The 56,784-nt window shown below is 68.3% G+C and carries 53 protein-coding genes (1 of these 53 only partly in view); 26 read left to right on the forward strand and 27 right to left on the reverse strand.

The genetic code is table 11. The features are described from left to right. The first annotated feature begins 254 nt into the window (after positions 1 to 254). Positions 255 to 4,634, forward strand: coding sequence for a S8 family serine peptidase (locus ACQPYH_RS31450; RefSeq protein WP_432878679.1), 4,380 nt, complete (start codon positions 255 to 257; stop codon positions 4,632 to 4,634). Positions 4,635 to 4,694: 60 nt separating this feature from the next. On the opposite strand, the gene ACQPYH_RS31455 is transcribed toward ACQPYH_RS31450, so the two are convergent. Beyond that, positions 4,695 to 5,279 (reverse strand): winged helix-turn-helix domain-containing protein, encoded by a 585-nt coding sequence (locus ACQPYH_RS31455; protein ID WP_432878682.1) that lies wholly within the window; start codon positions 5,277 to 5,279, stop codon positions 4,695 to 4,697. Positions 5,280 to 5,473: 194 nt separating this feature from the next. Here ACQPYH_RS31455 and arfA point away from each other — a divergent pair, with 194 nt between their 5' ends. The 9 genes from arfA (at position 5,474) to ACQPYH_RS31500 (ending at position 16,475) form a co-directional block, all read left to right on the forward strand. Continuing rightward, positions 5,474 to 6,568, forward strand: a complete 1,095-nt coding sequence (arfA, locus tag ACQPYH_RS31460; RefSeq protein WP_432878684.1) for a channel-forming protein ArfA/OmpATb — start codon at positions 5,474 to 5,476, stop codon at positions 6,566 to 6,568. Between the two features lie 104 nt (positions 6,569 to 6,672). Next, entirely contained in the window at positions 6,673 to 7,311 is a 639-nt protein-coding gene (locus ACQPYH_RS31465) for a sunset domain-containing protein (protein WP_432878686.1), read from the forward strand. A gap of 15 nt (positions 7,312 to 7,326) precedes the next feature. Next, complete coding sequence (locus ACQPYH_RS31470) at positions 7,327 to 7,530, forward strand: hypothetical protein (protein WP_432878689.1); 204 nt, start codon at positions 7,327 to 7,329, stop codon at positions 7,528 to 7,530. A 524-nt stretch (positions 7,531 to 8,054) separates the two neighbouring features. Beyond that, positions 8,055 to 9,770 (forward strand): maltose alpha-D-glucosyltransferase, encoded by a 1,716-nt coding sequence (treS, locus tag ACQPYH_RS31475; protein ID WP_432878692.1) that lies wholly within the window; start codon positions 8,055 to 8,057, stop codon positions 9,768 to 9,770. Continuing rightward, the gene (locus ACQPYH_RS31480) at positions 9,770 to 11,182 is read left to right on the forward strand and encodes a maltokinase N-terminal cap-like domain-containing protein (RefSeq protein WP_432878695.1); all 1,413 of its coding nucleotides are present in this window, start codon (positions 9,770 to 9,772) and stop codon (positions 11,180 to 11,182) included. The genes treS and ACQPYH_RS31480 overlap by 1 nt, the downstream gene beginning before the upstream one ends. 81 nt (positions 11,183 to 11,263) lie before the next feature. Next, positions 11,264 to 12,118 carry an AfsR/SARP family transcriptional regulator gene (locus ACQPYH_RS31485; protein WP_432878698.1) on the forward strand — a complete coding sequence of 285 codons (855 nt, stop codon included), beginning with the start codon at positions 11,264 to 11,266 and terminating at the stop codon, positions 12,116 to 12,118. Positions 12,119 to 12,382: 264 nt separating this feature from the next. Continuing rightward, positions 12,383 to 13,294 (forward strand): tetratricopeptide repeat protein, encoded by a 912-nt coding sequence (locus tag ACQPYH_RS31490; protein ID WP_432894539.1) that lies wholly within the window; start codon positions 12,383 to 12,385, stop codon positions 13,292 to 13,294. A gap of 126 nt (positions 13,295 to 13,420) precedes the next feature. Next, entirely contained in the window at positions 13,421 to 15,595 is a 2,175-nt protein-coding gene (glgB, locus tag ACQPYH_RS31495) for a 1,4-alpha-glucan branching protein GlgB (protein WP_432878701.1), read from the forward strand. A gap of 10 nt (positions 15,596 to 15,605) precedes the next feature. Continuing rightward, the gene (locus tag ACQPYH_RS31500; protein ID WP_432878704.1) at positions 15,606 to 16,475 is read left to right on the forward strand and encodes an NUDIX hydrolase; all 870 of its coding nucleotides are present in this window, start codon (positions 15,606 to 15,608) and stop codon (positions 16,473 to 16,475) included. Here ACQPYH_RS31500 and ACQPYH_RS31505 read toward each other — a convergent pair. Continuing rightward, entirely contained in the window at positions 16,465 to 17,280 is an 816-nt protein-coding gene (locus tag ACQPYH_RS31505) for a phosphotransferase (RefSeq protein WP_432878707.1), read from the reverse strand. The genes ACQPYH_RS31500 and ACQPYH_RS31505 overlap by 11 nt on opposite strands. A gap of 10 nt (positions 17,281 to 17,290) precedes the next feature. Further along, positions 17,291 to 17,674, reverse strand: a complete 384-nt coding sequence (locus ACQPYH_RS31510) for a DUF4870 domain-containing protein (RefSeq protein WP_432878709.1) — start codon at positions 17,672 to 17,674, stop codon at positions 17,291 to 17,293. 80 nt (positions 17,675 to 17,754) lie between these two features. Between ACQPYH_RS31510 and ACQPYH_RS31515 the strand changes: the two genes are divergently transcribed. After that, a complete protein-coding gene (locus tag ACQPYH_RS31515) occupies positions 17,755 to 18,651 on the forward strand; it encodes an alpha/beta hydrolase (RefSeq protein ID WP_432878712.1) in 897 nt (298 codons plus the stop codon). 17 nt (positions 18,652 to 18,668) lie between these two features. After that, the gene (locus tag ACQPYH_RS31520) at positions 18,669 to 19,601 is read left to right on the forward strand and encodes an RNA polymerase subunit sigma-70 (protein ID WP_432878714.1); all 933 of its coding nucleotides are present in this window, start codon (positions 18,669 to 18,671) and stop codon (positions 19,599 to 19,601) included. Here ACQPYH_RS31520 and ACQPYH_RS31525 read toward each other — a convergent pair. Next, positions 19,582 to 21,015, reverse strand: coding sequence for an MFS transporter (locus tag ACQPYH_RS31525; protein ID WP_432878717.1), 1,434 nt, complete (start codon positions 21,013 to 21,015; stop codon positions 19,582 to 19,584). The two genes, ACQPYH_RS31520 and ACQPYH_RS31525, sit on opposite strands and share 20 nt — an antisense overlap. 23 nt (positions 21,016 to 21,038) lie before the next feature. Between ACQPYH_RS31525 and ACQPYH_RS31530 the strand changes: the two genes are divergently transcribed. Next, complete coding sequence (locus ACQPYH_RS31530) at positions 21,039 to 21,452, forward strand: MerR family transcriptional regulator (protein WP_432878720.1); 414 nt, start codon at positions 21,039 to 21,041, stop codon at positions 21,450 to 21,452. On the opposite strand, the gene ACQPYH_RS31535 is transcribed toward ACQPYH_RS31530, so the two are convergent. Both ACQPYH_RS31535 and ACQPYH_RS31540 read right to left on the reverse strand, forming a co-directional pair. Further along, entirely contained in the window at positions 21,431 to 22,663 is a 1,233-nt protein-coding gene (locus ACQPYH_RS31535) for an RNA polymerase sigma factor (protein WP_432878723.1), read from the reverse strand. The genes ACQPYH_RS31530 and ACQPYH_RS31535 overlap by 22 nt on opposite strands. Before the next feature lie 71 nt (positions 22,664 to 22,734). Beyond that, positions 22,735 to 23,106 carry a YciI family protein gene (locus tag ACQPYH_RS31540; protein WP_432878725.1) on the reverse strand — a complete coding sequence of 124 codons (372 nt, stop codon included), beginning with the start codon at positions 23,104 to 23,106 and terminating at the stop codon, positions 22,735 to 22,737. A gap of 114 nt (positions 23,107 to 23,220) precedes the next feature. On the opposite strand from ACQPYH_RS31540, the gene ACQPYH_RS31545 reads away from it, so the two are divergent. Continuing rightward, positions 23,221 to 24,660 carry a flavin-containing monooxygenase gene (locus ACQPYH_RS31545; protein WP_432878726.1) on the forward strand — a complete coding sequence of 480 codons (1,440 nt, stop codon included), beginning with the start codon at positions 23,221 to 23,223 and terminating at the stop codon, positions 24,658 to 24,660. 77 nt (positions 24,661 to 24,737) lie between these two features. On the opposite strand, the gene ACQPYH_RS31550 is transcribed toward ACQPYH_RS31545, so the two are convergent. Further along, positions 24,738 to 25,877, reverse strand: coding sequence for a citrate/2-methylcitrate synthase (locus ACQPYH_RS31550; RefSeq protein WP_432878729.1), 1,140 nt, complete (start codon positions 25,875 to 25,877; stop codon positions 24,738 to 24,740). An 83-nt stretch (positions 25,878 to 25,960) separates the two neighbouring features. Between ACQPYH_RS31550 and ACQPYH_RS31555 the strand changes: the two genes are divergently transcribed. Then, complete coding sequence (locus ACQPYH_RS31555) at positions 25,961 to 27,115, forward strand: citrate/2-methylcitrate synthase (RefSeq protein WP_432878731.1); 1,155 nt, start codon at positions 25,961 to 25,963, stop codon at positions 27,113 to 27,115. A gap of 1 nt (position 27,116) precedes the next feature. On the opposite strand, the gene ACQPYH_RS31560 is transcribed toward ACQPYH_RS31555, so the two are convergent. The 3 genes from ACQPYH_RS31560 to ACQPYH_RS31570 form a co-directional block, all read right to left on the reverse strand. After that, positions 27,117 to 28,571, reverse strand: a complete 1,455-nt coding sequence (locus tag ACQPYH_RS31560; RefSeq protein ID WP_432878734.1) for a hypothetical protein — start codon at positions 28,569 to 28,571, stop codon at positions 27,117 to 27,119. 48 nt (positions 28,572 to 28,619) lie between these two features. Then, entirely contained in the window at positions 28,620 to 29,501 is an 882-nt protein-coding gene (locus tag ACQPYH_RS31565) for a MurR/RpiR family transcriptional regulator (RefSeq protein WP_432878736.1), read from the reverse strand. A gap of 69 nt (positions 29,502 to 29,570) precedes the next feature. Beyond that, positions 29,571 to 30,554 (reverse strand): hypothetical protein, encoded by a 984-nt coding sequence (locus tag ACQPYH_RS31570; protein WP_432878739.1) that lies wholly within the window; start codon positions 30,552 to 30,554, stop codon positions 29,571 to 29,573. Between the two features lie 100 nt (positions 30,555 to 30,654). Between ACQPYH_RS31570 and ACQPYH_RS31575 the strand changes: the two genes are divergently transcribed. Beyond that, positions 30,655 to 31,101, forward strand: coding sequence for a MarR family winged helix-turn-helix transcriptional regulator (locus ACQPYH_RS31575; protein WP_432878741.1), 447 nt, complete (start codon positions 30,655 to 30,657; stop codon positions 31,099 to 31,101). Positions 31,102 to 31,115: 14 nt separating this feature from the next. On the opposite strand, the gene ACQPYH_RS31580 is transcribed toward ACQPYH_RS31575, so the two are convergent. The 4 genes from ACQPYH_RS31580 to ACQPYH_RS31595 all read right to left on the reverse strand — a co-directional run bounded on the left by ACQPYH_RS31580 (position 31,116) and on the right by ACQPYH_RS31595 (position 36,216). Then, a complete protein-coding gene (locus ACQPYH_RS31580; protein ID WP_432878743.1) occupies positions 31,116 to 32,057 on the reverse strand; it encodes a tetratricopeptide repeat protein in 942 nt (313 codons plus the stop codon). 55 nt (positions 32,058 to 32,112) lie between these two features. Further along, positions 32,113 to 33,858: an NAD-binding protein gene (locus ACQPYH_RS31585; protein WP_432878746.1), complete on the reverse strand. Its 1,746-nt coding sequence runs from the start codon at positions 33,856 to 33,858 to the stop codon at positions 32,113 to 32,115. 94 nt (positions 33,859 to 33,952) lie between these two features. Beyond that, positions 33,953 to 35,626: an acyl-CoA mutase large subunit family protein gene (locus ACQPYH_RS31590; RefSeq protein ID WP_432878748.1), complete on the reverse strand. Its 1,674-nt coding sequence runs from the start codon at positions 35,624 to 35,626 to the stop codon at positions 33,953 to 33,955. 89 nt (positions 35,627 to 35,715) lie between these two features. Then, entirely contained in the window at positions 35,716 to 36,216 is a 501-nt protein-coding gene (locus tag ACQPYH_RS31595; protein WP_130448833.1) for a MarR family winged helix-turn-helix transcriptional regulator, read from the reverse strand. A 32-nt stretch (positions 36,217 to 36,248) separates the two neighbouring features. Here ACQPYH_RS31595 and ACQPYH_RS31600 point away from each other — a divergent pair, with 32 nt between their 5' ends. From ACQPYH_RS31600 to ACQPYH_RS31615, 4 genes are all read left to right on the forward strand, one after another. Further along, entirely contained in the window at positions 36,249 to 36,695 is a 447-nt protein-coding gene (locus ACQPYH_RS31600) for a DUF4231 domain-containing protein (protein ID WP_432878751.1), read from the forward strand. 30 nt (positions 36,696 to 36,725) lie between these two features. Next, complete coding sequence (locus ACQPYH_RS31605) at positions 36,726 to 37,448, forward strand: maleylpyruvate isomerase family mycothiol-dependent enzyme (protein WP_432878754.1); 723 nt, start codon at positions 36,726 to 36,728, stop codon at positions 37,446 to 37,448. Between the two features lie 76 nt (positions 37,449 to 37,524). Continuing rightward, positions 37,525 to 37,872, forward strand: a complete 348-nt coding sequence (locus ACQPYH_RS31610) for a YciI family protein (protein WP_432878756.1) — start codon at positions 37,525 to 37,527, stop codon at positions 37,870 to 37,872. Continuing rightward, a complete protein-coding gene (locus tag ACQPYH_RS31615) occupies positions 37,869 to 39,134 on the forward strand; it encodes an RNA polymerase sigma factor (RefSeq protein WP_432878758.1) in 1,266 nt (421 codons plus the stop codon). Before ACQPYH_RS31610 ends, ACQPYH_RS31615 begins: the two co-directional genes overlap by 4 nt. Here ACQPYH_RS31615 and ACQPYH_RS31620 read toward each other — a convergent pair. The 4 genes from ACQPYH_RS31620 to ACQPYH_RS31635 form a co-directional block, all read right to left on the reverse strand. Further along, positions 39,131 to 39,850, reverse strand: coding sequence for a PH domain-containing protein (locus tag ACQPYH_RS31620; RefSeq protein WP_432878760.1), 720 nt, complete (start codon positions 39,848 to 39,850; stop codon positions 39,131 to 39,133). The two genes, ACQPYH_RS31615 and ACQPYH_RS31620, sit on opposite strands and share 4 nt — an antisense overlap. An 88-nt stretch (positions 39,851 to 39,938) precedes the next feature. After that, positions 39,939 to 40,097: a hypothetical protein gene (locus ACQPYH_RS31625; protein WP_166678426.1), complete on the reverse strand. Its 159-nt coding sequence runs from the start codon at positions 40,095 to 40,097 to the stop codon at positions 39,939 to 39,941. A 305-nt stretch (positions 40,098 to 40,402) separates the two neighbouring features. Beyond that, a complete protein-coding gene (gene meaB / locus ACQPYH_RS31630; protein ID WP_432878762.1) occupies positions 40,403 to 41,359 on the reverse strand; it encodes a methylmalonyl Co-A mutase-associated GTPase MeaB in 957 nt (318 codons plus the stop codon). A gap of 11 nt (positions 41,360 to 41,370) precedes the next feature. After that, a complete protein-coding gene (locus ACQPYH_RS31635; RefSeq protein ID WP_432878765.1) occupies positions 41,371 to 42,585 on the reverse strand; it encodes an acetyl-CoA C-acetyltransferase in 1,215 nt (404 codons plus the stop codon). Between the two features lie 136 nt (positions 42,586 to 42,721). Between ACQPYH_RS31635 and mce the strand changes: the two genes are divergently transcribed. The 5 genes from mce to ACQPYH_RS31660 all read left to right on the forward strand — a co-directional run bounded on the left by mce (position 42,722) and on the right by ACQPYH_RS31660 (position 49,315). Beyond that, positions 42,722 to 43,141: a methylmalonyl-CoA epimerase gene (gene mce / locus ACQPYH_RS31640; RefSeq protein WP_432878767.1), complete on the forward strand. Its 420-nt coding sequence runs from the start codon at positions 42,722 to 42,724 to the stop codon at positions 43,139 to 43,141. Between the two features lie 64 nt (positions 43,142 to 43,205). Next, positions 43,206 to 44,126 carry an anti-sigma factor RsbA family regulatory protein gene (locus ACQPYH_RS31645; protein ID WP_432878770.1) on the forward strand — a complete coding sequence of 307 codons (921 nt, stop codon included), beginning with the start codon at positions 43,206 to 43,208 and terminating at the stop codon, positions 44,124 to 44,126. Positions 44,127 to 44,280: 154 nt separating this feature from the next. Further along, a complete protein-coding gene (gene ccrA / locus ACQPYH_RS31650; protein ID WP_432878772.1) occupies positions 44,281 to 45,612 on the forward strand; it encodes a crotonyl-CoA carboxylase/reductase in 1,332 nt (443 codons plus the stop codon). A gap of 260 nt (positions 45,613 to 45,872) precedes the next feature. Beyond that, positions 45,873 to 47,864 (forward strand): transposase, encoded by a 1,992-nt coding sequence (locus ACQPYH_RS31655; RefSeq protein ID WP_432878773.1) that lies wholly within the window; start codon positions 45,873 to 45,875, stop codon positions 47,862 to 47,864. Further along, entirely contained in the window at positions 47,861 to 49,315 is a 1,455-nt protein-coding gene (locus ACQPYH_RS31660) for an AI-2E family transporter (protein WP_432878776.1), read from the forward strand. Before ACQPYH_RS31655 ends, ACQPYH_RS31660 begins: the two co-directional genes overlap by 4 nt. A 497-nt stretch (positions 49,316 to 49,812) precedes the next feature. On the opposite strand, the gene ACQPYH_RS31665 is transcribed toward ACQPYH_RS31660, so the two are convergent. The 3 genes from ACQPYH_RS31665 to ACQPYH_RS31675 are packed head-to-tail and all read right to left on the reverse strand — an operon-like array spanning position 49,813 to position 51,475. Next, entirely contained in the window at positions 49,813 to 50,454 is a 642-nt protein-coding gene (locus ACQPYH_RS31665) for a hypothetical protein (protein WP_432878779.1), read from the reverse strand. Further along, complete coding sequence (locus ACQPYH_RS31670) at positions 50,451 to 50,660, reverse strand: type II toxin-antitoxin system HicA family toxin (RefSeq protein ID WP_432878781.1); 210 nt, start codon at positions 50,658 to 50,660, stop codon at positions 50,451 to 50,453. The genes ACQPYH_RS31665 and ACQPYH_RS31670 overlap by 4 nt, the downstream gene beginning before the upstream one ends. 53 nt (positions 50,661 to 50,713) lie before the next feature. Beyond that, the gene (locus tag ACQPYH_RS31675; protein ID WP_432878783.1) at positions 50,714 to 51,475 is read right to left on the reverse strand and encodes a phytanoyl-CoA dioxygenase family protein; all 762 of its coding nucleotides are present in this window, start codon (positions 51,473 to 51,475) and stop codon (positions 50,714 to 50,716) included. Between the two features lie 63 nt (positions 51,476 to 51,538). Here ACQPYH_RS31675 and ACQPYH_RS31680 point away from each other — a divergent pair, with 63 nt between their 5' ends. Further along, a complete protein-coding gene (locus ACQPYH_RS31680) occupies positions 51,539 to 52,303 on the forward strand; it encodes an AraC family transcriptional regulator (protein ID WP_432878786.1) in 765 nt (254 codons plus the stop codon). Here the strand turns inward: ACQPYH_RS31680 and ACQPYH_RS31685 are convergent. From ACQPYH_RS31685 to ACQPYH_RS31710, 6 genes are all read right to left on the reverse strand, one after another. After that, positions 52,271 to 52,786 (reverse strand): GNAT family N-acetyltransferase, encoded by a 516-nt coding sequence (locus tag ACQPYH_RS31685; RefSeq protein ID WP_432878789.1) that lies wholly within the window; start codon positions 52,784 to 52,786, stop codon positions 52,271 to 52,273. The two genes, ACQPYH_RS31680 and ACQPYH_RS31685, sit on opposite strands and share 33 nt — an antisense overlap. A gap of 10 nt (positions 52,787 to 52,796) precedes the next feature. Further along, positions 52,797 to 53,570: a carbohydrate deacetylase gene (locus ACQPYH_RS31690; RefSeq protein ID WP_432878792.1), complete on the reverse strand. Its 774-nt coding sequence runs from the start codon at positions 53,568 to 53,570 to the stop codon at positions 52,797 to 52,799. Positions 53,571 to 53,637: 67 nt separating this feature from the next. After that, positions 53,638 to 54,378, reverse strand: a complete 741-nt coding sequence (locus tag ACQPYH_RS31695) for a PIG-L deacetylase family protein (protein WP_432878794.1) — start codon at positions 54,376 to 54,378, stop codon at positions 53,638 to 53,640. A gap of 11 nt (positions 54,379 to 54,389) precedes the next feature. Next, on the reverse strand, positions 54,390 to 55,265 hold the full coding sequence (locus ACQPYH_RS31700; RefSeq protein WP_432878796.1) for a carbohydrate ABC transporter permease: 876 nt from the start codon (positions 55,263 to 55,265) through the stop codon (positions 54,390 to 54,392). Then, on the reverse strand, positions 55,262 to 56,200 hold the full coding sequence (locus ACQPYH_RS31705; protein ID WP_432878799.1) for a carbohydrate ABC transporter permease: 939 nt from the start codon (positions 56,198 to 56,200) through the stop codon (positions 55,262 to 55,264). Before ACQPYH_RS31705 ends, ACQPYH_RS31700 begins: the two co-directional genes overlap by 4 nt. Then, positions 56,197 to 56,784, reverse strand: the 3' end of a protein-coding gene (locus tag ACQPYH_RS31710; protein WP_432878801.1) for an extracellular solute-binding protein. It continues 726 nt past the right edge of the window; only the last 588 of its 1,314 coding nucleotides appear in the window; its start codon lies off the right edge, out of view; the stop codon is at positions 56,197 to 56,199. Before ACQPYH_RS31710 ends, ACQPYH_RS31705 begins: the two co-directional genes overlap by 4 nt.

A 56,784-nucleotide genomic window follows, 5' to 3' on the forward strand; every position in this document is an offset into this window, starting at 1 on the left:
CTTTGCCCAGGTTGCCTCGATTGGCACGACAGCTAGTCACATCTTGCTCACGAGGTGTGCTTGTTACCACGTTGTTCTGACACATAGATTCCACGTCAAGCTTGCGGTGTCACATGCCGCAACCTGGGGGGCACGGAGCGTCTTCACGCCCTCCTGCCGCAATTGCAGCAAATGACTCGGGGGAGTCGAGCTCGGGGTCGTTCAAGTGAGGGGCTGCAGAGATGTCACAACCACGAAAGGGACTCACCAGATCCGTGGTGAGCACCCTGGCGGCGCTGGCCGTCGTAGCGACCGGGATGGCCGCCGCCGGCCAGGCCCAAGCGTCGCCACCGACCAAACCGGAAGCCACGCCATCGCCCGCCGCCAAGATCAAGCCGGAACTCATGGCGAAGCTGGACGGCAAGGACGCCAAGTCCGCGACGGACTACTGGGTCCGTTTCGGCGCGAAGGCCGACCTGACCGCCGCCAGCAAGATCACCAACTGGAACGAGCGCGGCACGGCTGTGGCCGCCGCGCTGAAGAAGTCCGCCGCGGACAGCCAGGCGTCGATCCGCGCCGAACTGGACGCGCAGCACGTGAAGTACCAGGCGTTCTGGGGTACGAACGCGATCCGGATCGAGAGCGGATCGCTCGCGCTGGCCGAGAACCTGGCCGGCCACAACGAGGTCGAGGGCCTGTACGCCCCCGTCCAGATCGAGGTACCCAAGGTCACGCCGGGCCAGCAGGAGAAGGCGATCCAGGCCGTCGAGTGGGGCGTCGCGAACATCAAGGCGAACCAGGTCTGGTCGCAGTACGGCGACAAGGGTGAGGGCATCGTCGTCGCCAGCATCGACACCGGGGTGCAGTACGACCACCCGGCGCTGGTGAACCAGTACCGCGGCAACAACGGCGACGGCACCTTCAACCACAACTACAACTGGTTCGACGCGGCCGGCACCTCGCCGAACGCACCGTCCGACGGCAACGGCCACGGCACCCACACGATGGGCACCATGGTCGGCGACGACGGCGCAGGCAACCAGATCGGTGTCGCCCCGGGCGTGAAGTGGATCGCCGCGAACGGCTGCTGCCCGAGCGACGCCGCGCTGATCTCGTCCGGCCAGTGGATGCTCGAGCCGACCGACCTCGCCGGGCAGAGCCCGGACGCGAGCAAGCGGCCGAACGTCATCAACAACTCGTGGGGCTCGACCCTGCCGTCGAACGACCCGTTCATGGAGGACATCACCCTGGCCTGGACCGCGTCCGGGATCTTCGGTGCGTTCGCCAACGGCAACAGTGGTGAGGGCGGCTGCAACACCTCCGGTTCGCCGGGCAGCCTGACCAGCAACTACTCGGCCGGCGCCTACGACATCAACAACAGCATCGCGTCGTTCTCCGGTCGCGGGGTCGGCCAGGACGGCACCATCAAGCCGAACATCTCGGCTCCCGGTGTCAACGTCCGGTCCAGCCTGCCGGGTAACACCTACGGCGCGTTCAACGGTACGTCGATGGCGACACCACACCTCACGGCCACCGTGGCCCTGCTGTGGTCCGCATCGCCGTCCCTGAAGGGTGACGTGGCGGCCACGCGGGCGCTGCTGAACCAGACCGCGATCGACGCCCCGAACAGCCAGTGCGGTGGCACCGACGCGAACAACAACGTCTTCGGTCAGGGTCGTCTGGACGCGCTCGCGCTCCTGAACGCTGCCCCGATCGGCGACACCGGCACGCTGTCCGGCACGGTCACCGCCGCCACCGGTGGTGCCGCTCTCGCCGGCGCCAGCGTGACGGTGCACCAGGACGGTCAGGCCGACAAGTCGCTGACCACCGGCAGCAACGGCACGTTCTCGTCGGTGCTTCCGGCCGGCGACTACACGCTCACGGTCGCGTCGTTCGGGTACAAGACCCAGACCGCCACGGCCACCATCACCACCGGTCAGACCACCACCAAGAACTTCGCCCTGGAGAGCACTCCGCAGGTGAGTGTCGGTGGCACCGTCACGGACGGCTCCGGCCACGGCTGGCCGCTGTACGCGAAGGTGTCGGTGGAGGGCCCGGGTGGCGTGTTCGACTACACGACCCCGAGCAACGGCCGCTACAGCCTGAAGGTCCCGTCCGGTGCGGCGTACTCGCTCAAGGTCGAGGCGAAGTACCCGGGCTACCAGACCGTCAGCCAGCCGATCACGGTCGGCAGCGGCAACCTGACCAAGAACATCTCGGTTCCGGTCACCGCTGACTCCTGCACCACCGCGCCGGGCTACACGTACGGCTCGGACGGCGTCTACCAGACCTTCGACTCGGGTACGACGCCGAGCGGCTGGAACCTGGTCGACAACAAGGGCAACGGCCAGGTCTGGCAGTTCAACGACCCGGGCAACCGGACCAACCTGTCCGGCGGCAACGGCGGCTTCGCGGTCATCGACAGCGACCACTACGGCCCCGGCGGCTCGCAGGACACCTCACTGGTCAGCCCGGTGGTGGACCTGAGCTCGGTCACCGCTCCGGTGATCCGGTTCAACCAGGACCTCAACTGGCTCGGCGGCGAGAAGGCCGACGTCGACCTGTCGATCGACGGCGGCGCCACCTGGGCCAACGTCGCGTCCCAGGTCGCGGACGCCCGTGGGGTCAAGGAGATCGCGATCCCGCAGGCGGCCGGCAAGTCCGCCGTACAGGTTCGCTTCCACTACTACGACGCGTCGTACGAATGGTGGTGGGAGGTCGACAGCGTGCTGATCGGCAGCCAGATCACCTGTGAGCCGACGGGCGGCGGTCTCGTCGTCGGCAACGTCAAGGACGCCAACACCAGCGGTTTCGTGAACGGCGCGGTCGTCACTCGTGACGGCTCGTCGGAGAGCGCGACCACCGTGGCGACGCCCGAGGACACCGGTCTGAACGACGGCTTCTACTGGCTGTACTCGTCGGTCGACGGCGACCAGAGCTTCACCGCCAAGGCCGGCAACTACGTCAGCTCGACCGCGACCGTTCCGGTCGAGGCCGACTGGACCACCACGGCCGACTACACGCTGAAGGCCGGACAGCTGTCGGTCACGCCGGGCAGCATCACCGGCAACCTGAAGCTGCCGACCGGCACCGTGACCAAGTCGTTCAAGGTCACCAACACCGGCGGTGCGGATGTCGACGTGAAGTTCGGTGAGAAGGACAGCGGCTTCGTCCTGGAGAACGCGAACGGCACCAAGACCACCAAGGCGCAGGTGGAGAGCGGGACCGGCGCACCGCTGCAGCGGATCGCCGTGAACACCTCGTTCGCCCGGATGCTGTCGGGCAAGACCGGTGCCGCGCCGGTCGCCGCGAAGCCGCAGGCGGCTCCGTGGGCCGACATCGCCGACTACCCGGCGACCGTGATGGACAACCGGGTCGTCAACCTCGACGGCAAGGTCTACTCGATCGGCGGCGGCAACGGCAGCGCGTCGACGGCGAACAGCTACGTGTACGACCCGGCCACGATGGCCTGGACCGCGATCGCCCCGCTGCCGGGTGCTCGCAACGCCATCACCGTCGGCGTCGTCGGCGGCAAGATCGTCGCCAGCTCCGGCTGGGCGGACGCCGGCCCGGCGCCGGAGACCTGGTCGTACGACCCGGCCGCCAACGCCTGGTCCGCGCTCGCGGCCAACCCGGCTCCGCGCGCGGCCGCCGGTCAGGCCGTACTCGACGGCAAGCTGTACGCCGTCGGCGGTTGCACCACGTCCGGCTGTCTGCCGATGAGCAACACGGTGGTCCGCTACGACGCGGGCAGCAACGCCTGGGAGACGCTGGCGAACTACCCGCAGTCGGTCGCGTTCGCCTCCTGCGGCGCCATCGACGGCAAGCTGTACTGCGCCGGCGGTAACGACGGCACGAACTCGCTGAAGTCGGCGTACGTCTACGACCCGGGAGCAGACTCCTGGACCGCGATCGCGGACGCTCCGGCCGACCACTGGGCGGCGTCGTACGCCGTCGCCGGTGGCAAGCTGCTCGTCGTCGGCGGTGTCCAGGCCGGTGCGGTGACCAACGCAGGGTTCTCCTACGACCCGGCGTCGGACAGCTGGACCGCGCTGCCGAACGCCAACCTGCCGCGGTACCGCGGTGGTGCGGCGTGTGGCTTCTACAAGATCGGTGGCTCGTCCGGCAGCTTCAACGCCACCGCGGACAGTGAGGCCCTGCCGGGTCTCGAGGACTGCTCCGAGTCGTCGGCGGACGTGAGCTGGATGTCGCTCGACCAGACCGAGGCCACCCTGGCCCCGGGACAGTCGACGACCGTCAAGGTCACGCTCACCGCGAACGTCGACCAGCCCGGTGCCTACAGCGGCGCCGTGACGATCGGCGAGAACACCCCGTACAACGTCGCAGCGGTCGGCGTGACGATGAACGTCACCCCGCCGAACACCTGGAGCAAGCTGCTCGGCACCGTCACGGGCGTCAGCTCGTCCGGCGCCACCGCCGCCCTCCCGGGTGCGATCGTCGAGGTGGACTCGTGGGCGCAGTCGTACACCTTCATCACCGACAAGGACGGCCAGTACGCCTACTGGCTCGACCGTCGCAACAACCCGCTCACCCTGATCGCCGCCAAGGACGGCTACAAGCCACAAACCCGCACCACGAAGTTGGTAGCCGGCACGCCGGTCACCGAGAACTTCGCACTGAAGTCGATCAAGTAGTAGTCAGGCAGTAAAAGACTCGGCCCCCGGACCGCACTGGTCCGGGGGCCGAGCTCTGTTCTACGCAGTTGGCAGGAGGTGGAAGCCGACGCCGCGGACAGCGTGGATGGTGACGGTGGCGCCGAGGTTTGTGAGCTTCTGGCGCAAGCGTTTGACGACCGAGTGGATGTGCGAGCCGTGGCCGAGGTGCTCGTTGCCCCAGACGGCGTGGTGCAGACGCTGGTACGTCCAGACCCGGCCGGGCTCCGTCACGAGGCAGTGCAGGAAGTCGTGCTCCAGCCGGGTCAACGGCATCTCGCGGTCCTTCCAGCGGACCACGCGGCGGTCGACGTCCAGGCGCAGTTCGGCGACGGGCTCCGGTACCGCTCTGATCGGCTTGGCGACCGGCGCCACGACCTGTGCCACGACCGGAGCCATCACCGTCGAGCTCGGCGCGATGGTTACTCCGGTGAGCTCCAGGAACGCGCGGGCCTGATCCGCGCTCGACACCAGGAGCAGTGCGTCGGCTTCGCCGAGCAGGCGAGCCAGGTGTACACGTTCGGCCGTGGACGCGGCCACGCCGATGATCAATGACGAATCGGACGACCTCTCCAGCGACTCCATCGACACCACAGCACGCCCCTCCCAGTCGAACTGGCCCGCCACAAGTACGGTTTACGGCGCGAACTAAGTCAAGGGATTCCTTGCGCAGCGAGCTGGCACATATGCGTCCTGTCCGAGACAGGACAGCTTCTGCAGAAGGAAAATCTGCGACGCTCCCCCGTGGAGTGTGCAGAGCTGGGGCGATGCGGAGTAGTCTCCTCGCGCACGGCCACTCTGACCGCATCCACGGAGGAACAGTGCCCGGTCTGGTTCGGCGGCCGCTCATCATCTGGTTGCTCGCGGCCCTCGCAGTACCTGTACTGCTGACGGCTGTGCTGATTCCCGCCAAGGCCGGCACCACCGAGGACGATCTGCGCGACCGTACGGTGGCCGCGTTGAAGGCCCGCGGGATCGAGAACGCGTCAGTCGATTTCGACGGCCGGGACGCGAAGATCGTCGTATCCGGTGACGCGGATCCAGCGCAGGTTCAGGCGATCGCCGTCGGGGTCGAAGGGGTTCGCTCGGTACGGATCGAGGGCGGGTCCACGCCGACGCCTACTCCGACTTCTACCAGTGCGCCGGCCGAGGAGTCCGGCGTACCGGCGTTCGAAGTCGGGCGGACGGATCGGTCGATCCGGGTGCAGGCGCCGGTGCAGAGCCAAGCGGTCAAGGACGCGATCTCCGCCGAGGTTGAGCAGCTGCTCGGCCCGGACCGTCAGTACGACGACCGTACGACGATCGACCCGGCCAATGGGCTCGCCGATGCCGCGCCGCTCTCCGCGCTGCTGCGGGCGCTCGCGATCGGGACGGGCGACGCCTCGGTCCGGTACGACGGGGACACCGTCACGCTGTCGGGTGAGGTGCCGGACCAGGCGACCAAGGCGACCGTCGGACGGGCCGCTGCGAAGGCGGTGCCCGGTGCGGTTCTCGCCGATCAGCTGCAGCTGCCGGCACCGCCGAAGACCGCGCTGACCGAGCCGTGCCGCACGTTCCAGACCCGGCTGGCCGAGTTCAGCCGGCAGTACAAGATCAACTTCCTGTCCGGTACGTCGATCGTGAACGACGCGTCGAAGCCGTCGGTCGTGCGGGCTGCCGCAGTACTGAAGACGTGTACGACGGTGCGGGTCGAGGTGGCCGGTCACACCGACGACCTGGGTTCGCCGGCGACCAGCCTGCCGTTGTCCGAGCGTCGCGCCGCCGCGGTGAAGGCGGAGCTGGTGCGGCTCGGGGTGAACGCGGATCGCATCCTCGCGCACGGGTACGGGCAGGCCTTCCCGATCGCTTCCAACGCCACCGGCGCCGGGCGGATCGCGAACCGCCGGGCCGAGCTCCGAGTAGTGCAGGGGAACTGAATGAGTTGGCTGATCGCCGAGACCTGGATCCTGCTACTGGTCGCCTTCGTCCTGGGCAGCGCGGCCGCGTGGCTCGTACATCGCCTGGTGAGGGAGGCGCGCGGATGAGCTGGCTTTTACGCCACAACTGGCTGTGGTCGCTGCTCGCGTTCTTCCTCGGCGCAGCGATCACGTGGGTCCTGCTCGACCGCCGCCGCCCGGCCCCCGCACTCGCGGACGAGCCGCCCGCGGAAGAACCCGTCCTCGTCGGAGCCGCCGTCGCATCGCAGGCCGCTCCCGCATCGCAGGCCGCTCCCGCACCGCAGGCCGCTCCCGCACCGCAGGCCGTTCCCGCGTCCCAGGCCGCGCCTGCATCGCAGAAGCCCGCAGCACCACCGCGGGCCGCGGCTGCAGCGCCGGAGGTTCCTGTTCGGGAGGTGCCGCAGCCTGTCTTCTCCCGGGTGATGGAGGCCGAGCCGACGCTGTTCGAGGTCGACATGGCAGCGCCCGAGCCGCAGACGACGGCCGACGTACTGCCCGGCCGGTACGGCGAGGGCTCGGCCGACGCCGTACCGCATCAGGGGCCGCCGGACGGCTTCACGATCAAGGGCAACGCGCAGTCGATGCTGTTCCACACGCCGGATTCGCCGTACTACGGGCGTACCAAACCTGAAGTCTGGTTCCGCACCGAGGCCGATGCCGAGCGAGCCGGTTTCGCCAAGTACACCCGCCGCCCCCGCAAGTCCGCGGACCCCCGCGACTGATCACGAGGAGACGCAGTGCCCCAGCTCCACGTCCCCTACGTCGTCGAACAGGACGAGGACGGCACCTGGCTCGCCGAAGCCGCCCTCACCCCCGACATCTTCCTCCAGGGCGAAGGCGAAACCCGCGAAGCAGCCCTCGAAGACCTCCGCACCTCAATAACCCAGGCCACCACCGAATCCGGCATCCCCGACCAACTCACTGTCGACCTCCCCGACTGACCCACCCCCGGTCCTACGATCGCGACAACACTCAGTAGCCAGGAGGCCAAGTTGCGGCGGCATGGGAAGAAACGCGGCAGGGGGCGCTGAGAGATGGCGAAGGAGATCCCGGCGGCCGGCGATCCGGCGGAGCCGGACGACGTGTTGACGCCGGATGCTGTCATCACTCCTGAGGACCGGCTCTTTCCCTACGACAAAGGGCAACCGCCTGCGACCGAGGCTGTGAAGAGACGGCCCCGGCGGTTGCGCGGTGGGGGCCGGCGCGGGGCAGCGCAGTACACGCAACGGGAGCAGGAACGCGGACCCCGGCGCTGACACGGAGCTGTTGGAGCAACTGAGTGCGAGCCTATTTGCTTGTACTGGCAAAGGGCCGTCAGACTATGCGGAACGCCTTGCGGGACCGTCCGACCGACGGCGTCACCACATCACCGCGGTATCCCCGGGGTTCTTCCGGGATCAGTGCACTGCCCTCCCCTTTTAGGTGCGCCCGAACGGGGTACGGGAACTAGGTTTGGAGACACCCGATGGAGGTGAGCGTGACCGACATGCTGCCGGAGCAGCACCACGGACTGACGAAGAGTGACCCGCTGTGGTTCAAGCGGGCCGTCTTCTACGAGGTCCTCGTGCGGTCCTTCAAGGACTCGAACGCCGACGGCATCGGCGACCTGCAGGGTCTGACCGAGAAGCTCGATTACCTCGAGTGGCTCGGTGTCGACTGCCTCTGGTTACCGCCGTTCCAGCCGTCCCCGCTGCGCGACGGCGGTTATGACGTCGCCGACTACACCGGCGTGATGCCGGAGGTCGGCACCGTGCAGGACTTCGAGGAGTTCCTGGTCCAGGCGCACGCGCGCGGGATCCGGGTGATCGTCGACTTCGTGATGAACCACACCTCGGACCAGCACCCCTGGTTCCAGGCTTCCCGGGAGGACCCGGACGGCCCGTTCGGCGATTTCTACGTGTGGTCGGACACCGACGACACCTACGCCGACGCGCGGATCATCTTCGTCGACACCGAGTCCTCGAACTGGACCTGGGACCCGGTCCGCGGCCAGTACTTCTGGCACCGGTTCTACTCCAACCAACCGGACCTGAACTTCGAGAACCCGGCCGTCGGCGACGCGATCGTCGAGGCGCTGAAGTTCTGGCTCGACCGCGGCGTGGACGGCTTCCGGCTGGACGCGGTGCCGTACCTGTTCGAGACCGACGGGACGAACTGCGAGAACCTCCCCCGGACCCACGAGTTCCTGAAGCGGGTCCGCAAGGAGGTGGATGCGAACTACGAGGACCGCGTCCTGCTCTGCGAGGCGAACCAGTGGCCGGCCGACGTGGTCGAGTACTTCGGCGACCGCGACTCGGGCGGCGACGAGTGCCAGATGGCGTTCCACTTCCCGGTGATGCCGCGCATCTTCATGGGCGTACGCCGGGAGTCGCGCTTCCCGATCTCGGAGATCCTGGCGCAGACGCCGGAGATCCCGGACACCTGCCAGTGGGGCATCTTCCTGCGCAACCACGACGAGCTCACGCTCGAGATGGTCAGCGACGAGGACCGCGACTACATGTGGGGCGAGTACGCGCAGGACCCGCGGATGAAGGCGAACATCGGCATCCGCCGCCGCCTCGCGCCGCTGCTCGACAACGACGTGAACAAGATGGAGCTGTTCACGGCGCTGCTGCTGAGCCTGCCCGGCTCCCCGATCCTGTACTACGGCGACGAGATCGGCATGGGCGACAACATCTGGCTGGGCGACCGCGACGGCGTCCGTACGCCGATGCAGTGGTCCCCGGACCGCAACGCCTCGTTCTCCACCGCGACGCCCGGCAAGCTCAGCCTGCCGGTGATCATGGACCCGGTCTACGGCTTCCAGGCGGTGAACGTCGAGGCCGAGATGGAGAACGCCTCGTCGCTGCTGCACTGGACCCGCCGGATGATCCAGACCCGCAAGCAGCATCCGTGTTTCGGCATGGGTACTTTTACGGATCTGGGTGGTTCCAACCCGAGCGTGCTGTCCTACGTTCGCGAGTTCGGCGACGACGTCGTGCTGTGCGTGAACAACCTGTCCCGCTTCCCGCAACCGATCGAGCTGGACCTGCGGCAGTGGCAAGGAGTGGAGCCGATCGAGTTGCTGGGCGGTGTGCACTTCCCGACGATCGGGGAGTTGCCCTACCTTCTGACCCTCGGCGCCCACGGTTTCTACTGGTTCCGGCTGGCGAAGCCGGCTGACCACGAGGAGAGCATGTAGTGAATTCGCATCTGGACCAGGTCCAGTCCTTCTGCGCGAGCCAGAGGTGGTTCGGGGAGAAGGGACACGACGTCCGCGTCGAAGCGATGGCCACCTCGGTGTGGCTGTCGGACGAGGGCGCCTGGCCGGCGGTCCGGATCGGGTTCGTCTACTGTGCGGGTCCGCCCGGGGTGGAGATCCCGATCCGGGTGTACCAGCTGCCGCTCAGCTACCACCGCGCGCCGGTCGACAACCTCGGCCACGCGCTGATCGGTGAGTGGGCGGAGGCGGATCTCGCCGACGCCGACGTCTGGGTGTACGACGCCTTGCACGACAAGGAAGCGACGCCGTACTGGCTGGACGGACTTACGCACGGACGGCAGCTGGACGGGCTGGAGTTCCATCCCGTCCAGTCTCCGGACCGGACGATCGAAGTGCCCGAGGATGCCCAGTCGCTGGTCCTCACCGTTGAGCAGAGCAACACGTCGCTGGTCTTCGGCGATGTCGCGCTGCTGAAAGTGTTCCGCCGGCTCGAGCCCGGGAGCAACCCGGGGGTCGAGATCGAGTCGGCGCTCACCGAGTCCGGGTCCGAACTGGTCCCGGAGGTGCTGGGGTCTGCGCGCGGTCGGTGGCCGCGGGCCGGCGGCGGCACGGACTCGGGTGAGCTGGCGATGATGACGGCGTTCCAGAAGAGCGCGACCGACGGCTGGTCGTTCGCGACCTCGTCGGTGCGCGACCTGTACGCCGAGGCCGACCTGCACGCCGAGGAGGTCGGCGGCGACTTCGCGGCCGAGTCGCACCGGCTCGGCGCGAGCACCGCGCAGGTGCACTCCGAGCTGGCGAAGGCGCTCGGCACCGACATCTGGGAGCCGGAAAAGCTGGTCGAGCACGCGAACGCGATGCGCCGTCGCCTCGACGCCGCGGCGGCCGCGATCCCGGACCTCGCGCCGTACGCCGGTGGTCTGGCGCGCGCGTTCGACGCGCTGGCGGCGTACGACCAGCCGGTCACGGTGCAGCGGATCCACGGCGACTTCCATCTCGGACAGGTACTGCGGACGATCGACGGCTGGAAGCTGATCGACTTCGAGGGCGAGCCTGCCAAGTCGCTGATCGAGCGGCGCGCGCTGGACACCCCGGTGAAGGACATCGCCGGGATGCTGCGCTCGTTCGACTACGCGGCCCGGTCGCTGCTGCAGGACCACGAGGGCGACCAGCAGATCGCGTACCGCGCGACCGAGTGGGCCAACCGCAACCAGCAGGCCTTCTGCGACGGGTACGCCGAGGTGGCGGGCACCGATCCGCGCGAGCAGACCGTGCTGCTGAACGCGTTCCTCGCCGACAAGGTGATCTACGAGGTGCTGTACGAGGCTCGTAACCGGCCGACCTGGCTGCAGATCCCGCTGTCCGCAGCGGCGCACTTGGCCGAACAGTAATACCCAAATCTCTGCCAAGTAGTCGCACTCCGGCTGAGAATTACAGAGCGTGGGTGGCCGACCACTGTAATACTTGCGGGCATGCCTCCCGAGCCGCTGCTAGAGGTCGGTGTTCTCGGCCCTCTGGTGGTCAGGCTCGGCGGCACCCCGCTCTCGGTCGACCGTCCGCTGGAACGGGCCCTGCTGGTCCGGCTCGCGCTGGCCGGCGGTATGTCTGTTCCGGACAGCCGGGTCGCGGTCGACCTCTGGGGTGACGTCGACCTGGCCCGACCGACCGAGCGCCTCCGCGTGCTCGCGTCCCGGCTCCGCGCTGCCCTCGAACTCCCTTCGCTGCTGACTCGCTCGAACGGCGGATACGCGCTGGCGGCCCGCGTCACCGACCTCACCGAGGCGCGCTTGGCAGCCGAACAGATGCACGCGGCCGTCCGCTCCGGTGAGCCTGCTTTGGTCCGTACGGCGGCCCGCGGCGCGCTGTCCCACTGGCGCGGCCCGTCGCTCGCCGACCTGCGCACCGTCCCGTACGCCGTCGCCGAGGGCGAACAACTCGACGCGTGGCGACTGGCTCTCCAGGTGGAACTCTTGGACGCCGACCTAGCCCTGGGCCACGCAGCCGAAGCCGCCCGCGAGCTAGAGGCCCTAGCAGCCGAAAACCCTTTACACGAACGCCTCTGGTGCCTACTGGCCCTGTCCCTCTACCGCACCGGCCGCCAAGCAGACGCCCTATCCCGCCTCTCCAAACTACGCACCCGCCTAGCCGACGACCTAGGCGTAAACCCAGCCCCCCGACACAGCCGCGATGGAGCTACGCCTACTCCGCCAAGACCCAACCCTCCTCCTCAAACCAACCCCACCCACTCCGCGGACGGCAGGCGGACCGGTCGCCGCCTCATCCCAGGTGCCGCCGGGCGGCAGCCCGGTCACCGGCGGGGTGTTTGAGGTGCCGCCGGCGAAACCGACCAAGCCCGCGGCGCACAACTCGACTGGGCTCTCGCCTTCGTCGAGACAGCCGGTGGCGACGACGACTTCGCCTCGGCCGACTCCATCACCGAAGTCTTCGCCGAATGGCCCAACCTGCTCGACGTCCTCGACCGCGCCCCAGGCAGCGACCGCGCCGTAGTAGGCCTCCGCCTAGCACTAGCCCTCCACACGCCGTGGCTCATCAGAGGCTGGTACGCCGAAGCCGCCCGCCACTTCGGCGCCCTGTCCGACGCCCCGAACGCAACCACAGCCGAGCGAGTCACGGCCCTCAGCAACCACGGCTTCGTCCTGACGATGCGCGGCCGCTTCGACCAAGCCGCCGCGTCCCTGACCGAAGCCGAACTACTGGCCAGGACTCAAGACGACGACACCCTCACGCTGACGGCGCTCTACTACCGCAGCATCGTCGAGATCGAACGCGGCCACCTCCTGGACGCGTTCACCCCCTTGCTGGCCGGCCAGGCACTGGCCCGCACCTCACCGCAGCACGAACGCCGACTCTCCGCCTGCACCGACGCGCTGGGCACCCTCTACGTCTACACAGGCCAGCCCGCCAAGGCCCTCGAGTGCTACGAGACCTGCGTCGTCGCGGACCGCGAGTACGGCGATGAGCACGGCCTGTCCCGCGGCCTCAGCAATCTCGCGGGAGCGCTCGTCAGCCTCGACCGGTACGACGAGGCGCTGAAGGCAGCCGCCGAATCCGACCACTACGCACGCCGCCTCGACGACCGCCAGATCCTCCCGCTCAACGAGGTGATCCGCGGCGTGGTCGCGGTCGCGCGCGGCGACCTCGACGCCGCTGAGAAGTACCTGCGCGCCGCGGTCGAGTACGCCGTCGCCGACGACAGCGGCGTAACCCACGCATACATCGACCTCGCCGATCTCCTCATCCTGCAAGGCGAAGTCGACGAAGCCGCCACCCTCCTCGACGCAGTCTTCGCCGAAACCACCGACCACAGCACGTCCTGGCTCGCCGCCCGCGCTGTAGCCACCGCTCTCGCGCTGGCCCAGGGCAACCGCGAGCAAGCCACCGCGCTGCTGGCGGAAACCACCACAGCCCACACCCGAACCGGCTTCGCCTGGCCCCGCTACACCGCCCGTCTCAACGCCGTGAAAGCTGCATTAGCGGACTAACGATTGTGTACGTCGGGACTCGGCGGGTACGGGGTGCAGTGAAGACAGCATTGATCGGGCAGGATGGGATTCATGGGAGAGCGCGAAGCTTTTGAGGAGCCTGTGGTGGCGGTTGAGGAGCCTGTGGTGACAGCGGTTCGGGTCGATCGGACCGAGCTGGAGAGACTCGTCGCCGGCACGTACCACGATCCTCATCAGGTGCTCGGCCCGCATCTCGGCGAGCACGGTGTGACGGTGCGCGCCCTGCGGCCGTTCGCGAAGAGCGTGACCGTGCTGTACGACGACCAGCGGCTCGATCTGCGGCACGAGCACGACGGCATCTGGGTCGGCGTACTCGATGTCGACAAGGTCCCGGACTACCGCCTCGAGGTCACGTATACCGACGGTCCCGCGGCCGTGGTCGACGACCCGTACCGCTATCTCCCGTCGCTCGGCGAGGTCGACCTGCACCTGATCGGCGAGGGCCGGCACGAGCAGCTGTGGACCGTGCTCGGCGCCCACGTCCGCCGGTACGACGGCCCGACCGGGACCATCACCGGCACGTCGTTCGCCGTCTGGGCCCCGAACGCGCAGGGGATCCGGCTGACCGCGGACTTCAACTTCTGGGACGGCCGCGCGCACCCGATGCGCTCGCTCGGCTCGTCCGGCGTGTGGGAGCTGTTCGTGCCCGGCGTCGGCGCGGGCACGCGGTACAAGTTCGACATCTGCGGCCGCGACGGCGTCTGGCGGCAGAAGGCCGACCCGATGGCCAACCTGGCCGAGACTCCCCCGGCGAACGCGTCCGTCGTCACCGAGTCGTCGTACGAGTGGAGCGACGCCGCCTGGCTCGAGCAGCGCGCGCAGACCGAGGCGTACGCCGAGCCGATGAGCGTCTACGAAGTACATCTCGGATCCTGGCGGAAGGGCCGTTCGTACCGCGAGCTCGCCGACGAACTTGTTGCCTACGTCAACGACATGGGGTTCACCCACGTCGAACTGATGCCGGTGATGGAGCACCCGTTCGGCGGATCGTGGGGCTACCAGGTCACGTCGTACTTCGCGCCGACCTCGCGCTTCGGCGACCCGGACGACTTCCGCCTGCTCGTCGACAAGTTGCACCAGGCCGGGATCGGCGTCATCGTCGACTGGGTGCCCGCGCACTTCCCCAAGGACGCCTGGGCCCTGGCCCGCTTCGACGGTACGCCGCTGTACGAGCACCCGGACCCGCGCCGCGGCGAGCAGCCGGACTGGGGCACGCTGGTCTTCGACTTCGGCCGGCCCCAGGTGCGGAACTTCCTGGTGGCGAACGCGATCTACTGGGCCGAGGAGTTCCACATCGACGGCCTGCGCGTGGACGCGGTCGCCTCGATGCTCTACCTGGACTACTCGCGCCAGGACGGCCAGTGGGTCCCGAACCAGTACGGCGGCCGGGAGAACCTCGAGGCCGTGTCGTTCCTGCAGGAGATGAACGCGACCCTCTACAAGCGGGTCCCCGGCGTCATCACCGTGGCCGAGGAGTCGACGTCCTGGCCGGGCGTCACCCGCGGAACGCATCTCGGCGGTCTCGGCTTCGGCTTCAAGTGGAACATGGGCTGGATGAACGACTCGCTCCGCTACCTGGAGCACGAGCCGATCCACCGGCAGTACCACCACCACGAGCTGACGTTCTCGATGATGTACGCGTACTCCGAGAACTTCGTCCTCCCGCTCTCCCACGACGAGGTCGTGCACGGCAAGGGTTCGCTGCTCCGCAAGATGCCCGGCGACCGCTGGCAGCAGCTGGCGAACCTGCGTGCGTACCTGGCGATGATGTGGGCGCACCCGGGCAAGCAGCTGCTGTTCATGGGCTGTGAGTTCGGCCAGGAGTCGGAGTGGTCGGAGAAGGGCGAGCTGGACTGGTGGCTGCTGGACCACAGCGACCACCAGGGTCTGCAGCAGCTGGTCCGCGATCTCAATCGGGTCTACAAGGACACTCCGGCGTTCTGGCGGACCGACCACGAGGCGGAGAAGTTCAGCTGGATCGACGCGAACGACGCCAGCAACAACATCTTCTCCTTCGTCCGGTACGGCGACGAGGGTGAGCCGACCGTGGCGTGTATCGCGAACTTCTCCGCGGTCCCGCACCACGGCTACCGTCTGGGTCTCCCGTACGCCGGCCGCTGGGAAGAGGCCGTCAACACCGACGCGAACACGTACGGCGGCTCCGGTGTCGGTAACTTCGGCGCCGTCGAGGCCGACGGACCGGAGTGGCACGGGATGACCACCAGCACCGAGCTGTCCGTCCCACCCCTGGCAACGGTGTACCTACGCTTCACCGGGTAGCGTTCACGGCGTGACTCCGCTGATCGATGGTGACCTGACCCTGCGACTGTCACGCCAGGACGCACAAGCAGTCGTGTTCGACGTGGAGAACGGCAAGCCGGTCGGGACCGTCGAGGTGCGCCGGACCACCCAGGACGCCGGACTGGTCGTTTGGGCGCTCGACGGCGGGCACGAGCTGGCACTGCGGGCAGTCCGGTTGGCAACGGAGTACGCGTTCGGTGAGCTCGGGTTCGAGCGGCTGCAGGTCGAGGTCGACCCGGAGCTCCACTCGACCGCGCGGGTCGCCATCCGGTCCGGTTTCCGGCGCGAAGGCGTACTGCGTGGCGCCGCGCTCGTGGACGGTGAGCGCCGGGACGTCGCCATCTACGGCATGCGCATCGACGACCCACGCCCGAACACGGTGACCGGCTGGACAGCCTTGATGGACTCCACGCTGCCCAAGAAGCGAGTGATCGCCCACGTCGTCGTACGCGACACGGCTGGGCGCGTCCTGCTGTGTCAGGTCAGCTACAAGAAGGACCTGGAGCTGCCCGGCGGTGTGGTCGAGCCCGACGAGGACCCAGCGACCGGTGCGTCGCGCGAGATGCAGGAGGAGATGGGTACGGCGCTGCCCCTACTCGGCGTACTGGCCATCGACTGGCTGCCGCGCTGGGAGGGCTGGGGCGACGCTGTCGAGATCCTGTACGACGGCGGCGTACACGACCCATCGCTGATCGACGAGCTCCAGCCGGACGGCTTCGAGATCCGCGCCCTGTCGTGGCACGCGCCCGAGGAGCTGGAGGGCCTGGTCTCCCCGCTCAACGCCCGCCGCCTCCCGATGCTCCTGGCCGCGCCGGATCAGCTTCACAACCTACGCGCCGGCGTACCGATCACTTCGTGAGCTGGTTGACACACCAGACGTAGTGCCCGTCGCCGGCGTTCTCGTCGTAGATCGTCGCGGTGACGATGCCGTACGCCTGCCGGTACAACCGCATCCGCTCCCGATCGTGTCCGAGCCCCGCAAACCGATCCAGCAACAGGTTGTCGAGCCGCCGCGCCTCCGGCCCGTACATGTCGAAGAACCCGGCCGCCAACGACGCCTCGAACGTGGTGTCCCCGGCAGTCGACAGGAACCCCCAGTCGAGCACCGCCGCAACCTCTGAGCCGTGCATCAGCACGTTGGGCGGACAAACGTCCCCATGTACGACGCTGAGCTCGACCTCCGGCAGGTCGCACAGCCCCTCAACCACCGTCTCCAGCAGTCCCGGGAAGTCAGGCACGTCCCGCTCGAGATGAACCTTCGAGGCTGCTGCGCGACGACGTACGACTGCAGCCAAGCTCTCGCCCCAGGACCGCTCCCAGAACGGCTCACCAATCACCGGTAGCGCTCTGCTCGCCGGACCCGGGCGCGCAGAGCGGAGCGCCTCGACAACCAGGACAAACGCATCCAGCGCCTGCGACTCCGGCAGACCAGCCTGATGCAGCGGCACCCCGGTCAGCTTGTCCTCGACGCTGACCGCGAGCCCGTTCTCCCCGACGCCGATCTCGCGGATCCGCGGCGTACGAAACGGCAACTCCGGCAGTTCGTCGAGGAACGCCTTCAGCGGCAGCACATCCTCCGGCCGCCGGTCGAACCAGACCTTCCGCACGGTCCCGTCCCCGAGGTCGTAGACCGCGCCTTCCATCCCCTGGCCGATGAGCTCCACCGGCCCGACTCTAACGAATGAACCGGATCGTCAAGGGGTAGCGGTAGTCCTGGCCGCTCGAGGCCGCGATCGTCGCCAGCACGATGACCACGACCGCCGCGACCGCACCGATCACGATCAGCGGCACGATGATCAGCACCCCGAGACCGAACGTGATCAGCACTAGCACCACCGCGATCGCCGTGTAGATCAGCAGCGAGATCTGGAAGTTCAGCGACTCCACCGCGTTCTTGCGGACGAACTCGGACCGGCCGCGGAACAGCAGCCAGATGATCAGCGGACACAGGAACCCCATCGCGACCCAGGCCGCGATGAACACCCCCACATGCGCGAGCATCGCCCACGTGCGTTCTTCCGAGGCCGACAACGCCGACCCTGAGCCCGGAGTGCTCATGCTCCCAGTGAAGCACGCCGATTCCTTTTCGCGGCAGCGCTGGTCAGTACCGATAACGACCAGCAACGAAAGGAATCACGATGGCGAGCAAGGAGTCCGAAGCGGTCCGGCGGCACTGGGTCGCGTCGCGCGAGTCCGCCCAGCGGGACACCCCCGACGGCGACCAGGAGTTGGGCGACCACCGCTGGGCCGAGCTGACCACCGAGCCCACAGACGTGGACTACCTCTCCGTCGAAGGCCGCCAGGCGATCTGGATCGTCCCGCACCACGCCTCGGCAGACCGGGTCCTGCTGTGCTTCCACGGCGGCGGCTACATCGGCGGATCGCGCTACTCACACCGGAAGATGTTCGCTCACCTGGCCAAGGCGATCGGCGTCCGAGCGCTCGTCTTCGACTACCCGATGGCGCCGGAGCACACGCATCCGGCCCAGCTCGACCACGCGGTCGACACCTACCGCTGGCTGCTGAACCAGGGCATCTCCCCCGAGCACGTCCTCTTCACCGGCGACTCGGTAGGAGGCGCGATGGCCGTCACCACCCAGCTCCGCGCCCGCTCGATCGGCTTGCCCCTACCGGCCGGAGCAATGCCGTTCTCCCCGGCCGTCGACTTCGAGGCGACCGGAGCGTCGTACGACGCCAACCGGGATCGTGACGAGTTCTTCCACCGCGACCTCGTCCGTGGACTCGCCTACCTCTTCCTGGGACCGGACGGCTCACCGCGGGATCCGTTCGTGAATCCGCTGTTCGGCGACCTCACCGGGCTCGGACCGATCTACATCCAGGTCGGCGGCGACGAAGTACTGCTCGACGACGCGAACATGCTGGCCGAGGGAGCGGAGAAGGCCGGGGTCGAGGTGCGGCTCGATGTGTTCCCGGAGATGCAGCACACGTTCCAGATGGCGGCCGGTCGCGCGCCGGAAGCCGACGATGCGATCCAGCGGATGGCACGCTGGGCACGGCCGGTGCTCGGCCTGTGACAATCGAGGAGATAGCAGTGAGCGATTTCGGCAGCCGGACTGAGCCGTTCCGCAAGGAGCTGCTCGCACACTGCTACCGGATGCTCGCGTCGGTGCACGAGGCGGAGGACGCCGTACAGGAGACGTACCTGCGGGCCTGGCGGTCGTGGTCGGGGTTCGAAGAGCGCTCGTCGGTGCGGGTCTGGCTGTACCGGATCGCGACCAACGTCTGCCTCACCGCACTCGAACAGCGCGGCCGCCGCGCCCTGCCGTCCGGGCTCGGCGCTCCGGCCACGGACCTCTCCCCCGGCGTACCTCCCGACGACCCAGCTGTGCTCTTCGTGGAGCCGATGGCAGAGTCGTTGGTGGTCGATGACCCGGCGACGATCGTGACCACGCGAGAGAGCCTGCGGCTGGCGCTCATCGCCGCGCTGCAGTATCTGCCGGCCAAGCAGCGCGCCGTGCTGATCCTGCGCGAGGTCCTGGCGTTCCCGGCGGCCGAGGTCGCGACCATGCTCGACACCTCGGTCGCGGCGGTGAAGAGCACGCTGCAACGAGCCCGTGCCCGGCTCGACGAGAACCCGACCGAGGCGATCGTCGAGCCGGACGACCCGCAGGCGCAGGCTCTTCTCGCGGACTACGTCAGCGGCTTCGAGAATGCCGACCTGGCGGCGCTCGAGCGGGCGCTGCGCGCGGACGCGGCGATCGAGATGGTCGGTACGACCGCCTGGTTCAACGGCCGGGTGATGTGCCTGCAGCTACTGGCCTCCGCGCTCGGCTCACCGGGCGACTGGCGGATGCTGCCGATCGTCGCGAACGGTCAGCCCGCGGTCGGCGCGTACTTCAAGGGAGAGGCGTACGGCATCGCCGTACTCACTCCGACGACCACCGGGCTCACCCACATCCACGTGTTCAGCACACCCAGCCTGGTCACGCACTTCGGTCTGCCGCTCACACCGCCTGCACCGTAAGGAGTGCGCGGCGGCTCGTGCTCACCAGAGCCAACGCGAGTACGACGAGTCCCATCGCGATGATCGGCCACCAGACGAGATGGGCGGCGTGGACGAACGCCTGCGGATCGGTCGTCGCCTTGGCACCGACGATCGATCCGGCGATCGCGACACCGAGCGACGTACCGGTCTGCCGGCCGACCGATGCGAGCGACGCCGCGAGACCGGTCATCGACGCGGGCATCCCCGAGACCGCCGAGTTCGCGATCGGCGGATTGATCGTGCCCAGGAAGACGCCGAACAGCAGGAAGATCGCGAGGATCACGGGCAGCGGGGTCGCGATGCCGATCGTCATCGACGCGGCCGCTCCGAGCGTGAGCGCCGTACCCGCGACGACCAGCGGCAGGCGCGGGCCGAGCGAACCGACCACGCGGCCGGTCAGCGGCGACAGCACGCAGATCAGCAGACCGACCGGCAGCAGGGACAGGCCGGCGTCGAGGGCGGACAGGTTGCGGACGCTCTGCAGGTAGAGGGTCGTGACGAAGAGGAACGCACCGAAGCCGCTGTAGGCGAACAGCGCGATCAGTACGGCGGAGCTGAACGGGACGCTGTGGAACAGGCGGAGCTCGAGCAGCGGCTCCTCGCGACGGCGCTCGTAGGCGATCAGTGCGACCGCTGAGACGGCCGCGACCACGAGCAGCCCGATGATGAACGGCGAACCCCAGCCGTGCTTCTCGGACTCGATGATCGCCGACACGACGCCGCCGAGGACCAAGATCACGAGGAGCTGGCCGATCGGGTCGAACCGGCGGCCGTGGGCAGCTCGCGACTCCGGGACGAACAGGCTGGTGAAGACCACCGCGAGTACGACGATCGGGAGGTTCACCCAGAAGATCGACCTCCAGCCGAGGCCGTCGACGAGCGCGCCGCCGACGATTGGGCCGAGGACAAGCGACAGGCCGGCCGTCGCGCCGAAGATCCCGATCGCCCTGGCCCGCTCGGCCCGGTCGGGGAAGACAGTCACCACGATCGCCATCGCGACCGGGTTGAGCATCGTGCCGCCGACCGCCTGGACGGCACGGGCGGCGATCAGCCAGCCGATGCCGGGCGCCAGGCTGCACAGCAGCGAACCGATCCCGAACACGATCAGCCCGAGCCGGAACATCCGGCGGCGACCGAACCGGTCGGCGGTCGATCCGGCCAGCAACAGGAAGCTCGCGAGGACGAGCGTGTAGGCGTCGACGGTCCACTGCAGTCCGGCCGTCGAGGCGCCGAGCCCGTCCCGGATCGCCGGCAGGGCGACGTTGACGATCGAGATGTCCATCACCGAGATCAGCAGGCTGGCGCAGCAGATCACCAGGACGGCGTACCTGCGGGCACTGGTCAGACCAGTGTCCTCGAGCGTTCCGGTGTCCTCGGACGTTGGAAGGGTCATACCACCACGGTAGGATTTAGAGCGTGCTCGAAGTCAATGAACGCGGGATCAGCATCGCCGAGGCCGCCGAACGCACCGGCGTGAGCGTCCACACGCTGCGGTACTACGAACGCGCCGGCCTGGTCGTCACCACCGTCGACCGCACCGCCGGCGGGCGCCGTCGCTACCGCCAGATCGACCTGGACTGGATCAAGATCTGCACCAGGTTCCGCGCCACCGGGATGCCGATCCGCACCATCCGCCGGTACGCCGAGCTCGTCCTGGCCGGGCGTGGCAACGAGAAGGATCGACTCGAGCTCCTCGAGACGCACCGCTCCGACGTACTGACCCAGCTCGCCGAGCTGCAGGAGAGTCTGGAGCTCATCGACCACAAGATCGACGTGTACCGCGGCCGGATGGAAGCCGGCGACGCCGATCAGCTCTGGGCGCCACGCTGACTCTGCGCCTGAAGCCTCGCGATCAGGAAGCGCCGTTCGGTCTCGTTGGCAGTGAGCTCGATCGCCTCTCGGTAGGCCCGCGCGGCTTCGTCCGTACGCCCGAGCCGGGTGAGCACGTCCGCGCGAGTGGCCGGCAGATAGGCGTACGTCGCCAGCGCCGGTTCCTTGCTCAAGGCATCCAATTCGTCGAGGACCGTCTCCAGGTCCGCGCCGGGGACGAGGCTGTGTGCGGCGGCCCGGTTCAGGGCGACGATCGGGGTCGGCCAGCTCACCATCATCGCGTCGTACATGCGGACCACCTGGCCCCAGTTCGTCCTCGCCCACGACGGCGCGGTCACATGGAGCCCGGCAACCGCCGCCTGCAACGCGAACCGCCCGTGGCCGCGCTCCAACGCCGCCGTGGCCCGCGATACCCCCTCCGCAAGCATCGGCGCGTCCCACCGGGAACGATCCTGATCCGCGAGCAACACCAACTCGCCGTCGGCGCTCACCCGCGCGTCACCGCGCGCCTCGGTCATCAACAGCAACCCGAGCAACGCCTGCGGTTCCGGCTCGTCCGGCATCAGCCGCTCGAGCAACCGTGCCAGCTCTATCGCGCGGCCAGTCAGATCGGTCCGCGTCAACGCCGACCCCGCCGCAACATGCCCGGCCGTGTAGACCAGATGTACGACGGTCAGCACGACGTCCAGCCGCTTGGGCAGCTCGTGGTCAGCCGGGATCCGGTACGGGATACCTGCCGCCGCGATCTTCTTCTTGGCCCTCGTGATCCGCGCCGCCGCCGTCGACTCGCTGATCAGCAGGACCGCCGCGACCTCGCGGGTCGTGAGCCCGCAGATCAGCCTGAGCGTCAGCGCGACCTGCGATTCGCGCGCCAGCGCCGGGTGGCAGCAGGTGAACACCAGCCTCAGCGGATCCGTCGGCTGCTCGATCTCGCCGGGCTCCTCGACCAGCAGTGGGAGCTTCCGCCACAGGTTCGTCTCGCGCCGGAGCCGGTCCAGGGCGAGGCGCCGCGCGACCGTGGTCAGCCAGCCGCCCGGGTTCGACGGGATCCCGTCCGGCCAGGTCCGTAGCGCCTGCACGAACGCGTCCTGCGTGCAGTCCTCGGCCAGGTCGAGGTCCCGCGTCAGCCGCACGACCGACGCGAGTACGGTCGACCAGCTCTCACGATGAGCCTGGTCGACCACCCGGGTGACCTCTACCGCCTCAGTCACCACATCTCCCCCGCTTGTCCCCCGCGGGTACGCCGACGGGACGGACCGTCGGCGTACCCGTCTCGGTCATGTCAGGCCGACGGCTGTGAGTCCGACGAGGTGTCCATCACCGGACGGACCTCGACGTTGCCGGACGGGCAGATCTTGGCCAGCTCCAGCGCCTGGTCGAGATCACGGGCGTCGATGACGTAGTAGCCGCCGAGCGCCTCCTTGGTCTCGATGAACGGACCGTCGGTGACCAGCGGCTCGGCGCCCTCGCGCTGCTTCACGGTGCTCGCCGTCGTCGACCGCTCGAGCGCCTCCCCGCCGAGGATCCGCGCCCCGGCCTTCTCCACGGCCTCGGCGAACGCCCCGTGCAGCTTCATCGCCTGCTGCCAGTCGTCCGGCGTGACGTTGTCGTACCACTCTTCGCTGTCGTACAGCAGGAACATGTACTGCGCCATCTCAGGCTCTCCCTCGTGTAGGGCTTGTACTGAACATCTTGCTGACGATCGCCGCCACACGGAATCGACAACACCCGGGAAGAATCTTCATTACTGTTGAGTACTGTGACTTCGATGGAGCATCTGGACGTCCTCATCGTCGGCGCAGGCCTGTCCGGCATCGGCGCGGCGTACCGTCTGCAGACCCGCTGCCCGGACCGGACGTACGCCGTACTGGAGGCGCGGGACGCCCTCGGCGGCACGTGGGACCTGTTCCGGTACCCGGGGGTGCGGTCGGACTCGGACATGTTCACGCTCGGATTCCCGTTCCACCCGTGGAAGGCGGCGAAGGCGATCGCGGACGGGCCGTCGATCCTCGACTACCTGCACGAGACCGCGTCGACGTACGGGATCGACAAGCACATCCGCTTCGGCCAACGCGTCGTGCAGGCCTCCTGGTCGTCGGTCGACGCGCTGTGGACGGTTGAGACGGGCGACTCGGTCTACACCTGCTCGTTCTTGTATGTGTGCAGCGGGTACTACGACTACGACTCCGGGTATGTGGTCGACTTCCCCGGGCAGAGCTCGTTCGAGGGCCGGATCGTGCACCCGCAGCACTGGCCGGCCGACCTGGATTACACCGGCCAGCGAGTGGTCGTCATCGGCAGTGGTGCGACCGCGGTGACGCTCGTGCCCGCGATGGCCGATACGGCGTCCCATGTGACGATGCTGCAGCGTACGCCGAGCTACGTCGCCTCCCGGCCCGCCCGTGACGCGTTCTCGGACCGGCTCCGCGCCGTACTGCCGGAGAACCTCGCGCACCGGCTGATCCGCGGGAAGAACGTTGCTGTGAGCACCGCGCTCTACAGTGCGTTCCGGAAGTGGCCGGCGCATGCGGCGTGGCTGCTGAACGCCGGGGTGGCTCGGGAGCTGCCGCAGTCGATCCCGGTCGATCCGCACTTCACCCCGCAGTACAAGCCGTGGGACCAGCGGTTGTGTCTGGTGCCGGACGCCGATCTGTTCAAGGCGTTGCGGGACGGATCGGCGTCGGTGGTGACCGACGAGATCTCGCGCTTCACCCCGCAGGGTCTGCTGCTGCGGTCCGGCCAGGAACTGCAGGCCGATCTCGTGGTGACCGCGACCGGCCTGCGGATGGTTGCGCTTGGCAACATCCAGGTGACGGTCGACGGGCGGTCGGTCGCGCCGCACGACACGTTCGTCTACAAGGGGATGATGCTGAGCGGTGTACCCAACCTCGCCTGGTGCATCGGCTACACCAACAACTCCTGGACGCTGCGCTCCGACCTGACCTCGCAGTACGTCTGCCGGCTCCTCAACCACCTGACCGCGACCGGCACCCGCATCTGCATCCCGGAGGTCGACCCGGCCGAGTACGACGCTCCGCCCCGGCCGGTCGTCGACCTGTCCTCGGGCTATATCCGTCGGGCCGCGTCGATCCTCCCGCGCCAGGGCAGTCAGGGCCCCTGGCGCCTCCGGCAGAACTACCCACGCGACCTGGTGACCTTGCGCTTCGGGCCGATCAGCGACGGGGTCATGCAGTTCCGACGCGACTGAGGTCGACACAGGCACTCGGGGGCCGACACAGGTTATTGCCTGTGCCGGCCCCCGAGTTCGTGTGTCGAGCTGGTCGGCTACGGGATGGGCGCCGGGGGTTCGGCGCCGACGTAACTGGCGATCGGGCGGATGATCTTCGGGTCCTCCGACTGTTCGAGGATGTTGGCGGACCAGCCGATGATGCGGCTGACCGCGAACGTCGGCGTGAACATCGCGCGCGGGATGCCGCACAGTTCCATCACGACGCCGGCGTAGAACTCGACGTTCGCGTAGAGGTTGCGGCCCGGCTTCAGCTCGGCGAGGACGTCGACGATGCGCTGCTCGACGGTCGTCGCGAAGTCGACCAGGTCACCGCCGATGCCGCGGGCGATATCGCGGAGCATCAACGAACGCGGGTCCTCGGTTCGGTATACCGCGTGGCCGAATCCCATGATCCGGTCGCCCGCCGACACCTTCGCGCGGACCCAGGCGTCGATGCGGTCCGGCGTACCGATCTCGTCGAGGCTGGCGAGGGCCCGGTCCGGCGCACCGCCGTGCAGCGGTCCGGAGAACGCGCCGATCGCTCCGGCGACGGCCGAGACCACGTCGGCGCCGGTGGAGGCGATCACCCGCGCGGTGAACGTGGAGGCGTTGAAGCCGTGGTCCAGGGTCGAGACGAGGTAGTGCTCGATCGCGGTCGCATGTACTGCGTTCGGCTCGGCGCCAGTGACCAGGTAGAGCCAGCTCGCTGCGGCCGAGAGGTCGGCGCGCGGCTCCAGCGGCTGCTGGCCTTCGCGGAGGCGGTAGAGAGCCGCGAGGATGGTCGGGGTGACCGCGCAGACAAGCATCGCGTCGGCCTTGCGGCGGGCCGGGTCGGCGTCCCAGAGCGGCGGGAGGCCACGTACTGCCGCCAGGAGCGACAGGGCCGTGCGGAGACCAGCGAGCGGGTTGAACTTGGCGCCGGCGGCCGCGATCGCGGGGAGGACCGCGCTGACCTCGTCGGGCAGGACCCGCAGCGGCGCCAGTTCGGCGATGAACCGGTCGCGCTCGGCGTCGGTCGGGAGGCGGCCCTCGAACATCAGGTACCAGACGTCTTCGAGCGTCTTGGACTTGGCGAGATCGATCGCCGAGTACTGGCGGTAGTGGTAGAACCCCTCATCGCCACGGACGTCGCCGAGGGCCGTCTCGGTGACGACGACGTTGCGCAGACCGGGCGGAACATTGATCACTGTTGACATATCTTCAGAGTTGACAGCGAATCAACTATTGTCAATATTGATCCAGTCAATGTTCGACGAGATGAATGACTTGAGGAGCGGGGATGACGGCCGAAGGTGACGAGAATTACCTGACCACCGCGGAGGTCGCACGCCGCCTGCAGGTGAAGCCGGAGACGATCTACGCCTACGTCAGCCGAGGCCTCCTCACCAGCACCCGAGCCCGAGGCCGCCGCGGCAGCCTCTTCTCAGCCGCCGAGGTAGAACGCCTGGCCAGCAAGTCGGTCGACCACTCCGGCGTCGTAGAACGCATCGAATCCGAACTGACCCTCCTCCAAGACGACGAGCTCTACTACCGAGGCCACCCAGCCCGATCCCTCGCCACCACCTCAACAGTCGCCCAAGTAGCCAACCTCCTGTGGACCGGTGACCAGTCCGCTGCAGTTGGTTTCTCAGCCGGTGAGGTCCCGTTGGCGCGGGCTGCGATGGGGGTGGTGCCGGACGGGGCTCGGTTGACGGATCGGTTGCGGGTGGCGGTGGCGGTGCTGGGGGCTGCTGATCCGTTGCGGTTCGACCTGTCCGCGCCGTCCGTGACTGCTGCAGCTGGGCGACTGATCGGGACCTTGGTCACAGCGCTGCCCGGCGACCACGTGGACTCCGGCGCGACTCTCGGCGCGCGCCTCTGGCCGAAGCTGTCTGACGAAGCGCCTCGGCCTGAGGTGCTCGATGCCGCTCTGATCCTGCTGGCCGACCACGGGCTCGCCGTCTCGACGGTCGCCGCCCGCGTCGCCGCCAGCGCACGCGCCAACCTGTACGCCGTCATCTCGGCCGGCCTGGGCGCGCTCGACGGGCAGTACCACGGCGCCGCGCCGACCCTCGCGTACGAGTTCCTCCACCGCGCACAGCAGGATCCGCTCAAAGCCCTGTCCGACCAGTTGCGTTCAGGCGAACCGATCCCCGGCTTCGGGCACCGGATCTACCAGCATCGCGACCCGCGCGCCGAAGTACTGCTCGGACTGCTCGGCGACCACCCGATCGTCGGCACGATCGCCGCGATCGCCGAACGCACCCCGACGTTCCCGAACAGCGACCTCGCCATCGCCGCGATCATGCACGCGTACAACTTCCGCCCGGACGCCGGCGACGCCCTGTTCGCGCTCGCCCGGATGATCGGCTGGACCGCGCACGCCCTGGAGGAGTACGCGGCCCCGGCCCTCCGCTTCCGCGCGATGGGCATCTACACCGGTCAGACCACCTGAACTACTTCGCGCCGAGCTTGATCAACGTCGCCGCACCGGGCTCCAGCTCCAACGGGATCGGACCGACCCGCCGCGCGGCGTACGCCTGCTTCGCCGGCTGGAAGATTCCGACCGACCCGACCGTCTGCTCGTTCACCGAGACCACGGTCGGGGCCAGCGTCGAGTGCGAGCGGTTGGCCACCAGCACCCAGCGATCCTTGACCGCGGCGTCCCGCGACCTGAACGTGCCGAGCACCACCGGACTCCGCGAGACGTCGGTCACGAACGCGGTCGGCGTGAACGCCACCGTTCCGTTCGGGAGCGGCGTCTCGTTCGCGTGCACGACGGACTCCGACACCAGCGGCTTCAGCTCGCGCCCGACCTGATGCAGCCAGGTAGTGTTGATCTTCTTCGCGGCGGCGTATCGGGGAGTGCGCTGCCCGTCGACCGTGATCAGCGCCGGCCCGAATCCCTCACCACGAGCAGCCTCGGGCGTCCAGTACGTGAAGTACTGGATGCCCTTCGCGCCGTACGCGAGGCTGATGTTGATCTGCCAGAGCAGCTCGGCCGCGGTCGGTTCGCGATGGTTGTTGTAGGCAAGCGTCTGGATGAACACCCAGGCCGGGATGTCGCCGTGCAGCGCGGCGTCCCGGACGATGGCCCAGTTGTGGAAATAGTTCTCGTCCTCGCGCCCCTCGGAGAGCAGCGGGTACCGGTCGAACGAGATCAGCGACGGCTGCACGACGTCGACGAAGTTGCGATAGTACGTCGCGTCGTCCGACGGCAGCAGGTTGATGTACGGCAGCAGCTGCGGGGCCAGCTCACGCGAGATCGAGAGCGCCTTCGCCAGCGTCGCGAACCAGCCCGCACCCGGCTCGTCGTAGAAGTTGAAGCCGGCCAGCGACGAGTATGGCCCGTACGCGTCGCGAGCGCGGATGTAGAGCGCACTCGCCTCGGCCGGCGTCACGCTGAGGAAGTCGGTGGTGGTGTCGGAGATCGAGAACCAGCGGGACATGTTGCGGATCTGGATATCGTCCGAGATCAGCATCTTCAGGCCGGCGTCGCGGGCCAGGCCCAACTGGTACTGGAAGATGTTGCCGTCTCCCGCGTAGTTGCCGGAGAGGATGAAGTCGAAGCCGGCGGTCTTGATCTCCGCGAACCGTTGCGCGGTGCTCGCGTACGGATGCGGCGGCCAGAACAACCCGATCGGGAAGTCCGGCCCACCGATCAACGGCAACGTATCCGGCGACGGCACCGCGGCCGGGGCCGCCCCGGCACCAGCCGCACCGGCGCTCGCCGCACCGGCGGCGGAGGTCGTCGCGCCGGCGGCGGAGGTCGTCGCGCCGGTGCTGGTGGTCGAGGCGGCTGCGGTAGTCGTGGAAGCAGCCGTTGCGGCTGCGGCGGTCAACGCGGTGGCGCCGGCGCCGAGCAACAGACTGCGACGGCTGGGGCCAAGGATCTGGTGCGGACTCTGCATGGTTCTCCTTCGGAAGGCGGTCGAACGGAGCGTGCGGCAGAAGACTTCTCAGGACCGTTGACGGTGATCCGCGACGGCATCGGCGGTGGCATCGAAGGCCTGCTCGGCCAACGGATAGTCGCGCTGGGCGACGCCGAGATAGAGCGCATCCAGCACGATCATCTGGGCATGCCGGCCGGCCAGTCCCCCGGTCCGGAACGTGACATCGCGAGCCGCGGTGACCAGCACGATGTCCGCAACCCGCGCCAACGGCGAGCGCGGGTAGTTGGTGATGGCAACAGTCGTCGCCCCTTGCCGCCCGGCCCGGGTCACGGGTTCAAGGACCTCGAGCGTCTCGCCACTGTGCGAGATCCCGATCGCGACATCACCGCTCCCGAGCAGAGCCGAGCTCGCCAGGGCAGTGTGTACGTCGCTCCACGTACTCGCGCTCCGCCCGATCCGGTGCAGCCGCAACCGCAGGTCCTCGGCGACCGCCGCCGACCCCGCCACGGCGTACAGGTCGATCCGTCGCGCATCCGAGATCGCCCGCACCGCACGTCCGAGCGCGTCGACGTCCAGCGACGCGACGGTGTCCTCGAGCGCCCGCGTGTCGGCACGCAGGAGCGTCCGGAGTACGTCGTCGAGCGAGTCGTCTGGTCCGACCTCCGAACCAGTCCCGCGTTCCCAACTGAGACTCGTCCGACCACTCTCGGCCGCGAGCGTGAGCCGCAGCTCCGCGTACCCGGACAGGCCGAGCGCGAGGCAGAAGCGTGTGACGCTCGGCAGCGACGTACCGCAGCGGGCCGCCAACTGGCCGATCGTCGATCCCGCGACCGCCGCCGGATCCCGCAGTACCTCGGCGGCGATCCGGGCCTGCGCCGGACTCAACGCCGGCAGCAGGCCGTGGATCCGCGCCTCGAGACTCGGCGGCGGCGATGCGACTGCACTCATGTAAAGAATTCTCAGAGCACTTCAGTATTAATTACAAGAATTCACACTGTCCGATTCCGGCCAAGGTCCTCAGCGCGCAGCCATCCGCCGGATAGTGAACTGGTCAGACCAGCCACCCGCGATCAGCACATCGATCCGCCCGCTCAGCACATACGTCCCGTACGGCGTGATCGCGGCCGTCGTCGGACCGGAGACCGGCCACGGCTCGACCGACCGCACCTGAGCAGTCCGGTAGTTGTCGCGACTGCTCAGCACAGTCGCCCGCTCGACGCCGGCCGCACCGAGCTTGTTGGTGATCGCGATCAGCCGACCATCCCGCGCGAGCGCCAAGCCGTCTCCCCCGACCAGTGCACTGGTCAGACCAGTCGTACTGAGTGCACCGCGCAGCGAGATCCGGAACAGCGTGCCCACGTCGTACCGGACCACCAGCAGGTAGCCGCCCGGATGCCAGACGATGCCGTTGGCCCCGATCGTGTCGCTCCGCAGCCGCTCGTCGCGGACCAGAACCGACGCCGTACCGCCAGGCGTGATCCGATAGATCGCGTCTCCCGCCGAGTCGGTCACATAGGCGTTGCCCACGGCATCGATCGCCAGGTCGTTCACGCTGTGACGACCGCCGGCTGGATTCAGCCGCGAAGTGTTCAGGTCAACCTTCCGCTCGAGCCGGCCAGTACGCAGGTTGTAGATCGCGACACCGGACTGCTTGTAGAGCGTCGCATCCGACGACCGCTCACCGTTGCCGATATCGGCGTACGTGACGAGCACACGGTTGCGCACGGCATCGACATGCAGCCCGAACGTCGACACCCCGGGCGCGACACCGAACGGATGCGGCACGCCGTCCCGGCCGACCACCGAGATCCGCCCGGTCGCCAGCGACCCGATCAGGAACGCCTGCCGGGTCGGATCCCAGGCGATCCCCTCCGGGTACCTGTCAGCCGTCCGTCCGTCGAGCTGCACGGGAATCCCGTGCGAAGCAGCGGCCGTGACGGGAACTGCGGCCGGCGACGCCGTCAAGGCGAGCAACGCCGCGGCCAACACTCGAAACCTCATCAAGAACTCCTCCTCGAGATCAATACGAGCACAGATACTAATCAGAGGTCTGATGGCCGTCAATGCATATATTATCGACGCCGTTCGTAGGATGGTCCGCATGCGGATGTCCTTCGACGAACGGCTCGGCAGTCACTTCAAGCGGGTCGAGCAGGAGCTGCAGGCGGCGAAGTCAGCCGCTGTGAAACCGGCCGGACTCACGGTTCCGCAGTACGCCGCTCTGTTCGTGCTGGACGAGCAGCCGGGCATCTCGGCCGCCGAGCTGGCTCGCCGCTGCGCCGTCACCCCGCAGACGATGACGACGATCCTGCGCAACCTGGAGGCCGGCGGCCTGATCGAGCGCACGCCGCATCCGCTGCACAAGCACGTGATCGAGACCCGTCCGACGCAGGCCGGGCGCAAGGCCCTCGATCAGGCGGACAAGCGGGCCACCGGCGTCGAACGCCGGCTGGCCGCGGCTTTCAGCGAGGAGGAGGCGGAGACCCTCCGCGCCCTCCTCGCCCGGGTCTCGGAGACCCTGACAACAGATCCGATCCTGAAGAGTTAGACGATCCTGAAGGGTTAGAACAGGGCGGACATCAGCCGACGGCGGGCCTTGATCACCCGGTCGTCGTCGGCGCCGACCACCTCGAACAGCTCCAGCAGGTGCAGCCGGACAGTGTTCCGCTCGTCGCCCGAGGTCGCCTGGACCGTGCTGATCAAGCGCGCGAAAGCGTCGTCGACATGCCCGCCCATGAGGTCGACATCGGCGACCAGCAGCTGCGCCTCGACATCGGTCGGGTTGTCCGCGGCCCGCGTCCGTACGTCGTCCGGCACGTCCTGGGTCCGCTTCACCAGCTGCACCCGCGCCAGCCCGGACTTCGCCTCGGCGTCGGCCGGCGTCTCCTTCAGCAGCTCCTCGTACGCCGCGATCGCGCCGTCCAGGTCACCCGCGCCGAGAGCGTTCTCCGCCTTCTCGTACCGCGGGTTCGGCGGCGGCTCCTCCTCCGAGTCAGCGTCCGGGGCAGCCGGTCCGACCGGCTCGGCGCGACCCGTGATGCCGTTCGCCACCGCCACAGTCAGCAACTGGTCGAGGTACTGCCGGACCTCGGGCTCGCCCAGGACGCCCTGGAACAACGGCACCGGCTGACCGCGCAGGATCGCGATCACCACGGGCACCGACTGCACGCCGAACGCCTGCGCCACCTGTGGGTTCGCGTCGACGTCGATCCGGGCCAGCAGGAACTTGCCGTCGTACTCGGTCGACAGCTGGGCCAGCACCGCACCGAGAGCGTTCGAGCCCTGGGAGCGGGGCGACCACAGCTCGACCACGACCGGCGCCTGCAGGGAGCGCTCGATCACGTCGGTCTGGAAGTTCGCCTCGGTCACGTTCAGCACGTACGCGCCGCCGGCGGCACCAGCCGGAGCGCCGGGACCACCCGGCGTACCGGGAGCCGCACCGGCCGGCTTGCGCAGGCCCGACAGGTCGATCGCCCCGGGACGGGAGAAGTTGGACTGGCTCACCACTGTCCTCGCATTCCGTGCGCACATACCCGATCTACGTTCACAGGTCCATCCTCTACGACGACGCCGAACTCTGCTGAGCCCGGGTCGCCATCAACAACCGTGCCAGCCCGCTCCGGGTGCCCGCGACCGCCATCCGGTCCCCCGCCCGGAGCTCCCGCTCGACCGCCGGAACCCGCTCCGCGGCCGGAGCACGCCCTCCCGGCCGGAACTCCCGGCCTCCCGTCCGGGGCTCTCGCTCGCCCGCCGGCCCGCGGCCGTTGGCTCGGGGCTCCGGACCGGACGTCGGAGTCCAGTCCCAGGCCTCGCCCAGGTCCTGCCTTGCCAGCACCCGCAGTCCCCCGGCCTCGTCCAGCTGCCCCATCCGCTTCCCGACCGCGATCGAGCCGGGCTCGACAGTGACCTCGGTGAGCAGCAGAACGCGACGACCGGCCGGGACCGTCACCTGACTACGCCGGTTCGCCACCGCAGCTGCCACGGCGGGCGCGACCAGCATCGACACCGACCGGCTGTGTCCCAGCCCGAGCCGGCGCTCGACCCGCTGCGCCAGGTCGTGATCGAACATCCGCATCGTGATCCAGGCATCGGGGTTCAGGTCCCGCGCCATGATCGCGCATTCCAGGTTGGTGATGTCCCCGTCGGTGATCGCCAGCACCGACTGGCACCGCTGTACGCCGGCCAGCCGCAGCGTCTCCTCGTTGCTGCTGTCCCCGACCACGACCGGGATCCTCAAGCGATGCGCGGTCTGTACGCCGGGCGCCTCGTCGTCCTGGTCGACCCCCACCACCGCGACACCCCGCTCGGTGAGGATCTCCAGCACCCGCGACCCGACCGTACCGAGGCCGCACACCACCACGTGATTGCGCGGCCGCCCGCGGACACCGCCGATGAGCCGCGACAGCCGGGCACCGACCAGCGAGTCGACCACGACCGCGGTCAGCAGCGCCATCAGCACGATCCCGGTCAGCTGCACCAGGACCGCACTGACCTTCACCCACGGCTGCGCGTCGTTGAACTTGTCGTCGTCGATCCCGGCCGACGTCACCACCCCGGCCGCGAGGTACAGCGCACGCCACCACTCGATCCCGCCGAAGTAGTGGATGACGCCCGTACCGGCCACGATCAGGAACGCCATCACCGCGGCGATCTTCCGCACCCGGCTGTCGAGGATGTCGCGCAGCGCCATGAACCAGCCGGCCGGACGGACGTCACGACTCCCCCAGAGCGCTCGCACACCGGTCCCCAGGACGATGTCGCCGTCGGGATCGGAGCTCGACAACGGGAGCAGAGTCGGCGTCGCGGACGAGGTCGTGTCCGCGAGCACGGTCAGATGCGGCTCCCGGATCAGGTCGGCCTGCCCGGCCACCAGCCGTCGGCCGCCGAGATCGAGCCAGGTCAGCTCGTCGTCCTCCAGCGCGTCCGACACGAAAGCGGGTGCTGCGAGCGACGGCCCGTTGATCACGACGCAGTCGCCGAGCAGCCGGTTCATGTGCTTGCCCAGCCGCGGGTTCACCATCTGTACGACGATCCGCAGCTCCGGGTCCATGTCGCGCGCGGTCAGAGCCGTGTGCACGTTGTGGACGTCGTCGTTGTCCAGCAGCACCAGGGCGCGCGCCGTGGACGGCGCCCCGTCGTCGGCGGCGTCGACCCCGGCGCGCCGCAGCAGCGACTCGCTGATCACCCGGGCGCCCATCACGTTCGCGCCCAGCTCTTTGATCCGGTCGTAGTGACGCGAGTCCGGGTTCACGATCGCGGTCACCCGCTCGCCCGAGCTCACCAGTTCCGTTGTCACTCGCAACATCGTGCGGTCCGACCCGCAGACCACCACGCGACGCCCGTCGGCCGGCCCGATCGCGCTGGTTGCCGCGGCAGTCAGATCGGGCTGCGGCTGCTCCTCAGAATCGGGCGGGCTCTCGGTACTCGCCCCACTGTTCCCGAAGAACGTGACAGATTTCCCCCATCGTGGCCTCCGCACGCACTGCCTCCAGCATGGGCTCGATCAGGTTGCCAGTGCCGCTGGCCGCCTCCACCAGAGCCGTTAGCGTACGCCGTACCAGGTCCTCGTCACGGTTCGCCTTGCGTTCCGCGAGCACCCGGCACTGCTCGACCTCGACCTCGTGCGAGACCCGGAGGATCTCCAGGTCGCCGGAGACGGTGTCGGTCAGCGTGTTGACGCCGACGATCTTCTTCTCGCCCTTCTCGAGCTTCTGCTGGTACTCGAACGCCGCGTCGGCGATCTCGGCCATGAACCAGCCGTCCTCGATCCCGCGCAGGATGCCGCCGGTCATGGTCTCGTCCGGGCTCATCTCCTTGATCCGGGCAAAGATCTGCTCGGCCTCGGCCTCGATGGCATCGGTGAGCGCCTCGACGTACCAGGAACCGCCGAGCGGGTCGGCGACGTTCGTGACCCCGACCTCCTCCATCAGCACCGACTGCGTCCGCAGCGCGATCTCCGCGGACTCCGCGGTCGGCAGCGCGAGCGTCTCGTCGAGCGCGTTGGTGTGCAGCGAGTTGGTCCCGCCGAGCACCGCGGCCAGCGCCTCGACGGCCGTCCGGACGACGTTGTTGACCGGCTGCTGCGCGGTCAGGGACACGCCCGCGGTCTGGGTGTGGAAACGCAGCGACTGAGCCTTCTCGGTCTTCGCGCCGTACACGTCGCGGAGCCAGCGGGCCCAGATCCGGCGGGCCGCACGGAACTTCGCGATCTCCTCGAAGAAGTCCAGGTGGCTGTCGAAGAAGAACGACAGGCCCGGCGCGAACACGTCGACGTCGAGCCCGCGCGACAGCCCGAGCTCGACGTACCCGAACCCGTCGGCGAGCGTGTACGCAAGCTCCTGCGCGGCCGTCGACCCGGCCTCACGGATGTGGTACCCGGAGACGCTGAGCGGCTTGTACGCCGGGATCGTGGTCGCGCAGTACTCCATCAGGTCGCCGATCAGGCGCAGATGCGGCTCCGGTGGGAACAGCCACTCCTTCTGCGCGATGTACTCCTTGAAGATGTCGGTCTGCAGCGTCCCGTTGAGCTTGGTGATGTCCGCGCCCTGCCGCTCGGCGGAGACGAGGTACATGCAGAACGCCGGCACGGCGGGGCCGGAGATCGTCATCGACGTGGTGACGTCCTGCAGCGGGATGTCCTTGAACAGCCGGTCCATGTCCGTGGCCGAGTCGATCGCGACGCCGCAGTGGCCGACCTCGCCGAGCGACTTCGGCTCGTCTGAGTCGCGGCCCATCAGCGTCGGCATGTCGAACGCGACCGAGAGGCCGCCGCCACCGCCGTTGAGGATCATCCGGTACCGCTCGTTGGTCTGCTCGGCGTTGCCGAAGCCGGCGAACTGACGGATCGTCCAGGTCCGGCCGCGGTACCCCGTCGGGTACAGCCCGCGGGTGAACGGGAACTCCCCCGGCCAGCCGATCCGCTCCATCCGCGGATCCTCGACCCCCTCGGGCGGCCCGTAGACAGGCTCGACCTCGGTGCCGGAGAGCGTGGTGAAATCCGCCTCCCGCTTGCGCGCCGCGTCGTACCGCTGCTGCCACCGGCTCCGGCCGGCCGCAATCGAATCGGCATCCATCAGTCAGACCTCCTCGGGAACTGGTCCTAAAATACTAGGACGTCCAACTATTTCCAACCGCTGGATCGCTGCAGGTTAAGCAATTGCGGTCAGAAGTCGCCGGCGTTGTGGCGCAGCGGCTCGAGGACGGTCCAGAGCATCTTCAGCTGCTCGTCGGTGAGCCCGGAGACGGCGAAGTCGGCGGCGACCAGATCGGCGGTGGCGCGCTCGACCAGGTCACGACCCGCGGGGGTGATCTCGCACAGGATCGCCCGTCCGTCGTCGGGGTGCGGCGTCCGGGTCACCAGCCCGGCCGCCTCGAGCCGGCGGACGATCGAGGTCACCGAGGTCGGATGCACCTGCAGCCGCTCGCCCATCTTTCCCAGCGGCAGCGAACCGCGGCGCGAGAACGTGAGCAGCACCAGCGCCTCGAACCGCGCGAAGGTCAGCCCGTGCTTGCGGAGGATGTCGTCCAGCTCGTTGATCACGATCTGCTGCGCGCGCATCAGCGACGTGACGGCACGCATCTGCTCGACCGCGCCCCACCGCCGCCCCCACTGCCGCGACGCCTCGTCGATCGGATCGAACGGCAACGCCCTCTTCCTCGCCATGGGCCGAAGATTAGCCCGACACTAGGCAGACCATGTCGAAACTCAGAGATTCGGACTTCCCCGCCCTCGGGACCGAGAACCCCGCCGAACAACTGATCAGCATCAGATTCCGCTGGTACGCCACCCAAGCGCGGCGCGCCCGCATCTGGTACCGGGCGTTGGGCACCGTCCAGCTCGTCGCTGCCCTGGTGATCGCCATCTCGGTCGCGATCAACGCCCCCACCTGGCTGGCCCCCTCACTGGGTGGTGTCATCGCCTTGGCCGAGGGAATCCGGACCTTGTTCGGCTTCAAGGACTCCTATCCCACCTACACCCGGACCGCCCAGGAGCTACGCAACGAGGCCTGGCTCTACGCCCAGCGAGCCGGTCGGTACGCGGATGCTGAGGAGCCGGTCAAGTTGCTGGCCCAACGGGTGGTCGAGATCAGCCATTCCGAGACCGAGAACTGGGAGGCCGCTCTGAAGGCGCGGAGCGTATAAACTGTCCACGGGGTCTGGGAAGGTGCGGGCATGAGATTTCTGGAACATGTCCGCGCCGAGAGTGCGCGGCTGGGTGAGGTCGCGCGGATGGGGCTCGACGCGCCCGTGCCCAGCTGTCCGGGGTGGACGGTCGACGACGTGGTCCGCCATGTCGCGCAGGTCTACGTCCACAAGGTCGAGGTGCTGAAGCTCGGTGCCCGCCCCGATCCGTGGCCGCCGGACTTCTCCGCACGCGAGACCCTCGAGTGGTACGACGAGGCGAGCGCGGCGCTCATCAGCGCGCTGGAAGCGGCCGGGACCGGGACGGAGACGTGGACGTTCAACCCGCGCGACACGACCTCCACCTTCTGGTACCGGCGGATGGCGCACGAGAGCGTCATCCACCGGATCGACGTCGAGCAGGCCCACGATGTCGTCACGCCGATCGACGCCGACCTCGCGCTCGACGGCATCGACGAGGTGCTGTACCCGACCATCGCCGGACCGTGGTGGGAGGAGGGCGACACGGAGTACCCGATCGACGCCACGCTCCGCATCACCGCGGCCGGCCGCTCCTGGACGATCACAGCCGACGCGACGAGCGTCGACGTACAGCAGGGTGCGGAGGGCGAGGCGGCGGCGGAGATCTTCGGCGATCCGGCGCCGATCTATCTGTGGCTGTGGGGCCGCGTCGGCGAGGACGCGATCCAGACCGTCGGCGACCCGAATGTCGTCCGGGCGTTCCGCGGCAGGATCTCGGAAGCCACGCAGTAGCGATGTCCTCCGCGGGTCTGCCTGTTCGTTCCTTTCACAAGAGACCAGAGTGGTCTCAGCGAGAAGGAGGACTCCGATGGCGCAGTACCTTGCACTGACCTACACCGCTGACGTGGACTGGTGGGCGCCCGAGCAGGCCGAGGAGCTGGCCGAGTACCGGAAATTCGGCGTCGAGTACGCCGAGAAGCTGAAGGCGAGCGCCGTGCTGCATCCGACCGCGACGGCGACCGTCGTCCGGGTCGAGGGCGCGCGCGGCGGGCCGGTCATCACCACCGACGGCCCGTACGCCGAGACCAAGGAAGCGCTGACCGGCTACTACCTGATCGAGGCCGACGACCTCGAGGAGGCGGTCAAGATCGCGGCCGAGATCCCGGCGGCCTGGGGCGGCGCGGTCGAGGTACGCCCGGTGATCGTTGCTCAATGAGTCAGCGGTACGACGTTGTTGCCGACACGATCCGGATCGAGGGGACGCGGATCCTCGCCACCCTGATCCGGACGGTCGGCGACGTACAGCTCGCCGAGGACGCCGTACAGGAGGCCGCGCTGGCGGCTCTGGGCGCGTGGCCGGTCACCGGCGTACCGCCTGAGCCGCGCGCCTGGCTGACCGTGACCGCCCGGCGTAAGGCGATCGACATCATCCGGCGCGAACGCGCCCGCGCCGGCAAGGAACGGGCAGGCGCCGAGCTGCAGGATCTCACTCGCCACGACTTCGGCGCCCTGGATCCGGATGGCGCGCTCGACCCCGACGAGATCGTGCAGGACGATCTCCTGCGGCTCATCTTCACCTGCTGCCATCCGTCGCTGTCACCGCCGACCCGGGTCGCGCTCGCCCTGCGCACGCTCTGCGGGCTGTCTCCCGCGCAGATCGCCGACGTACTGCTCACCAGCGAGGTCGCGACGACCAAGCGGCTGGTCCGCGCCCGCCAGAAGATCGCCGCCGCTCGTATCCCCTACCGAGTCCCGCCGGAGGCCGAGCTCCCCGATCGGCTGCCGGCAGTCTGTGCGGTCATCCACAGCCTCTACACCGCGGGCCATGCTCCGTCTGAGGGCGAGGCGGCGTACGACGTCGATGTCTGCGCGGAGGCGATCCGCCTGGCCGAGCTTCTGCACACGCTGCTGCCCGACCAGCCCACGCCGACCGCGGTCCTCGCGCTCCTGCTCCTGACCGAAGCTCGCCGACCGGCTCGTGTCGATGACGTCGGCGACGTGGTGACCCTCGACCTCCAGGACCGCTCGCGCTGGGACCAGAGCCTGATCACCCGCGGTGTCACGCTCCTCAACGAGTCGCTGGAGCGCTCCGATCGGCAGGCCGACGCATACCAGCTTCAGGCCGCGATTGCCGCGGAGCACGCCCGCGTCCCGAGCTACACGGCAACCGACTGGCGCGAGATCGTCCGCTTGTACGACCTACTCGTCGAGGTCTCCCCCAGCCCGGCGTCCGAACTCGCGCGCGTCGTCGCCATCGCCGAAACCGGCGAGGTCGACGCCGCCCTCAATCTCCTCGACGGCATCCCGCCCAGCTCACGCCGGCACGCGATCCGCGGCGAACTCCTCGCACGCCAGAACCGGTACGACGAAGCCGTCAAAGAGCTGGACGAAGCACTCGCAACCGCCCCGGCGAACCACCCCGAGCGCACCCACCGGACACGCCGCCGTGACCACTTCCAACGGCTTGCGGAGGACTAATCGTCGTCGGTCCAGTTGCCGCGTTCGCTGTTGAAGATCGACTTGGTCGCAGGGCGGGACGACGAGGGGCGGGCCTGCGGCGCGGTGGTCGTGCTCACCGGAGCGGCGGTGGTGGTGACCTCCTGCGCGGAGTCCATCCCGATCGGGCCGGTGCCGTCGTCGTCGGAGTCCTCGTCACCCTGCAGTACGTCGACACTCGCCGACGCGCGCAGTCCGGTGCGCTGGATGACGCGCTGGATGGTCAGGTCGCGGTCGTCGGGCCGGCTGACCCACTTGATCTCACGGAAGCCCTGGTCCTGCGCGGCCGACTCGAACACGAAGTGGCCGTAGCCCAGCATCCGGCCGATGATCGGCTTCTTCAGCGTGATGTCGAGGACCCGGGCGATCGGGGTGGTCGCGACGGTCTGGGAGAAGACGCCGCGGATCCGCATCACCCGCATGTTGGTGACCACGAAACGGTCCCGATGGTGGGTGAGGAACTGCCAGAAGGCATGAGCCAGCAACACGAACACGATCGCCAGCAGCACCGGCTGCACACCGATCTCGGTGGTGGCCATCGTCAGCAGCAGGGCAGCCGCCAGCGCAACCTCGAGCATCGGCACTGAGTACACCACCCAGTGCTGCCGGACCTCGTCGATGACGACCTCGCCCTCGTCCGAGATCAGATGGCGCCGGACCTTCGGGTCGAAGATCCGGAATACGCCTATTCCGGCCATCCACTCACTCCCCTGGCGCGCTGTTGTGTGACCCCGTACAGCCAAGTGTCCCGCACGATCGCTCGCAACGGGACACTCGAACGGCAGATCAGCTGAACAGCGCGGTCAGGAAGGTGATGACGCTCCCGAACGCGTCGCCGACGGCCGAGAACGCACCTCCCACCGCGTTGGCGGCGTTCGCCGGCTGAGTGAACAGATAGAAGCCGGCAAAGGCGATGAGCGACCAGATCAACAGCTTCTTCGGCATGTCGCCACTCCTTGTTCCTAACCACTCGGTCGACTGTGTTGGAATTTGTATCACGGACCGTCACCAATTGTCACTGACTGAACACAGCCCACCGCACATGCTCACCAGCTACAAGTTCTATTCTGTAACGGATTCGGGGGCAAGGTCGCTACCGGCGCGCCGCCCTGAGACGGCGATCGGTCCGTGCAGCGGAAATCCTGCGGCATGTGCCCGAATTCGGCACAACATCCGATGAACGGAAAGCAAAGACACATTGTGACACTGCGTGGTCGAGTGTTCCAGCTGTCTCGATAGCGAGACCGACGTCACAAAGCCGCAATCAACTCGTCCGCTGCAGAATACGGGTCGGTGCCGCCGTCCGCGACCTTGGCCGCCAGTACGTCGAGCCGCGCGTCGCCGTGCAGGTGCGCGAACCGGGCCCGCAGCGCCGTCGTCGCGATCGCCTCGATCTCGTCCCGGGCTCTTGATTGCCGGCGCTCGGTAAGTACGCCGTTCCCGCGCATCCAGACCAGCCGGTCCTCGATCGCCTGCACCACCTCGGCGACGCCCTCATTGCGGGAGGCAACCGTCTTCAGGATCGGCGGCGTCCACGCGCCCTCGGACCGCTCGGCCAGCGCCAGCATCGACCGCAGGTCCCGGGTGACCGACTGGACGCCGTCGCGGTCCGCCTTGTTCACCACGTAGATGTCGCCGACCTCGAGGATCCCGGCCTTGGCCGCCTGGATGCCGTCGCCCATCCCGGGCGCCAGCAGGACCAGCGTCGTGTCCGCCATCCCGGCGATCTCGACCTCGGACTGCCCGACCCCGACCGTCTCCACCAGCACCACGTCGAACCCGGCCGCGTCCAGTACCCGCAGCGCCTGCGGCGTCGACCACGACAGCCCGCCGAGATGCCCGCGCGAAGCCATCGACCGGATGAACACGCCACGGTCGGTCGCGTGATCCTGCATCCGCACCCGGTCCCCCAGCAGCGCACCACCGGAGAACGGCGACGACGGGTCCACCGCGAGTACGCCGACGCGCTTGCCGGTCTCGCGGTACGCCGAAACCAGCGCCGACGTCGAGGTGGACTTGCCGACGCCTGGCGAGCCGGTGATGCCGACGATGTGCGCGTGCCCGGCATGCGGCGCCAGCGCGGCCATCACCTCGCGCAGCAGCGGGGACTCGTCCTCGACCAGCGAGATCAGCCGAGCGACCGCCCGCGAATCCCCTTCGCGGGCGTGCTCGACCAGCTCGCCGACCGGCGGCGTACGTCGTGGCATCAGGGTCTGTACTAGCTCTGGGCCGGCTTCTGCGGCACCCGGACGATCAGCGCGTCGCCCTGACCGCCGCCGCCGCACAGTGCGGCCGCGCCGACGCCACCGCCGCGGCGGTTCAGCTCGAGCGCCAGGTGCAGGACGAGGCGTGCGCCGGACATCCCGATCGGGTGGCCGAGCGCGATCGCGCCGCCGTTCACGTTGACCTTGTCGTCGCCGACGTTCAGCTCGCGCGCGGAGGCGATGCCGACCGCGGCGAACGCCTCGTTGATCTCGATCAGGTCGAGGTCGGCGGGCTCGATACCTTCCTTCTTGCAGGCCTTGGCGATCGCGTTGGCCGGCTGGCTCTGCAGCGTCGAGTCCGGCCCGGCGACCGAGCCGTGCGCGCCGATCTCGGCGATCCAGCTCAGCCCGAGCTCCTCGGCCTTCGCCTTGCTCATCACGACGACAGCGCAGCCGCCGTCGGAGATCTGCGATGCCGAGCCGGCCGTGATCGTGCCGTCCTTGCCGAACGCGGGCCGGAGCTTGCCCAGCACCTCGACCGACGTGTCTCCGCGGACGCCTTCGTCGGCGTCGACCACCAGCGGGTCACCCTTGCGCTGCGGGACCTCGACCGGCACGACCTCGTCCGCGAACACGCCGTTCTTCCAGGCCTCCGCGGCCCGTTGGTGGGAACGAGCGCTGAACTCGTCCTGCTCCTCGCGGCTCAGCTTCTCGTCCGCGTTGTTCTTCTGGTCGGTCAGCGCGCCCATGGCCTGATCGGTGAACGCGTCCCACAACCCGTCGTACGCCATCGAGTCCACCAGCGGCACGTCGCCGTACTTGAAACCCTCGCGGGACTTCGGCAGCAGGTGCGGCGCGTTCGTCATCGACTCCATGCCGCCGGCGACGACGATCTCGTACTCGCCGGCGCGGATCAGCTGGTCGGCGAGCGCGATCGCGTTCAGCCCGGACAGGCAGACCTTGTTGATCGTGATGGCCGGAACGTCCATCGGGATGCCGCCCTTGACCGCGGCCTGGCGGGCGGTGATCTGACCGCCGCCGGCCTGCAGTACCTGGCCCATGATCACGTACTCGACCTGGTCCGGCGCGACGCCGGCCTTGTCCAGCGCGCCCTTGATCGCGAAGCCGCCGAGTTCGGCGCCGGTGAAGCCTTTGAGACCGCCCAGCAGCCGCCCGATCGGGGTCCGCGCGCCGGCGACGATAACGGTGGTGTTCCGCGTGTCAGACATATCGTCACGATACCTGCGGCGGCACTGGTACGCCGCTGCCCGGACGCGTCAGACGGGTCACACGGCGCCGATGTGGTCGTGTCGCCTGGGCCACTTTCGATGGCCCGCTGCAGGGGGTTTGCGCCACGCTGGCGGGATGGATCAGCTGTTCGACGCGATCGACCATGTCGGCATCGCGGTCGCCGACTTCGACGAGGCCGTGCGGTACTACGCGGACGTGTTCGGCATGACCGTCGCGCACGAGGAGATCAACGAGGAGCAGGGCGTCCGCGAGGCGATGCTCTCGGTCGGCGACTCGGGATCGTCGATCCAGTTGCTGGCCCCGTTGTCGGACGCATCGCCGATCGCGAAGTTCCTCGACCAGCGCGGTCCCGGCATCCAGCAACTCGCTTACCGCGTCAGCGACCTCGACGCGGTCTCCGAAGTACTCCGCGAACGCGGCGCCCGTCTCCTGTACGACGAACCACGCCGCGGCACGGCCGGATCGCGAGTGAACTTTATTCACCCCAAGTCGGCCGGCGGCGTGCTGGTCGAACTCGTTGAGCCACCGATCTAGAACAGGGCGTGACGGCGCGCGCTGAGAGCCTGCTCGGATGGTCCGGGCGGACTACTCTGTTCAGGTGCTGAGGGACAGCGCCACCGACTCCTTGCACGGTGCGCCGACCGGGTTCAAGCACGACGCCTTCGTCCACGGAACGGACGAGGAGTTCGTGCTGCGCGCGGCTGCGTTCATACGCGAGGGGCTGGCGGCGGGGGAAAAGGTCGTAGCCGTCCTACCACCGGAACGGACTGCGGTACTGCGTGACGCCCTGGACTCGCAGTACTCCGAGGTGACCGTCGTCGACGCGACTGTTGCCGGGGGCAACCCTGCGCGGCTGATCCCGTTCTGGCGCGCCATCCTCGCGCAGGAGCCCGGCCGACCGGTCCGGGGTCTCGGCGAGGCCGCGTACCCGGGCCGGAGCGCCGCGGCCTACGACGAGGTCCTGCTGCACGAGGCGCTGAGCGATATCGCTTTCGCGGCGGACCGTTCGTTCCGGCTCTGCTGTGCGTACGAGGCGTCGGCCGGCATCGATCCGACCGCGACTCATTCCGGCCATTCCGGCCATTCCGGCACAGAAGCCCTTGCGGACAAGACGTTCCGGACGCCGTTGAGCGACGTACCGGATCGTGCCGAGAGATGGGAGTTCGGCCCGGACGAGCTCGGCCAGGTGCGGCAATGGGTCGGCGGGCAGGCCTCGTCGCACGGGGTGTCGCGGGACCGGCTCGAGGACCTGGCGTTGGCCTTGCACGAGATCTGCACGAACAGCATCCGGTTCGGCGGCGGTCGCGGCGCGCTCGCGGTCTGGATCGCGGACGGGTCCCTGATCTGCAACGTGACCGACCGCGGCCGGATCGACGACCTGCTCGTCGGGCGGGTGCTGCCGCCGCTCGACGGACTCGGCGGGCGGGGCGTCTGGCTGGCGAACCAGCTCTGCGACCTGGTCCAGTTGCGATCCGGTGACGACTTCACGCAGGTCAGGTTGTACACCCGGTTGCGGTAATCGGCGGGTAAGACCACTGACAACGGTGGACTGATGAAGTGACGGTCGTCTCAACCGTCGCTCGCTGTGTTACAGCGCACAGCCAGGCGTGCATACTCAGCGGTAAGTTCCGCTCACTGCGTTGACCTTGGCCGCCGTTGCAGGAGGTACTTCCGTGAAGCAGATCCTCGAAGCAATCTTGTCCGGTGACACCGCTGCCGTCGGCGAGCTCGACGTACCGGAGCACTACCGCGGCATCACCGTGCACGCCGACGAGGCGGGGATGTTCGAGGGTCTGGACAGCAAGGAGAAGGATCCGCGGAAGAGCCTGCACCTGGACGACGTACCGACGCCGGAGCTCGGGCCGGGCGAGGCGCTGGTCGCGGTGATGGCGAGCGCGATCAACTACAACACCGTGTGGACCTCGATCTTCGAGCCGGTGTCGACGTTCTCCTTCTTGAAGCGGTACGGGAAGCTGTCGCCGCTGACCGCCCGCCACGACCTGCCGTACCACGTGGTCGGCTCCGACCTGGCCGGCGTCGTACTGCGGACCGGGCCCGGCGTAAACGCGTGGAAGCCGGGCGACGAGGTGGTCGCGCACTGCCTTTCGGTCGAGCTGGAATCGCCGGACGGGCACAACGACACGATGCTCGACTCCGAGCAGCGGATCTGGGGATTCGAGACGAACTTCGGCGGTCTCGCCGAGCTCGCGCTGGTGAAGTCGAACCAGCTGATGCCGAAGCCGGCCCACCTCACGTGGGAGGAGGCTGCGTCACCGGGCTTGGTGAACAGCACGGCGTACCGGCAGCTGGTGTCGGCGAACGGCGCCAACATGAAGCAGGGCGACGTCGTACTGATCTGGGGCGCGTCCGGCGGACTGGGTTCGTACGCGACGCAGTTCGCGCTGAACGGCGGCGCGATCCCGGTCTGCGTGGTGTCGTCGCCGGAGAAGGCGGAGATCTGCCGGGCGATGGGGGCGTCGCTGATCATCGACCGGTCCGCCGAGGGGTACAAATTCTGGAAGGACGAGCACACCCAGGACCAGAAGGAATGGAAGCGGTTCGGGTCGCGGATCCGCGAGCTGACCGGCGGGGACGACCCGGACATCGTGTTCGAGCACCCGGGCCGGGAGACGTTCGGAGCCTCGGTGTACGTCGCGCGGCGCGGCGGGACGATCGTGACGTGCGCGTCGACGTCCGGATTCATGCACGAGTACGACAACCGGTACCTGTGGATGAACTTGAAGCGAATCATCGGCTCGCACTTCGCCAATTACCGCGAGGCCTGGGAGGCCAACCGGCTGATCGCCCGCGGGATGGTGCATCCGACGGTCAGCAAGGTCTACGCGCTGGAGGAGACCGCGCAGGCGGCGTACGACGTCCACCGCAACCTGCACCAGGGCAAGGTCGGCGTCCTCACCCTCGCCCCCACCGAGGGCCTCGGCGTCAGCGATCCCGACCTGCGCTCGGAGCATTTGGACGCGATTAATCGCTTCCGTAACAGGTAGGGCGGGTCTCCCGACCCCACGCCGTCGCGAGCAGGTGCTCGGTGCGGTGCATCGGCGCGCGGGGGCGAAGGTCTCGATGCGGAGCATCGTGGCCTTCGGTCCCGTGCGGCGAGGTGCCGTGCCGAGTGCCGCGCAGTAGGCGTGGGGTCGGGAGACTCGCCCTAGGTTGTCCACAGCACTCGATTGGCTGGTTTCGGGTGGGTTCTGACAGGCTTATGGTGGGGGATTCACGCTGAGCCGCCAGAAGGGAATCTCGGGAGATGCCTGACGAGTCGAGCCTGCCGTTCTTCGACCGCACGGCGACCGCGGCCGGGGGCTTCCCGGTCAGCCGTCGTGGGTACGACAAACAGGCGGTGGACGACTATGTCCGCGCGCTGGAGATGCAACTCGTCCAGGCGCGGAACCGCGCCGACGAGCTCCAGCACAGTGTCGCGCCGATGCAGCACCAGCTCGAGGAGACGCGGCGCCAGCTCGAAGCCAGCGCCAACCCGTCGTACGCCGGACTCGGCGACCGGGCCGCGCAGATCCTCCGGCTCGCGCAGGATCAGGCGTCCGAGGCGCTCGAGGAGGCCAAGCGCGAGGCCGAGGAGCTGCGGGCGAACGCCGCCAAGGAGGCCTCGGCGGCGCGGGCGACCGGTGACCGCGAGGCTGAAGACATCCGCACTGTTGCGCTCAACGAGGCCGACAGCATGCGGCGTACCGCTGAGGGCGACGCGGCGGAGGTCCGGCGTACTGCCGAGACCGAGGCCGCCGAGGTCCTGCAGGCGGCACGGCGAAAGTCCGAGCAGCTGCAGCTGACGGCCGAGTCGCAGTCGAGCACGCTGAAGAACGGCGCGCTGCACGAGGCGGAGAAGATCCGGACCGCGATCCAGCGTGAGTCGGCGGCGCTGCGGGCGCGGCTGGCGGACGAGCGCGAGCAGCAGGCCAAGGAGCTCGCCGACAAGCACCAGCAGATCGCGGCCGACACCGACAGCCTCACCACCCAGATGAAGGAGGCCGCCGAGGCGTCCGAGCGTCGGGTGGCCGAGGCGACCGAGCAGGCCCGCAAGGTCCGCTCCGAGGCCGAGGAGTCGGCCGAGCGGACGCTGTCCCGCGCCCGTCGGGAGGCCGAGCAGCTGCTCACCACCGCACGGACCCGCGCCGAGGCCGAGCTGGCGAACGCGGCCGACGAGGCGGAGCGGTCCCGGACCGTCGTCGCCCGCGAGACCGAGCGGCTGGCGAAGCGCCGCGACGGCATCCTCACCCAGATCGCCGGGCTCAACGAGATCGCCAGCAACATCGCGCGCCAGGCGGCAGAGCTCGACTCCGAGACCGCGGCACCGGCGTACGTCAACCCTTTCGCCCGGCCGAACACCGGCCCCACCACTGGTGGAGCCGGCACGACCGCTAGCGCCGGCGCGGACGACCTGCTGACAGGCAGCCCTTTCAGCTCCGCAGCAGGCTCAGGGATCGGCAGCCCGTTCGCCGCAGACCCGTCGGACAGCTCGTACGACGCCGGCAACACGCCCGCCTCCGGTACGCCGGCCTCGTTGTCCAGCAGCACCTTCGACGCGGACGCGCCGGACTCGTCCGGCAGCGCGTCGAGCACGGGTGCTCAGGAATCGACCGGGAGCCCGTCCGCGGCCGGCGCGTCGACGTCGGCGGACGATGCGGCTGACGGGACGGCAGACGCAGCGGCGTACGCCGCTGCGGACGCCTGGCTCGACGCAGAGGCGGCGCGGGAGGGGTCGGCTGGATCGACGAGCGACGACAACCCGTTCCCGGGTGCGACGCCGGCGGCTTCGCAGTACGCACCGTCGAGCACGTCCGGTGCGCTCACGGGCGACTCGGCGTACGACGACGGGGACGGACCGTTCACCGGAGCCAGCCCGTTCGTCGGGATCGGCGCCGGCGACGCGCGCGTCGACGAGACCCGCATCGACACCGCACTCCGCGTCGACCCGAAGGACGCGTCCGACCTCGCCGACAAGACGAGCAAGACCGCCGGCGGTCCGGCCGACTCTCCGCTGACTTCGGTCAACGGCTCCGCTGAGGCTGCCGACTCCGAGGATGCTGCGGCTTCCGACGAGGAGGACGAGCCGAAGGATTCGACGAAGGTTGACGAGTTCCGGCTCGATGACCTCGACGACGAGGACACTCGTGGCCAGCGGCCGGCCGCCTCGGTGAAGTCTTCCGCGGGCAAGTCGTCCGCCGACGACGACAAGACCGATGCGGCCACCTCGAGCGCGCGATCCCCGAAGGACAAGATGTGACGCCAGCCGGCGACGACACCTCCACAGCGACCGACCCGGACCTCGCCGAAGCCACTCGCGAAGCGAAGACTGCCGCCGCCCAGGCCGAAGCCGCCGCCGACAAGGCGGACGACTCGGCCGACGAGGCGGAAGCTGCTGCTGGACAAGCCGCCGGCTCGGCGCACGCCGCCGATGCATCCGCCGAGCAGGCAGATTCGTCCGCCGACAAGGCTGACGCATCTGCCGATAAGGCTGACTCGTCTGCCGATAAGGCTGACTCGTCTGCCGATAAGGCGGAGGAGTCGGCTGAGGAAGCTGACGATGCTGCAGACAAGGCAGCGGCATCCGCCAAGGATGCGGAAGACGCCGACGAGGACATCGCCGACGAACTGCTGATCGAGGAGCGGCACCCGTCCGTCGGGATGGGTGTCCCCGGTCCGCCGTTGCGGCGCGGCAACCCGTTCACGTTCGGGTTCTTCGCGGCCCTCGGCGTACTCGTCGCCTGGGGTCTGTGGAACGCGGCCGGCCAGGCCCGTTCGGTGCTGATCCTGCTGCTGGTCTCGATGTTCATCGCCGTCGGCCTGAACCCGCTGGTCGAGTGGTTCATGCGCCGCGGCCTGAAGCGCGGCCTGTCCGTCGGTGTGGTGTTCCTGCTGATGATCCTCGCGGTCGTCGGCGTCGGATTCGCGATCGTCCCGGTCGTCACGGATCAGATCGACAGCCTGATCAAGAACGCGCCTGGGTACCTCAACCTCCTGCAGAAGTCGAAGACGCTCGACGAGCTGAACGACAAGTACCACTTCATCCAGAAGGCCCAGGACTACATCGCCGATCCGGCGCTCGCCCAGCGCGCGTTCGGTGGCATCCTCGGCGTCGGCAAGGTCGTCGCGAACGCACTGTTCAACACGTTCACGATCCTGGTCCTCACGTTGTACTTCCTCGCGTCGCTGCCATCGGTCAAGCGGGCGGCGTACAGCCTGGTCCCCCGCACGCGCCGTACCCGCGTCGCGATCCTCGGCGACGAGGTCCTCGGCCGCGTCGGCGGTTACGTCAGCGGCCAGTTCCTGGTCGCACTGTGCGCCGGCGTCTGCATGTTCATCTTCCTGGAGATCATCGGCCTGCGTGACTACGCCGTGGCGCTGGCGATCGTGGTGATGTTCTGCGACTTCATCCCGATGGTCGGCGGCCTGATCGGCGTCGTCGTCGTCGCCCTGATCGGCTTCACCGGCGGCCTGTGGACCGGCCTAGGCTGCCTGATCTACGGCATCATCTACCAGCAGATCGAGAACTACGTCGTAGCCCCCCGCATCATGCGCCGCGCCGTAGACATCCCCGGCGCCGTAACAGTAATCGCCGCCCTCCTAGGCGGCGCCCTCCTAGGCGTAGTAGGCGCCCTCCTAGCCATCCCCTCCGCCGCCGCTATCCTCCTAATAATCCGAGAAGTCTGGGTCCGCAAAGCCGACGCTTCCTAGTACGGCGAACCACCCGCCGCGCAGCACCGCACGAGCACCCCCGCGGTGCTACGCCCGCCTCCTTCGTCGCCGCGCTACGCCCCGCCCCCACCCACCCCCGGCTCATCGCCGGTGCATCCTTCCCGGCTACCGCCGGGACTCTCCGGCTACCGCCGGACCGCGCGCGCTACCACGCGTTCGACCGCCAGGTGGTCACGCGGGCTGCGGATACGCGAACTGGATGTGGTGGTCCGCCCTCGCGCCGGCTACGCGCGACTCCTTCGTCGCCGTGCTACACCGACGCCCCACCCACCCTCCGGCTACCGCCGGCGCCTCCTTCCCGGCTACCGCCGGACCTTCCGGCTACCGCCGGACCGTGCGCGCTGCCGCGCGTTCGACTACAGCGTGGTCACGGGTGCCGCGGATAGCTGAGCTACAACTGGTGGGCACACCCTCGCCTCCGACGCATGTGGGCGCGTGCCGTGGATACCCTGACTGCGGCTCGGGCGCTGTCGCCTCTAGACCTTCTGTTTTTGCGAGGCTGAGCGGCTGGTGGCGGAGTGCTTGGACGAGCGGGAGTTCGCATTAGCGCCCTTCCGCGCTGGATGCTCGTTCGCCTCCTGTGCGGACCCTTCGGTGCGCGACTCCTCCGGCTGCCGCTTCTTCTTCGGCGCGGTTACCTCGACGATTCTGACTGCTCGGCCGTCGGTGAGGTGGATGACGAGGTCGTGGGCGAACTCTTGTTGGGCCTTTCGCATCACCTTCGTTGAGTCGCCCTCGGCTGCCTGCGCCAACTGCGAGACGCGTTGGTGGGAGATGCCGAGCACGTTGCTGACGTCCCTCACCGGAACGCTTGCGTCGGTTAACGCGGACGCGACTTCACGGGTGAGTTCACCGACTAGCGCTTCGAGGTCCTTCGCGCGACGACGGAGGCCGTCGACGAGGATCTTCGCTTGCAGTAGGTCCTGTCCTTCGGCGGCGATCCCGGAGACGTCGACCGCGACCCGGGAGAGCGGCACGTCGGTCGTCACAGCGATGTACTCGCGGGCCATCTGCTCGACCTCGTCCAGCCTGCGGGCCTGTGTCAGCCCGTCAAGCTCAGGAATCGCCACCATCCACCACCGGCCGTCCCGCTCAACCGTCACGTCGTAGGTCTTCACTGGCCTGTCCCCTCACATTCAGCGAGTGCCTTGTCGGCCTTCCGCACAACGCCCGGCGAGATCACCCGATGGCCGTCCGGCAGCACGAACGTGTGCTGACCACAGGAGCACTCGTACAAGCTGTGTGACCCTTCCGTCCTGACCTGCCGCCAACCGGCGTCCTTGAACGCCTTCACGACCTTCCGTGTCGGCTGCTCACTGACCATGGATTTTAGTCTAGGAAGCTAGACAGTTTCAAGGCAAATCGCATAGACAGAACTCAGTTGGTGACGTCGAGGATGAAGTGTTGGGCGGGGGTTAGGCGGTTGTAGGTGTTTACGCGGATGTAGGACTGCTGGTCCAGTTGTTGGGGTAGGTGGCGGAGGGCGAAGTAGGAGTGGAGGGCTCGGCGGGGGGATTGGGTTTGGTTTTGAGTGCCGCCGTGCCAGAGGTGGCTGTTGAAGATGACGACGGTGCCGGCTTTGCCGGTTAGCTGGATCTGGTCGGGGTGGGGGTCGCCTGGGTTGGGCATCTCGTCGCCGGGCATGGTGCCGCGGCGGTGGGAGCCGGGGACTACGCGGGTGGCGCCGTTCTCGGGGGTGAAGTCGTCGAGGAGCCAGATCGAGTTGCAGACCTCGTACTCGCCGGGCTCGACGGGGTGCCCGGAGTCCGCATGGAGAGCTTGGTGGCCTTCGCCGGGTAGAGCGGCCCGACTGTTCAGGGACGACAGTTTGAACTCGCCGAGCACGTGCTGCATCGCGGCCAGCACGCGTGGATGGCTGAAGCAGACCTCGAACTTCGCGTCCTTGTTGACCAGGTCCGCGAGCCGGTCTGTGCCCTTCTCCTGATGTACTTCGAGGCCGGCCCGATCGCCTTCAGCAGCGGTCAACTCCGCCAGCCGTTTGTTGAGCGCCGACACTTCCTCAAGCGTCAGGACCCCCTCCAGCGGGAGGTACCCGTCCCGGTCGAGCTGGTCCTTCTCGGCCTGGGTGAGTACGTCGTCCGTCACGCCGAGATCCCGCAAAGCGGTCGCCATATCCATCAGGGTCTCCTTCCCAAGATGCACGAATCGATGCCAGCATCAATCCGGCGTACCCGGGAAACAATGCAGAAGGCGACAGGGCTTATGCACAAATCGCTACGACTGCTCGGCGCCGGCGTACACACGGCCGCGCCCGGCAAGGACTACCCGCTGCACGCGCATACCTCATGGGAGCTCGTGTACTACGTTCGCGGCCGCATCACATGCCCCGTCGGCGAGGAGACGTACGCCGCGACGCCCGGCACCGTCCTGCTGACTCCACCAAGCACCTGGCACGCCGAACAGAGCCGCACCGGGTACGCCAACCGATTCCTCCAGGTCGACGCCGCGGCCGCCCACCCGTGGCCCCGCCTCTGCTACGACGACGCCGATCACACCCTCGGCCGAGTCTTCGACGCCCTCGTACGCGAGAACAACGAAGAGCTCCGCGCGCTCCTCCTGTCCGAGCTGGACCTCCGCCTACGCCGCTCAGCCACTGCCCCGCCAACCACCCCAGCCGAACAACTAGTCATCGAGGCAGAACGCATCTTCGAGGAGCGCTTCGCCAGCGGTCTCCGGATCGCCACCGTCGCCGCCGACCTGGGCATCTCCCCGTCCGGCCTCCGCGCCGCGTTCACCCGGCTTCGCCGCACCAGTCCTCAAGCCGCACTCCAAGCGGTACGCCTACGCCACGCCCTTGCACACATCCGCAACTCGACGCTCCCGCTGCAAGCGATCGCCGACCTGACCGGCTACCACTCCGTCAGCCACCTGACCCGCCACATCAAGGCGGCGACCGGCTCGCCGCCGGGTGCGCTACGCAGTACCGAGTTCGTCCTTGAGCAGTGAGCCGATCCACGCATCGACGCGTTGCCCGCGATGCACCAGCCGCTTGCGCAACTGTCCCTCCATCACAAAGCCGGCCTTCTCCGCAACGCGACGCGACGCATCGTTGCCGATCTCCGCGCGCCACTCGATGAGCTCCAAGCCCTGCGTCTCGAAGGCCCACCGGCAGACCGCTCGTACGGCCGCCGGCGCAACGCCCCGGCCACGCGCGGCCGCGGCAGTCCAGTAGCCGACCTCCGCAGTACCGTCCCCACGCAGGCCGAGCCCGACACGCGCGAGCCGCTCGCCGGCCTCCTCGACCACGAACTCGGCCCGCTGGTCATTCCCGATGGCAAGGTGCTCCACGAAGTACTGCGCATGCTCCATCAGGTACGGCGAGGGCACGCCGACGTACTGCTGCAGCACGGGGTCCTGCGACACCTCGTACACCCACGAGACGTCCCCAATCGTGAACGGCCGCAGCAGCAGTCGGCCTGCGCTGATCACGAGAAGCTGATCACGAGAAGGCGGCGCGGACGGTCGTGAGCTCGATGCCGCGTTCCTCGATCGCTTTGCGGATCTCGGGATCGGTGACGAGCTCCTGGTCGGACAGCCGGTACTCCTCGGCCCAGCGATACGTGTAGGACCCGGGCTTGTGCAGCGCGCCGAGCTCGGGCTCCGCCGCCGCGCAGTGCGTGACCAGCAGATGCACTCCCGGCGTCAGCTTGTCGAGGTACTCGAGCAGCCACGCCCTCTTCACGTCCGCGTCCCGATCGCTCAACGTCTCGATCGACGCGAACCGCTGCGACTCCACCTCGCCGTAGATGAACGGCTTCCCCGCCGCACTCGACACCTCGTCGTACGCCGCGGGCGTCGCCGACTGACCCATGTGTACGTCGAGGTACTCGATCGGCAGCCCTTCCGCCGCGAACTTCGCGACCTGCGCCGTCAGCTCACGCACCGCGTCCTCATGCGTGACCGACGCCTGCGCCTCGGCCACCGACCGCAGGAACGTCCCGTCCTCCCCCACCAACGACGCCCCATCCGTCAACGGCCGCCACCGCAGGAAGTCCCACTCACACGTCAACGTCTGATGCACCCCCAGCGGAATCCCGAACTCCCGCGCCAACCCCGCCGCCTCGGTAAACCAAGGACAAGCCGCCATCGTCGAAACCTGCGTCAAGATCCCGTCCCGGAACCCCTCCACAGTCCCCACGTTGACCGCATGACACATCCCAAAGTCATCCCCCTGCACAACCAACCGAACCTCAGCCACGCCCACTCCACTCATAGCCCAACAGACCCGACCACGACCGTACGTCCTACCAGCCTTCAAGCGCACCGAAAGGCGCGCCGATCTACGCGCCGGCGAGTTTGGTGATTTCGGGGGTGTGGTTGGTGTGGAAGGCGCAGGCTCGGGGGTAGGAGGCTAGGCAGCCTCGGGTGGTCATGAGGGCGGTGTAGTAGTCGATGTAGCGGAAGCCGTAGGTTTCGCCGCGGGCGAAGGCCTGGTGGCGGATGGCGGAGACCCAGCGGTAGAAGGCCTCGTCGGGGATGGGGACGTAGAGGGACGGCGTGAAGCCCTCCATGTCCTCCCAGTTCTCGGCGTGGAGGAAGCTGCGTACGCCGTGCCGCGGGAGCTCGGCCAGCTTGGCGACCAGCTCCGGGTACGGCGTGACGAAATCGTCCGTCGGGTCGATCGGCAGGCCGGCCAGGAAGCGAGCGCGCTCGGCCAGGACGGCGGCGTTCTCGTGGTCGCTGTGGATGGAGTGTTTCCAGTGGGCGATGATCGTGTCGGGCTGCTTCTCGCGGATGATCCGGGCCAGCTCCAGCGCCACGTCGTCGCCGGCAGTCAGGAACCCGTCGCTCTGGTCGAACACCACGAAGTCCGCGCCGATCGCCTCCGCGAACGCCGTACCCTCGGCGATCTTCTGCTTCTTGTACGCCGTGGGCGTCATCCGCGGGTGACCGCGTTCGCCCGGCGTCAGCGCGACGATCGTGGCCGACGCGCCCTCCAGGATCAGCTTGGCCAGCGTCGGCCCGGCGGTCAGGTCCATGTCGCCGATGTGCGCCCCGATGGCGAGCACATTTCTGTTCACAAGGGTCTCCCTCATTTCAGGCCACTGAGTACGACGCCGCGCACGTAGTACTTCTGGAACAGCAGGAACACGACCAGCACCGGCAGCGTGCTGATCACCAGCCCGGCCATCACGATCGGCATCGTGCGGTCCGGGTCGAGGAAGCTCTGCAGCAGCTGGATGCCGACCGGCAGGGTCTGCAGCGAGGGATCCGAGGACGAGATCAGCAGCGTCCAGATGTACTCGTTCCAGGTCCCGATGAACGTGATCAGTCCGAGCGTGATCGCCACCGGCTTCGTCTGCGGCAGCACGATCAGCCGCCAGGTCTGCCACTGGTTCGCGCCGTCGATCTTGGCTGCCTCGAGCATCTCGTCCGGCAGCGACACCATGAACTGCCGCATCAGGAAGATGCCGAACCCGCTGACCGCGAACGGCAGGATCAGCGCGATCAGACTCGTCGTCAGTCCGCCGTCGCCGCCGCGGCCGAGGATGTCGTTGCCACCGGCAAGCGGCCAGTTCAGCATGATCAGGAACGTCGGGATCAGCAGCAGGAACGGCGGCAGCATCATCGTCGCGAGGATGAACCGGAAGATCACCGCCCGGCCGCGGAACCGCAGCTTCGCCAGCGCATAACCGGCCATCGACGACGTCACCAGCACCGAGATCGTCACCGACACCGTCACGATCACGCTGTTCCGGAACAGCCGGCCAAGCTCCAGCTGCGAGAAGGCGTCGCGATAGTTGTCGAAGTTGAACGACTGAGGCAGCAGCTTGTACGGAATGACGCCGTACTCCCCCGGCCCCTTGAACGAGCTCATCACCATGTCGAGGAACGGCATCACCATCGCCACTCCGCCGAGGATCACCACCAGGTACGCGAACCACGGAAACTTGCCGCGCCGCTTCACGAGGTCTCCTCTCCGCGCCGCCGAGCGATCCACAACTGCAGCAACGTGATCGCCAAAATGATCACGAACAGCACCATCGCCATCGCACTGGCCGTCCCCCACGCGCCGAACTTGAACGCCCGCTGGTACATCTCGAACGCCGCCACGTTGGTCGCGTTCACCGGCCCGCCGTCACCCGTCATCACGATGATCAACGCGAACGACTGCAACCCGCCGATGAACTGCGTGATCAGCACGAACAGCAACGCCGGCCGCAGCAACGGCAGCGTGATCGACCAGAACATGTGCCACGAGTTCGCCCCGTCCACCTCGGCGGCCTCGTAGTACATCTCCGGGATCGCCTTCAGGCCGGCGGTCAGGATCAGCACGGCACCGCCGATCGAGGCCCACGCATGGACGACGGTCACCGACGGCAACGCGTACGACGAATCGGACAGGAAGCCGACGCTGTTCACACCGAGCTTGTTCAGTACTGCGTTGATCAGGCCGGCCGGCTGGTACATCATCTTCCACACGTTGCCGATCGCAACGACCGTGGCAACGACCGGGAGGAAGTACAGCACCCGCCAGAACCCCTGGAACGACAACCGGTCGATGCAGTAGGCAACCAGAACCGAGCCGAACGTTGCCAGGAACACCGATCCGAACGCGAACAGCAACGTGTTGACGAGGATCGGCTTGACGAAGGTCCCGTCGAAGCTCAGCACGTCGCCGAAGTTCGAGAAGCCCGCCCACTTCAGCGTGCTGAGGTCGAACCCGCCCCAGTCCGAGAACGCCAGCACGATCGCGAAGATGAACGGCAGGATCAGGAACACGCAGAAGAAGAGCAGCGCCGGCGAGAGGAACAGGTACGCCGCCAGCCCCTCGCGGTGCAGCTTCCCGACCCGCCGGGCCGGTGCCGCGACGGCACCGACCCTGCTGACCGCGGTCGTCATTGCGGCTTGACGGCCTTCGCCGCCTGCGCCAGCGCATCGTCCGGATTCTTGCCATCGGCAAGCACCGTCATGATCGCGTTGTGCAGCGCGGTCTTCGCCTCGTACGCACCCGGCTGGTTCGGCTCCGCCATCGCGTACGTCGCCGCGTCGTAGATCGGCGCCAGGTTCGGGTCGGACAACGACTTCTTGTACTCCGCCTGGTCCGCCGTCCGCGGTGGGATCAGGCCCTGGTCGGCGAGCCACTTACCGGTCTCGGTGACATCGCCGGCCGTGCCATTGCTCGGGGAAGCCTTGTGCTCGTTCATCCAGGTCAGGAACTTCCACGCCTCGTCGGCGTGCTTGCTGCGCTGGTTCACGCCCATGAAGAACCCGTACGCCAGCGAACCCTTGCTCCCCGGAGTCGGTCCGGGGATCGCTGTCACGCCGACGTCCGAGGCGTACTTGTCCTTCATCTGGGTCTTGAGGCTGCCGATCCACCAGCCGGCCTGGATGGCCATCGCGACACCGCCGCTGCGGAACTGCTTGGTCGGCGAGATCGAGGCGTTCGACGCCTTCGCGGCCGCCAGGTCGCCCTCGAACTTCAG

The sequence above is a fragment of the Kribbella sp. CA-245084 genome, from assembly GCF_050942355.1.
GTDB lineage: Bacteria > Actinomycetota > Actinomycetes > Propionibacteriales > Kribbellaceae > Kribbella.

What these genes read in the sequence shown, in the direction of transcription:
- ACQPYH_RS31465 (WP_432878686.1), top strand. Translation starts at nt 6,673, where the DNA reads ATGAGCTGGCTTTTACGCCACAACTGGCTGTGGTCGCTGCTCGCGTTC.
- treS (WP_432878692.1), top strand. Translation starts at nt 8,055, where the DNA reads ATGGAGGTGAGCGTGACCGACATGCTGCCGGAGCAGCACCACGGACTG.
- ACQPYH_RS31485 (WP_432878698.1), top strand. Translation starts at nt 11,264, where the DNA reads ATGCCTCCCGAGCCGCTGCTAGAGGTCGGTGTTCTCGGCCCTCTGGTG.
- ACQPYH_RS31510 (WP_432878709.1), bottom strand. Translation starts at nt 17,674, where the DNA reads ATGAGCACTCCGGGCTCAGGGTCGGCGTTGTCGGCCTCGGAAGAACGC.
- ACQPYH_RS31515 (WP_432878712.1), top strand. Translation starts at nt 17,755, where the DNA reads ATGGCGAGCAAGGAGTCCGAAGCGGTCCGGCGGCACTGGGTCGCGTCG.
- ACQPYH_RS31525 (WP_432878717.1), bottom strand. Translation starts at nt 21,015, where the DNA reads ATGACCCTTCCAACGTCCGAGGACACCGGAACGCTCGAGGACACTGGT.
- ACQPYH_RS31540 (WP_432878725.1), bottom strand. Translation starts at nt 23,106, where the DNA reads ATGGCGCAGTACATGTTCCTGCTGTACGACAGCGAAGAGTGGTACGAC.
- ACQPYH_RS31545 (WP_432878726.1), top strand. Translation starts at nt 23,221, where the DNA reads ATGGAGCATCTGGACGTCCTCATCGTCGGCGCAGGCCTGTCCGGCATC.
- ACQPYH_RS31550 (WP_432878729.1), bottom strand. Translation starts at nt 25,877, where the DNA reads ATGTCAACAGTGATCAATGTTCCGCCCGGTCTGCGCAACGTCGTCGTC.
- ACQPYH_RS31555 (WP_432878731.1), top strand. Translation starts at nt 25,961, where the DNA reads ATGACGGCCGAAGGTGACGAGAATTACCTGACCACCGCGGAGGTCGCA.
- ACQPYH_RS31560 (WP_432878734.1), bottom strand. Translation starts at nt 28,571, where the DNA reads ATGCAGAGTCCGCACCAGATCCTTGGCCCCAGCCGTCGCAGTCTGTTG.
- ACQPYH_RS31565 (WP_432878736.1), bottom strand. Translation starts at nt 29,501, where the DNA reads ATGAGTGCAGTCGCATCGCCGCCGCCGAGTCTCGAGGCGCGGATCCAC.
- ACQPYH_RS31570 (WP_432878739.1), bottom strand. Translation starts at nt 30,554, where the DNA reads ATGAGGTTTCGAGTGTTGGCCGCGGCGTTGCTCGCCTTGACGGCGTCG.
- ACQPYH_RS31575 (WP_432878741.1), top strand. Translation starts at nt 30,655, where the DNA reads ATGCGGATGTCCTTCGACGAACGGCTCGGCAGTCACTTCAAGCGGGTC.
- ACQPYH_RS31585 (WP_432878746.1), bottom strand. Translation starts at nt 33,858, where the DNA reads ATGTTGCGAGTGACAACGGAACTGGTGAGCTCGGGCGAGCGGGTGACC.
- ACQPYH_RS31590 (WP_432878748.1), bottom strand. Translation starts at nt 35,626, where the DNA reads ATGGATGCCGATTCGATTGCGGCCGGCCGGAGCCGGTGGCAGCAGCGG.
- ACQPYH_RS31595 (WP_130448833.1), bottom strand. Translation starts at nt 36,216, where the DNA reads ATGGCGAGGAAGAGGGCGTTGCCGTTCGATCCGATCGACGAGGCGTCG.
- ACQPYH_RS31600 (WP_432878751.1), top strand. Translation starts at nt 36,249, where the DNA reads ATGTCGAAACTCAGAGATTCGGACTTCCCCGCCCTCGGGACCGAGAAC.
- ACQPYH_RS31605 (WP_432878754.1), top strand. Translation starts at nt 36,726, where the DNA reads ATGAGATTTCTGGAACATGTCCGCGCCGAGAGTGCGCGGCTGGGTGAG.
- ACQPYH_RS31610 (WP_432878756.1), top strand. Translation starts at nt 37,525, where the DNA reads ATGGCGCAGTACCTTGCACTGACCTACACCGCTGACGTGGACTGGTGG.
- ACQPYH_RS31615 (WP_432878758.1), top strand. Translation starts at nt 37,869, where the DNA reads ATGAGTCAGCGGTACGACGTTGTTGCCGACACGATCCGGATCGAGGGG.
- ACQPYH_RS31620 (WP_432878760.1), bottom strand. Translation starts at nt 39,850, where the DNA reads ATGGCCGGAATAGGCGTATTCCGGATCTTCGACCCGAAGGTCCGGCGC.
- ACQPYH_RS31625 (WP_166678426.1), bottom strand. Translation starts at nt 40,097, where the DNA reads ATGCCGAAGAAGCTGTTGATCTGGTCGCTCATCGCCTTTGCCGGCTTC.
- meaB (WP_432878762.1), bottom strand. Translation starts at nt 41,359, where the DNA reads ATGCCACGACGTACGCCGCCGGTCGGCGAGCTGGTCGAGCACGCCCGC.
- ACQPYH_RS31635 (WP_432878765.1), bottom strand. Translation starts at nt 42,585, where the DNA reads ATGTCTGACACGCGGAACACCACCGTTATCGTCGCCGGCGCGCGGACC.
- mce (WP_432878767.1), top strand. Translation starts at nt 42,722, where the DNA reads ATGGATCAGCTGTTCGACGCGATCGACCATGTCGGCATCGCGGTCGCC.
- ACQPYH_RS31655 (WP_432878773.1), top strand. Translation starts at nt 45,873, where the DNA reads ATGCCTGACGAGTCGAGCCTGCCGTTCTTCGACCGCACGGCGACCGCG.
- ACQPYH_RS31670 (WP_432878781.1), bottom strand. Translation starts at nt 50,660, where the DNA reads ATGGTCAGTGAGCAGCCGACACGGAAGGTCGTGAAGGCGTTCAAGGAC.
- ACQPYH_RS31675 (WP_432878783.1), bottom strand. Translation starts at nt 51,475, where the DNA reads ATGGATATGGCGACCGCTTTGCGGGATCTCGGCGTGACGGACGACGTA.
- ACQPYH_RS31680 (WP_432878786.1), top strand. Translation starts at nt 51,539, where the DNA reads ATGCAGAAGGCGACAGGGCTTATGCACAAATCGCTACGACTGCTCGGC.
- ACQPYH_RS31690 (WP_432878792.1), bottom strand. Translation starts at nt 53,570, where the DNA reads ATGAGTGGAGTGGGCGTGGCTGAGGTTCGGTTGGTTGTGCAGGGGGAT.
- ACQPYH_RS31705 (WP_432878799.1), bottom strand. Translation starts at nt 56,200, where the DNA reads ATGACGACCGCGGTCAGCAGGGTCGGTGCCGTCGCGGCACCGGCCCGG.